Origin of the sequence: Streptomyces cupreus, from assembly GCF_014257025.1 — a bacterium.
GTDB lineage: Bacteria > Actinomycetota > Actinomycetes > Streptomycetales > Streptomycetaceae > Streptomyces > Streptomyces cupreus.
In genome coordinates this window covers 228,928-283,851 of the sequence record NZ_JACMSF010000003.1, presented here as the reverse complement: position 1 = coordinate 283,851, position 54,924 = coordinate 228,928, and the positions used below count along the sequence as shown (strand labels likewise).

General features: G+C 70.3%; 57 protein-coding genes (2 of these 57 cut by a window edge). 29 read left to right on the top strand and 28 right to left on the bottom strand.

Annotation, left to right across the window (positions count from 1 at the left end; genetic code table 11):
* A protein-coding gene (locus H4N64_RS04665) for an N-acetylneuraminate synthase family protein (protein ID WP_186280806.1) crosses the window boundary here: on the top strand, nt 1–399 show its final stretch. 543 nt of this gene lie to the left of the window's left edge; the window shows 399 of its 942 coding nt (coding positions 544–942); its start codon lies off the left edge, out of view; the stop codon is at nt 397–399.
* Between the two features lie 47 nt (nt 400–446).
* Nucleotides 447–1,520: a hypothetical protein gene (locus H4N64_RS04660; protein WP_186280805.1), complete on the top strand. Its 1,074-nt coding sequence runs from the start codon at nt 447–449 to the stop codon at nt 1,518–1,520.
* On the opposite strand, the gene H4N64_RS04655 is transcribed toward H4N64_RS04660, so the two are convergent.
* A complete protein-coding gene (locus H4N64_RS04655; protein WP_186280804.1) occupies nt 1,517–2,188 on the bottom strand; it encodes a methyltransferase domain-containing protein in 672 nt (223 codons plus the stop codon). The two genes, H4N64_RS04660 and H4N64_RS04655, sit on opposite strands and share 4 nt — an antisense overlap.
* A 101-nt stretch (nt 2,189–2,289) precedes the next feature.
* On the opposite strand from H4N64_RS04655, the gene H4N64_RS04650 reads away from it, so the two are divergent.
* The 10 genes from H4N64_RS04650 (at nt 2,290) to H4N64_RS04605 (ending at nt 14,529) form a co-directional block, all read left to right on the top strand.
* Nucleotides 2,290–3,843, top strand: a complete 1,554-nt coding sequence (locus H4N64_RS04650) for a PH domain-containing protein (protein WP_186280803.1) — start codon at nt 2,290–2,292, stop codon at nt 3,841–3,843.
* Nucleotides 3,844–4,061: 218 nt separating this feature from the next.
* Nucleotides 4,062–5,276: a M20 family metallopeptidase gene (locus H4N64_RS04645; RefSeq protein ID WP_186280833.1), complete on the top strand. Its 1,215-nt coding sequence runs from the start codon at nt 4,062–4,064 to the stop codon at nt 5,274–5,276.
* Nucleotides 5,277–5,513: 237 nt separating this feature from the next.
* A complete protein-coding gene (locus H4N64_RS04640; protein WP_186280802.1) occupies nt 5,514–6,557 on the top strand; it encodes a BMP family lipoprotein in 1,044 nt (347 codons plus the stop codon).
* A gap of 267 nt (nt 6,558–6,824) precedes the next feature.
* Nucleotides 6,825–7,874 (top strand): BMP family lipoprotein, encoded by a 1,050-nt coding sequence (locus tag H4N64_RS04635; protein WP_186280801.1) that lies wholly within the window; start codon nt 6,825–6,827, stop codon nt 7,872–7,874.
* 209 nt (nt 7,875–8,083) lie between these two features.
* Nucleotides 8,084–9,631: an ATP-binding cassette domain-containing protein gene (locus H4N64_RS04630; protein ID WP_186280800.1), complete on the top strand. Its 1,548-nt coding sequence runs from the start codon at nt 8,084–8,086 to the stop codon at nt 9,629–9,631.
* On the top strand, nt 9,631–10,752 hold the full coding sequence (locus H4N64_RS04625; RefSeq protein WP_186280799.1) for an ABC transporter permease: 1,122 nt from the start codon (nt 9,631–9,633) through the stop codon (nt 10,750–10,752). Before H4N64_RS04630 ends, H4N64_RS04625 begins: the two co-directional genes overlap by 1 nt.
* Nucleotides 10,749–12,023, top strand: coding sequence for an ABC transporter permease (locus H4N64_RS44815; RefSeq protein WP_186280798.1), 1,275 nt, complete (start codon nt 10,749–10,751; stop codon nt 12,021–12,023). The genes H4N64_RS04625 and H4N64_RS44815 overlap by 4 nt, the downstream gene beginning before the upstream one ends.
* Entirely contained in the window at nt 12,020–12,415 is a 396-nt protein-coding gene (locus tag H4N64_RS04615) for a cytidine deaminase (RefSeq protein WP_186280797.1), read from the top strand. The genes H4N64_RS44815 and H4N64_RS04615 overlap by 4 nt, the downstream gene beginning before the upstream one ends.
* 68 nt (nt 12,416–12,483) lie before the next feature.
* Nucleotides 12,484–13,761 (top strand): thymidine phosphorylase, encoded by a 1,278-nt coding sequence (locus tag H4N64_RS04610; protein ID WP_186280796.1) that lies wholly within the window; start codon nt 12,484–12,486, stop codon nt 13,759–13,761.
* Between the two features lie 75 nt (nt 13,762–13,836).
* Nucleotides 13,837–14,529: a Uma2 family endonuclease gene (locus H4N64_RS04605; protein ID WP_186280795.1), complete on the top strand. Its 693-nt coding sequence runs from the start codon at nt 13,837–13,839 to the stop codon at nt 14,527–14,529.
* Here H4N64_RS04605 and H4N64_RS04600 read toward each other — a convergent pair.
* On the bottom strand, nt 14,433–15,353 hold the full coding sequence (locus H4N64_RS04600; RefSeq protein ID WP_186280794.1) for an AEC family transporter: 921 nt from the start codon (nt 15,351–15,353) through the stop codon (nt 14,433–14,435). The two genes, H4N64_RS04605 and H4N64_RS04600, sit on opposite strands and share 97 nt — an antisense overlap.
* Before the next feature lie 120 nt (nt 15,354–15,473).
* On the opposite strand from H4N64_RS04600, the gene H4N64_RS04595 reads away from it, so the two are divergent.
* Entirely contained in the window at nt 15,474–15,860 is a 387-nt protein-coding gene (locus tag H4N64_RS04595) for an STAS domain-containing protein (RefSeq protein WP_186280793.1), read from the top strand.
* On the opposite strand, the gene H4N64_RS04590 is transcribed toward H4N64_RS04595, so the two are convergent.
* Nucleotides 15,753–16,757 carry a sigma-70 family RNA polymerase sigma factor gene (locus tag H4N64_RS04590; protein ID WP_186280792.1) on the bottom strand — a complete coding sequence of 335 codons (1,005 nt, stop codon included), beginning with the start codon at nt 16,755–16,757 and terminating at the stop codon, nt 15,753–15,755. The genes H4N64_RS04595 and H4N64_RS04590 overlap by 108 nt on opposite strands.
* Before the next feature lie 326 nt (nt 16,758–17,083).
* The gene (locus H4N64_RS04585; protein WP_186280791.1) at nt 17,084–18,358 is read right to left on the bottom strand and encodes an MFS transporter; all 1,275 of its coding nucleotides are present in this window, start codon (nt 18,356–18,358) and stop codon (nt 17,084–17,086) included.
* A gap of 63 nt (nt 18,359–18,421) precedes the next feature.
* Here H4N64_RS04585 and H4N64_RS04580 point away from each other — a divergent pair, with 63 nt between their 5' ends.
* Nucleotides 18,422–19,375 (top strand): LysR family transcriptional regulator, encoded by a 954-nt coding sequence (locus tag H4N64_RS04580; protein WP_186280790.1) that lies wholly within the window; start codon nt 18,422–18,424, stop codon nt 19,373–19,375.
* 182 nt (nt 19,376–19,557) lie between these two features.
* On the opposite strand, the gene H4N64_RS04575 is transcribed toward H4N64_RS04580, so the two are convergent.
* The gene (locus H4N64_RS04575; protein ID WP_186280789.1) at nt 19,558–20,313 is read right to left on the bottom strand and encodes an alpha/beta hydrolase; all 756 of its coding nucleotides are present in this window, start codon (nt 20,311–20,313) and stop codon (nt 19,558–19,560) included.
* A 113-nt stretch (nt 20,314–20,426) separates the two neighbouring features.
* Here H4N64_RS04575 and H4N64_RS04570 point away from each other — a divergent pair, with 113 nt between their 5' ends.
* Both H4N64_RS04570 and H4N64_RS04565 read left to right on the top strand, forming a co-directional pair.
* A complete protein-coding gene (locus H4N64_RS04570) occupies nt 20,427–21,584 on the top strand; it encodes an adenosine deaminase (RefSeq protein WP_186280788.1) in 1,158 nt (385 codons plus the stop codon).
* 138 nt (nt 21,585–21,722) lie between these two features.
* A complete protein-coding gene (locus H4N64_RS04565; RefSeq protein ID WP_186280787.1) occupies nt 21,723–22,082 on the top strand; it encodes an ATP-binding protein in 360 nt (119 codons plus the stop codon).
* 74 nt (nt 22,083–22,156) lie between these two features.
* On the opposite strand, the gene H4N64_RS04560 is transcribed toward H4N64_RS04565, so the two are convergent.
* The 5 genes from H4N64_RS04560 to afsQ1 all read right to left on the bottom strand — a co-directional run bounded on the left by H4N64_RS04560 (nt 22,157) and on the right by afsQ1 (nt 26,016).
* Nucleotides 22,157–22,357, bottom strand: coding sequence for a PspC domain-containing protein (locus H4N64_RS04560; RefSeq protein ID WP_186280786.1), 201 nt, complete (start codon nt 22,355–22,357; stop codon nt 22,157–22,159).
* A 95-nt stretch (nt 22,358–22,452) separates the two neighbouring features.
* Nucleotides 22,453–23,010 (bottom strand): VanZ family protein, encoded by a 558-nt coding sequence (locus tag H4N64_RS04555; RefSeq protein WP_186280785.1) that lies wholly within the window; start codon nt 23,008–23,010, stop codon nt 22,453–22,455.
* A gap of 164 nt (nt 23,011–23,174) precedes the next feature.
* Complete coding sequence (locus H4N64_RS04550) at nt 23,175–23,774, bottom strand: hypothetical protein (RefSeq protein ID WP_186280784.1); 600 nt, start codon at nt 23,772–23,774, stop codon at nt 23,175–23,177.
* Nucleotides 23,774–25,342, bottom strand: coding sequence for an ATP-binding protein (locus H4N64_RS04545; protein ID WP_186280783.1), 1,569 nt, complete (start codon nt 25,340–25,342; stop codon nt 23,774–23,776). The genes H4N64_RS04550 and H4N64_RS04545 overlap by 1 nt, the downstream gene beginning before the upstream one ends.
* Nucleotides 25,339–26,016 (bottom strand): two-component system response regulator AfsQ1, encoded by a 678-nt coding sequence (gene afsQ1, locus H4N64_RS04540; RefSeq protein WP_062722075.1) that lies wholly within the window; start codon nt 26,014–26,016, stop codon nt 25,339–25,341. Before afsQ1 ends, H4N64_RS04545 begins: the two co-directional genes overlap by 4 nt.
* Nucleotides 26,017–26,236: 220 nt before the next feature.
* Between afsQ1 and H4N64_RS04535 the strand changes: the two genes are divergently transcribed.
* Nucleotides 26,237–26,980, top strand: coding sequence for a SigE family RNA polymerase sigma factor (locus tag H4N64_RS04535; RefSeq protein WP_186280782.1), 744 nt, complete (start codon nt 26,237–26,239; stop codon nt 26,978–26,980).
* A 159-nt stretch (nt 26,981–27,139) separates the two neighbouring features.
* Here the strand turns inward: H4N64_RS04535 and H4N64_RS04530 are convergent, their stop codons facing one another.
* On the bottom strand, nt 27,140–27,844 hold the full coding sequence (locus tag H4N64_RS04530) for a uridine kinase (RefSeq protein ID WP_186280781.1): 705 nt from the start codon (nt 27,842–27,844) through the stop codon (nt 27,140–27,142).
* A 59-nt stretch (nt 27,845–27,903) separates the two neighbouring features.
* Between H4N64_RS04530 and H4N64_RS04525 the strand changes: the two genes are divergently transcribed.
* Nucleotides 27,904–28,305: a hypothetical protein gene (locus H4N64_RS04525; RefSeq protein ID WP_186280780.1), complete on the top strand. Its 402-nt coding sequence runs from the start codon at nt 27,904–27,906 to the stop codon at nt 28,303–28,305.
* Nucleotides 28,306–28,373: 68 nt separating this feature from the next.
* On the opposite strand, the gene H4N64_RS04520 is transcribed toward H4N64_RS04525, so the two are convergent.
* From H4N64_RS04520 to deoC, 3 genes are read right to left on the bottom strand one after another with little or no spacing between them, the layout of a single operon-like run.
* Nucleotides 28,374–29,264, bottom strand: coding sequence for an aldehyde dehydrogenase family protein (locus tag H4N64_RS04520; protein WP_186280779.1), 891 nt, complete (start codon nt 29,262–29,264; stop codon nt 28,374–28,376).
* A complete protein-coding gene (locus H4N64_RS04515) occupies nt 29,257–30,693 on the bottom strand; it encodes an aldehyde dehydrogenase family protein (RefSeq protein ID WP_186280778.1) in 1,437 nt (478 codons plus the stop codon). Before H4N64_RS04515 ends, H4N64_RS04520 begins: the two co-directional genes overlap by 8 nt.
* A gap of 5 nt (nt 30,694–30,698) precedes the next feature.
* Nucleotides 30,699–31,661 (bottom strand): deoxyribose-phosphate aldolase, encoded by a 963-nt coding sequence (gene deoC, locus H4N64_RS04510; protein ID WP_186280832.1) that lies wholly within the window; start codon nt 31,659–31,661, stop codon nt 30,699–30,701.
* A gap of 81 nt (nt 31,662–31,742) precedes the next feature.
* Here deoC and H4N64_RS04505 point away from each other — a divergent pair, with 81 nt between their 5' ends.
* Entirely contained in the window at nt 31,743–32,417 is a 675-nt protein-coding gene (locus tag H4N64_RS04505; protein WP_186280777.1) for a PH domain-containing protein, read from the top strand.
* A gap of 55 nt (nt 32,418–32,472) precedes the next feature.
* On the opposite strand, the gene H4N64_RS04500 is transcribed toward H4N64_RS04505, so the two are convergent.
* The 4 genes from H4N64_RS04500 to H4N64_RS04485 all read right to left on the bottom strand — a co-directional run bounded on the left by H4N64_RS04500 (nt 32,473) and on the right by H4N64_RS04485 (nt 36,007).
* Nucleotides 32,473–34,104 (bottom strand): phosphohexomutase domain-containing protein, encoded by a 1,632-nt coding sequence (locus tag H4N64_RS04500; protein WP_186280776.1) that lies wholly within the window; start codon nt 34,102–34,104, stop codon nt 32,473–32,475.
* A gap of 226 nt (nt 34,105–34,330) precedes the next feature.
* Nucleotides 34,331–35,155 carry a purine-nucleoside phosphorylase gene (locus H4N64_RS04495; protein WP_186280775.1) on the bottom strand — a complete coding sequence of 275 codons (825 nt, stop codon included), beginning with the start codon at nt 35,153–35,155 and terminating at the stop codon, nt 34,331–34,333.
* A gap of 106 nt (nt 35,156–35,261) precedes the next feature.
* Nucleotides 35,262–35,543, bottom strand: coding sequence for a type II toxin-antitoxin system RelE family toxin (locus tag H4N64_RS04490; RefSeq protein ID WP_186280774.1), 282 nt, complete (start codon nt 35,541–35,543; stop codon nt 35,262–35,264).
* A gap of 26 nt (nt 35,544–35,569) precedes the next feature.
* The gene (locus tag H4N64_RS04485) at nt 35,570–36,007 is read right to left on the bottom strand and encodes a gamma-glutamylcyclotransferase family protein (protein WP_186280773.1); all 438 of its coding nucleotides are present in this window, start codon (nt 36,005–36,007) and stop codon (nt 35,570–35,572) included.
* 97 nt (nt 36,008–36,104) lie between these two features.
* On the opposite strand from H4N64_RS04485, the gene H4N64_RS04480 reads away from it, so the two are divergent.
* On the top strand, nt 36,105–37,553 hold the full coding sequence (locus H4N64_RS04480; RefSeq protein WP_186280772.1) for an NAD(P)H-quinone dehydrogenase: 1,449 nt from the start codon (nt 36,105–36,107) through the stop codon (nt 37,551–37,553).
* 166 nt (nt 37,554–37,719) lie between these two features.
* Nucleotides 37,720–38,658 carry a DeoR family transcriptional regulator gene (locus H4N64_RS04475; protein WP_186280771.1) on the top strand — a complete coding sequence of 313 codons (939 nt, stop codon included), beginning with the start codon at nt 37,720–37,722 and terminating at the stop codon, nt 38,656–38,658.
* Between the two features lie 27 nt (nt 38,659–38,685).
* Here the strand turns inward: H4N64_RS04475 and H4N64_RS04470 are convergent, their stop codons facing one another.
* Both H4N64_RS04470 and H4N64_RS04465 read right to left on the bottom strand, forming a co-directional pair.
* Complete coding sequence (locus H4N64_RS04470; RefSeq protein WP_472910301.1) at nt 38,686–39,234, bottom strand: TetR/AcrR family transcriptional regulator; 549 nt, start codon at nt 39,232–39,234, stop codon at nt 38,686–38,688.
* A 277-nt stretch (nt 39,235–39,511) separates the two neighbouring features.
* Nucleotides 39,512–41,284: an ATP-binding protein gene (locus H4N64_RS04465; protein WP_186280769.1), complete on the bottom strand. Its 1,773-nt coding sequence runs from the start codon at nt 41,282–41,284 to the stop codon at nt 39,512–39,514.
* Nucleotides 41,285–41,666: 382 nt separating this feature from the next.
* On the opposite strand from H4N64_RS04465, the gene H4N64_RS04460 reads away from it, so the two are divergent.
* Complete coding sequence (locus tag H4N64_RS04460) at nt 41,667–42,128, top strand: hypothetical protein (protein WP_186280768.1); 462 nt, start codon at nt 41,667–41,669, stop codon at nt 42,126–42,128.
* A 119-nt stretch (nt 42,129–42,247) separates the two neighbouring features.
* Here H4N64_RS04460 and H4N64_RS04455 read toward each other — a convergent pair whose 3' ends face one another.
* The 4 genes from H4N64_RS04455 to H4N64_RS04445 form a co-directional block, all read right to left on the bottom strand.
* Entirely contained in the window at nt 42,248–42,856 is a 609-nt protein-coding gene (locus tag H4N64_RS04455; protein WP_186280767.1) for a Maf family protein, read from the bottom strand.
* 5 nt (nt 42,857–42,861) lie between these two features.
* Nucleotides 42,862–42,990, bottom strand: a complete 129-nt coding sequence (mmpB, locus tag H4N64_RS44810; protein WP_260859534.1) for a morphogenic membrane protein MmpB — start codon at nt 42,988–42,990, stop codon at nt 42,862–42,864.
* Nucleotides 42,991–43,067: 77 nt separating this feature from the next.
* A complete protein-coding gene (locus tag H4N64_RS04450; protein WP_186280766.1) occupies nt 43,068–43,277 on the bottom strand; it encodes an acyl-CoA carboxylase epsilon subunit in 210 nt (69 codons plus the stop codon).
* A 14-nt stretch (nt 43,278–43,291) separates the two neighbouring features.
* Entirely contained in the window at nt 43,292–44,878 is a 1,587-nt protein-coding gene (locus H4N64_RS04445) for an acyl-CoA carboxylase subunit beta (RefSeq protein WP_186280765.1), read from the bottom strand.
* A gap of 111 nt (nt 44,879–44,989) precedes the next feature.
* Here H4N64_RS04445 and H4N64_RS04440 point away from each other — a divergent pair, with 111 nt between their 5' ends.
* Both H4N64_RS04440 and H4N64_RS04435 read left to right on the top strand, forming a co-directional pair.
* Entirely contained in the window at nt 44,990–45,859 is an 870-nt protein-coding gene (locus H4N64_RS04440) for a biotin--[acetyl-CoA-carboxylase] ligase (protein ID WP_186280764.1), read from the top strand.
* Nucleotides 45,860–46,017: 158 nt separating this feature from the next.
* A complete protein-coding gene (locus H4N64_RS04435) occupies nt 46,018–47,127 on the top strand; it encodes an adenylate/guanylate cyclase domain-containing protein (protein ID WP_186280763.1) in 1,110 nt (369 codons plus the stop codon).
* Here the strand turns inward: H4N64_RS04435 and H4N64_RS04430 are convergent.
* Entirely contained in the window at nt 47,099–47,764 is a 666-nt protein-coding gene (locus H4N64_RS04430) for a hypothetical protein (protein ID WP_186280762.1), read from the bottom strand. The two genes, H4N64_RS04435 and H4N64_RS04430, sit on opposite strands and share 29 nt — an antisense overlap.
* Nucleotides 47,765–47,948: 184 nt before the next feature.
* Between H4N64_RS04430 and H4N64_RS04425 the strand changes: the two genes are divergently transcribed.
* The 3 genes from H4N64_RS04425 (at nt 47,949) to hutH (ending at nt 51,627) form a co-directional block, all read left to right on the top strand.
* Entirely contained in the window at nt 47,949–48,752 is an 804-nt protein-coding gene (locus H4N64_RS04425; RefSeq protein WP_186280761.1) for an enoyl-CoA hydratase/isomerase family protein, read from the top strand.
* Nucleotides 48,753–48,849: 97 nt separating this feature from the next.
* Nucleotides 48,850–50,013: a GGDEF domain-containing protein gene (locus H4N64_RS04420; protein ID WP_186280760.1), complete on the top strand. Its 1,164-nt coding sequence runs from the start codon at nt 48,850–48,852 to the stop codon at nt 50,011–50,013.
* 75 nt (nt 50,014–50,088) lie between these two features.
* Nucleotides 50,089–51,627, top strand: coding sequence for a histidine ammonia-lyase (hutH, locus tag H4N64_RS04415; protein WP_186280831.1), 1,539 nt, complete (start codon nt 50,089–50,091; stop codon nt 51,625–51,627).
* Nucleotides 51,628–51,678: 51 nt separating this feature from the next.
* Here the strand turns inward: hutH and H4N64_RS04410 are convergent, their stop codons facing one another.
* Together H4N64_RS04410 and H4N64_RS04405 are read right to left on the bottom strand one after the other, a co-directional pair.
* Nucleotides 51,679–52,452, bottom strand: a complete 774-nt coding sequence (locus tag H4N64_RS04410) for a hypothetical protein (protein ID WP_186280759.1) — start codon at nt 52,450–52,452, stop codon at nt 51,679–51,681.
* A gap of 43 nt (nt 52,453–52,495) precedes the next feature.
* Nucleotides 52,496–52,798 carry an LPXTG cell wall anchor domain-containing protein gene (locus tag H4N64_RS04405; protein WP_186280758.1) on the bottom strand — a complete coding sequence of 101 codons (303 nt, stop codon included), beginning with the start codon at nt 52,796–52,798 and terminating at the stop codon, nt 52,496–52,498.
* Nucleotides 52,799–52,918: 120 nt separating this feature from the next.
* On the opposite strand from H4N64_RS04405, the gene H4N64_RS04400 reads away from it, so the two are divergent.
* Both H4N64_RS04400 and H4N64_RS04395 read left to right on the top strand, forming a co-directional pair.
* Entirely contained in the window at nt 52,919–53,263 is a 345-nt protein-coding gene (locus tag H4N64_RS04400; protein ID WP_186280757.1) for a hypothetical protein, read from the top strand.
* Nucleotides 53,264–53,468: 205 nt separating this feature from the next.
* Nucleotides 53,469–54,737 carry a L,D-transpeptidase gene (locus H4N64_RS04395; RefSeq protein ID WP_186280756.1) on the top strand — a complete coding sequence of 423 codons (1,269 nt, stop codon included), beginning with the start codon at nt 53,469–53,471 and terminating at the stop codon, nt 54,735–54,737.
* Between the two features lie 73 nt (nt 54,738–54,810).
* Here H4N64_RS04395 and H4N64_RS04390 read toward each other — a convergent pair whose 3' ends face one another.
* A protein-coding gene (locus tag H4N64_RS04390; protein WP_222108548.1) for a S8 family peptidase crosses the window boundary here: on the bottom strand, nt 54,811–54,924 show its 3' portion. The gene runs 3,120 nt beyond the window's last position; the window shows 114 of its 3,234 coding nt (coding positions 3,121–3,234); its start codon lies off the right edge, out of view — the gene reads right to left on this strand; it ends in the stop codon at nt 54,811–54,813.

Genomic DNA, 54,924 nt, shown 5'->3' with positions numbered 1-54,924 from the left:
TGCCACGCCACGTCGACGTACCCGGCGAAGGCGGAGGAGCTGAACCTCCGAGTGATCAACACCCTCCAGGCCGAGTACCCGAACGTCCCGATCGGCTACTCCGGTCACGAGACGGGCCTGCAGACCACCCTCGCCGCGGTCGCCCTGGGCGCCACCTTCGTCGAGCGTCACATCACCCTGGACCGCGCGATGTGGGGCTCCGACCAGGCCGCCTCCGTCGAGCCGCAGGGCCTGACGCGCCTGGTCCGCGACATCCGCACGATCGAGGCCTCCCTCGGCGATGGTGTCAAGAAGGTCTACGACTCCGAGCTCGGCCCGATGAAGAAGCTGCGCCGCGTCCAGGGCGTCGTCGCCGAGGCGGAGATCGCCGCGGCCGCGGGCGAGCCGCTCTCGGTCTGATTCACCCCCTTCCAGAAAATCGCCTACGACGGGACGGTCGTACGTAGATGAGCCCCCGCGCCGGGAACGCCGGCACCCGCACTCTCGCGTTCGTCGAGAGCCCGGTACAGCTGCTGAATGTGCTGGAGTGGGCGCATGCCCAGGAGCAGGCGCTCGGCGCGGGGCTCACCCTGGTGGTTCTGTCCCCGATCGACCCGATGACCCGCGGCCAGCTGCGACGCATGTCGGAGCTGGCCCGTGAGGAGGGGCACGAGGTCCGCTGGGAGGAGGCGCGGGGCGGCCCGGCGGCGCCGATCCGGACGATCGGGGGCCTGGCCGGCATCCTGCGCCGGGCACCCCGCGTGGTCCTGGGGGACCCCTTCTCCCGCTACGTCCAGCTGCTGCTGACGATCACCCGGGCCCGGGACCTGGTGGTGGTCGACGACGGCACGGCGACGATGGAGTTCGTCGCCCAACTGGCCCGCGGCGAACGCCTGGTGCGCTGGCACCGCAAAGGCGGCCGCCCCGGCCCCCGGGACCTGATCCTGGCCCCGGCGTCCTCGGCGGCCCGCCGCCGTCTGACCCCGGGGGAGAACCGCGGGGTGGAGATCTTCTCCTCCATGCCGATGGAGGAGACCCTGCCGGGCCTGACGATGTCGACGAACGACTTCGCCTGGACCCGCGCCCGCTTCGGCCCGCCCCGCATCAGCAAGGGCGCGGACATGGTCGGCACCTCGCTGGTGGAAACGGGCGTGGTCGACGCCGACAGCTACTTGGAAGCGGTCCGCACCCTGGCCAAGACCCACGGCGCGACCCGCTACTTCGCGCACCGCCGCGAGAGCACGGAGAAGCTCCACCGCCTGGCGGTGGAGACCGGGCTGGAAGTGGTCCGCCCGGACCTCCCCCTGGAACTGATCGCCCGCCGAGGCCCGATCGGCAGGACGATCCTCAGCTTCCCGTCCACGGTCGTCCACACGCTGCCGTTGGCCCTGGCCGGCACGGATGTAAAGGTGGCGGTCTGCGACATCGACCCCACCTGGCTCACCGACCACGCCTCACCCCGTGCCCAGGGCTTCCTGTCGGGCGTCACGGGCTCGGCGAAGGACGTGCACCGGCTGGCGGCGGTGACGACCGCGGTCTAGAGGGGCTTGCGGGCCAGCAGGAACGCCCGCGCCATCTTCTCCTCCCCCAGGGGCTCCCGCACCACCTGTGCCTGCGTCTGGAAGCCCGCCTTCTTCAGGTGGGCCGTCACCGTTTCCGGGGTGCGGAGGTAGTAGTGCAGGGAGATGTCCTGGCCGAAGCGTTCCGTGAGGTGGATGAGCTCGTCGGCGTGCCTGCTCTGGAACTGGAACGACAGCAGGACGTGGCCGCCGGGGACCAGGACCCGGCGGAACTCCGTGAACGCGGCCGTCAAGTGGTCCGTCGGGATGTGGATGATCGAGTACAGGGCGGTGATACCGCCCAGGGTCTCGTCCGGCAGGTCCAGTTCCGTCATCGTGCCCACGTGGAAGCGCAGGTGCGGGTGGGCCTCGCGGGCCAGCGCCACCATGCGCGGGGAGACGTCCACGCCGAAGACCGGGACCCCGAGGTCGTGCAGGCGGGCGGTGACATAGCCGGGTCCGCTGCCCAGGTCGCCCACCGGGGCCTTGGTGTGCTCGCGGACCTGTTCCGCGTAGGCGGTCAGGAGGGCCCGCTCCAGGGGGTGGTGGCCCAGACCGTCCGGGTGGCGGTCGGTGTAGGCGGGGGCTATCGCGTCGTACGAGGTGCTCGTGGCCTGTATGAAGTCCGTGTCCGTGCTCGGGTCCGTCACGTGGGCGCAGCCTACCGATGCGCGGGGCGAGCGGTCGGCAACTTCACGCGCCGGAAAGCTGCCGGACACCGCACAAGCCCTTCCGCCCTGAGCACGTCAGGATGACGGGCGTGAACAGTGCGGGTGAGGTCATCTTCCGGTCCCGGTGGCGGCGGGCCCTCTGGGTCGTCGTGGGGATCACGGCGGCCGGGGTCGTGCTCGCCGCCCTGGGCCTCGTCCTGGGCGGTCCGGTACCGCTCGCCGGCGTCGGCGTGCTGTGCCTCGGCATCGGTCTCCCCGCGCTGCGCTCCGCCACCGCCGAGATCCGCGCCGACGCCCGCGGACTGCACATCAGGACGCTGTTGAACCGCCGGGGCCTGCCCTGGCAGGACATCGCCGACCTGCGCCTCCAGCTGAGGACCCTGCCCCGAGGCGGGGTCACCCGGCGCGTCGTCCTCGCAGCGAGCGACGGGCACCGGCGGCTGCTTCCCCTGCCCGCCGGCCACGGCACCGACGACCCGGACTTCGACACCGAGCTGGACGCGCTGCGCACACTGCACCGGCGCCACGGAACCCCCGAGTCCGACCGCCTCGCGGTCGTCACCCAGCGCACCGCGGGAGGCCGCGGCTCGGCCTGGTCACCGGTCCTGTGCGTGCTGTTCCTCGTGGGCGCGGGCCTCGCCGCCTGGCTCGTCCCGCACGCCGACGCGAACCAGCGGGAGTGGCAGGCGGCCGTCCCGTGTACGGCCTCCACCCCCACCGAGGACCGGCGTGGGTGCCTGACGACCATCCGGGCCGTGGTCGAGCGGACCGACGACGACGGGCCGAAGAGGGGCGGCCGGCTGTACTTCGCCGACGATCGGCCGCTCGACCGGCTCCGGGTCTCCCAGGAGGCCGCCCAGGAGTTCGAGCCGGGCGACCAGGTCGAGCTCACCGTCTGGCGCGGCGAGGTGATGGAGGTCGAGGGCAGCCGGTACACCTGGCGCGAGCACGTCACCGTCCCCGGCGACCTGGCCGCCGTATCGGCAGGACTCGCCCTCGCCGCGGGCTGTCCCGCCGCCCAGATGCTGATGCGGCTGCGCGGACGCAGGCTCCCCGACGACGAGGTCCTCCCGTCCGCCCTGCCCTTCGCGGCCGTCCTGGTCGGCACCGGAATGTGGCTGCTGCCACTGTGCTACCTCCACCCCACCACCCTCTTCGACTCCCCGACGACCCTCGCCTGGGCGGCCGCGGGCACCGCCGCCACCCTCGCCATGACGGCCTGGGCCTGGCGCGCCACCCGCATCCGTACACAGGAGGAGACCGGCGCCGCCGGTCCCGAGGAGCAGGGGGAGGTCTTCCTGCCCGCCCGCTTCCTGGAGTCCACCGACTACAACCCGCACGGCTTCGGCACCCACATCGCCGTCGGCGGCGACGGGCCGCCCGCGGTGACTCCCGGCCCGGGCCGGTTCGCCGCGCGGACCATCCCCGCGCGGCGGATCACCGTCAAGGAGGTACGCCGGGTCCGGGGCGCCGACGGCGACACCGTGCCCCGGAGCTGGCACATCGCCGACCTCGACGACTCCGGCACCCCCGTCCGCCTGGCCGCCGCCCCGGCCGATCTGGCCCGCATCCTGCGCGCTCTGGAGGCCGTACAAACGCTTGAGGATGCCTCGACGCCGGCTTCCGACAGGTGAACAGAACCGACGCGAGTGTCTGCGGCGTGGTATGGGTTGGTAGGAGAGCGGACGGGTATTCATGATCGACTCGCTCGAAATGTGCGGGAGTTTACCCATCCCAACCCAGACCTATGCGTCTGGTGGCCAGTTTTTCTTCCCCTAACGGGTTGAACTTTTGTTGATCGAGGGTCAGTTGGCCACCTGAGCGTCCTACCCTTCAGAGGGTGAAGCAATTGATGTCCGTAGAGCCCGAGGCCGATCTCCAGGGGGAAGTGCTGCTTCCCGGCACGCTCCCCGAGTCGCTGCGTGACGAACTCGTTGCGTTCCGCCGTGACTTGCACATGCACCCGGAGCTCGGCAACCAGGAGTTCCGTACGACCGCCGCGATCAAGGAGCGCCTGGAGAAGGCGGGCCTCGAGCCGCGGGTGCTCGCCGTCGGGACCGGGCTCGTCTGTGACATCGGCAACTGGGACGACGGGCTGCCCGCGCTCGCCCTGCGGGCGGACATCGACGCCCTGCCCATTCCGGACGCCAAGACCGAGTGCCCCTACCGCTCCACCGTGCCCGACCGGGCGCACGCCTGCGGGCACGATGTGCACACCACCGTGGTGCTCGGTGCCGGCCTCGTCCTCGCCGACCTGCACAGCCAGGGTCTGCTGCCGCGGCCCGTACGGCTGATCTTCCAGCCCGCCGAGGAGGTGCTGCCCGGCGGTGCCGCCGACGCCATCGACTGCGGGGTGCTGGAGGGCGTCGGGCGGATCGTCGCCGTGCACTGCGACCCCCGGGTCGACGCCGGCCGGATCGGCATCCGTGAGGGCGCCATCACCTCCGCCTGCGACCGTCTTGAGATCGCGCTGGACGGCCCCGGCGGCCACACCGCGCGCCCCCATCTGACCACCGACCTGGTCACCGCCGTGGCCCGCGTCGTGACCGACGTGCCCGCACTGGTCGCCCGGCGCGTGGACACCCGTAGCGGACTCGCCGTGACCTGGGGACGGATCGAGTCCGGGCACGCGCCGAACGTCATCCCGCAGCACGCCGAGCTCTCCGGGACCGTGCGCTGCCTGGACATCGACGCCTGGCGGCAGGCGCCGGACATCCTGGTCGCCGCGATCGACGAGGTCGCCAACCTGCACCGGGCCAAGTCCGAGATCAACTACGTGCGCGGAGTGCCGCCCGTGGTCAACGACTCCGGCATCGCCGAACTGCTGCGCGACGCGATGATCGCCCGCCGTGGCGCCGACTCCGTGGAGACCACCGAGCAGAGCCTCGGCGGCGAGGACTTCTCCTGGTACCTGGAACACGTCCCCGGCGCGATGGCCCGCCTCGGCGTCCGCACACCGGGCGAGCGGACGGTCCGGGACCTCCATCAGGGCGACTTCGATGTGGACGAGCACGCGATCACGGTGGGCGTGGAACTGTTCACGGCCGCGGCCTTGATCGACCTGTAGGAGTCACTCCGGTTGCGGTCGGAGTGACGCGGGGGGAGTCTGGCCCCATGGCGCACATGCATGCGCGCCGATGTCCTGGAGTGCACCTTTTGATCCGGTGGTTCACGGGGACGTAACCGGCCATCGGCACGAATGGATAACGGCCACGCGATACCCCGTTCCCAGGAGTGTCTACGCGCGTTAATGTGCGCCGAACTCAGCACCCACTGCGGGGCTTGGAGAATGGGGAACTTCACGATGCGTCGGACATCCAAACTGACCCGCGTCGCGGTGGGGGTCGCGTCGATCGCGCTCGCTGCCACGGCCTGCGGCGGAACCAGCGACAGCGACAGCAGCTCCTCCAAGGAGGACCTCGGCCTCGCCATCGCGTACGACATCGGCGGCAAGGGCGACCAGTCCTTCAACGACGCCGCGTACGCCGGCCTGCAGAAGGCCCAGAAGGAGTTCGGCTACAAGACGGCCGACATCGAGCCCACCGAGGGCGAGACGGACGCCGACAAGGAGCAGCGTCTGGCCTCCCTCGCCAAGCAGGGCTACAACCCGGTGATCGGCGTCGGCTTCGCCTACGGCCCCGCGATGGATGCCGTGGCCAAGAAGTACCCGGACACCACCTTCGGCATCGTCGACTCCGTCGTCGAGGGCGACAACGTCGCCTCCCTGGTCTTCGCCGAGCAGGAGGCCTCCTACCTCGCCGGTGTCGCCGCCGCCAAGGCCACCAAGACCAACACCGTCGGCTTCGTGGGCGGCGTGGACATCCCGCTCATCCACAAGTTCGAGGCCGGCTACAAGCAGGGCGTCCAGGACACCAACTCCAAGGTCAAGGTCGTCTCGCAGTACCTGACCCAGACCGCGGAGGAGGGCGGCTTCTCCAGCCCGGACAAGGGCAAGGCCGCCGCCGAGGGCCAGATCGAGAAGAAGGCCGACGTCGTCTACCAGGCGGCGGGTCTGTCCGGTCAGGGCGTGATCGAGGCCGCCGCCAAGGCGAAGGTCTGGGCGATCGGCGTCGACTCCGACCAGTACCAGCAGGAAGCGCTCGCGGCGTACAAGGACTACATCCTCACCTCCGCGCTCAAGGACGTCGGCGGCGCGGTCTACGCCCTCGCCCAGTCCGTCGACAACGACAAGCCGCTGACCGGCGTGCAGACCTTCGACCTGAAGGTGGACGGCGTCGGCCTCGCGGAGAGCAACCCGAAGATGACCGAGATCCCGGGCCTGACCGACGCCGTGGCCAAGGCCAAGGCGGGCATCATCGACGGCACCATCAAGGTCAAGACGGAGTAGTCGTCGCCGCCCGATCGGGCCAATCGCAGCAAATCGCCCGAAGCGGGCGGGTGTCCGGAACACCCGCCCGCTTCGGCGTTCGAGGCGGGGGGCGAGTGGTCTTGAGCACGGCCGGATAACAAGGTGGACAGAAGGGGTTTTCAGGCAGGTCTACGCGCGTTAATCTGCGGCGAAGCCCAGCGCCGAAGCTGTGAAGCACTACCGTCCCGGCGCCGGGCGAACCCGGGCCCTCCCCCGGCCCCGCCAGTACTACTAGGAGCACTTCACATGCGCCGGATTTCCCGGATCACGGTCGCAGGCGCAGCGACCGCCTCTCTGGCCCTCGCTCTCTCCGCCTGTGGCGGCACCTCGACCGAGAGCAGCTCGTCCGACTCGAAGGGCGACAAGGGCCTGGCCATCGCGTACGACGTCGGCGGCAAGGGCGACCAGTCCTTCAACGACGCCGCGTTCGCGGGCCTGGAGCAGGCGAAGAAGGAGTTCGGCTACGAGACGCAGGACGTCGAGCCCACCGAGGGCGAGACGGACGCGGACAAGCAGCAGCGCCTTGAGTCGCTGGCCAAGCAGGGCTACAACCCGGTCGTCGGCGTCGGCTACGCGTACGCCACCGCCGTCAAGGGCGCCGCGGAGAAGTTCCCGGACACCACCTTCGGCATCGTGGACGACTCCACCGTCGAGTCGAAGAACGTCGCCGACCTGGTCTTCTCCGAGGAGGAGGCCTCCTACCTGGCCGGCGTCGCCGCGGCCAAGAGCACCAAGTCGAACGTCGTCGGCTTCGTGGGCGGTGTGGACATCCCGCTGATCCACAAGTTCCAGGCGGGCTTCGAGCAGGGCGTGAAGGACACCAACCCCAAGGCGAAGGTCCTCTCCCAGTACCTCACGCAGACCGCGGAGGAGGGCGGCTTCTCCAGCCCCGACAAGGGCAAGACGGCCGCCGAGGGCCAGATCGAGAAGAAGGCGGACGTCGTCTACGCGGCCGCCGGTCTCTCCGGCCAGGGCGTCATCGAGGCCGCCGCCGCCAACAAGGTGTGGGCCATCGGCGTGGACTCCGACCAGTACAACCAGGAAGCCCTCGCCAAGTACAAGGACGCGATCCTCACCTCGGCGATGAAGGACGTCGCCAAGGCGGTGTACAACCTGGCGAAGTCGGTCGAGGACGGCAAGCCCGAGACCGGTATCGTTCGTGGCGATCTGAAGACCGGCGAGGTGAGCCTGTCGAACTCCAACCCGAAGTTCGCGGACAACGCCGAGCTCCAGGAAGCCATCGAGACGGCTAAGGAGAAGATCATCAACGGCGAGATCAAGGTCAAGAGCAGCTGAACAGTTACACCCTGAGCAGCGTGTAACCGCGGGGTCGCGGTCGCTCGACGGGGTACGGGGGGACCACCTCCTCGTGCCCCGTTGTCAGCGATCCGTCACCCCTTTGTATGCCGTAGGGGCGCTACGCGCGTAGACGACCCCCGTCACCAGGAGAGTGCGCCATCAAAGCGTCCAGCAGCCCTCCGGCCGGCGCGGCGGTCAACGGTCAGGTGACCGCCGTCGAGCTCGCCGGGATCACGAAGCGATTCCCGGGCGTCGTGGCCAACCACGACATCCACCTCACCGTCCGCAAGGGCACCGTCCACGCCCTCGTCGGCGAGAACGGCGCCGGCAAGTCGACCCTGATGAAGATCCTCTACGGCATGCAGAAGCCGGACGAGGGCACCATCGCGGTCAACGGCGAGCAGGTCACCTTCTCGTCCCCGGCCGACGCCATCGCCCGCGGTATCGGCATGGTCCACCAGCACTTCATGCTCGCCGACAACCTCACGGTCCTGGAGAACGTGGTCCTCGGCAGCGAGAAGCTCTACGGCATCGGCGCCAGGGCCCGCCGCAAGATCAAGGAGATCTCCGAGCGCTACGGCCTCGGCGTGAAGCCCGACCTCCTGGTCGAGGAGCTCGGCGTCGCCGCCCGCCAGCGCGTGGAGATCCTCAAGGTCCTCTACCGCGGCGCCACCACGCTGATCCTCGATGAGCCCACGGCCGTCCTGGTGCCGCAGGAGGTCGACGCGCTCTTCGACAACCTGCGCGAGCTCAAGGCCGAGGGCCTCTCCGTCATCTTCATCTCCCACAAGCTGGGCGAGGTGCTCTCCGTCGCCGACGAGATCACCGTCATCCGCCGCGGCACCACCGTCGGCACGGCCGTCCCCGCCGAGACGACCCCGCGTCAGCTCGCCGAGATGATGGTCGGCAGCGAGCTGCCCACCCCGGAGACCGCCGAGTCCACGGTCACCGACCGCCCGGTCATCACCGTCGACAAGCTGCGCCTAGAGGCGCCCGGCGGCAAGGCCCTGCTGGACGACATCAGCTTCACCATCCACGCGGGCGAGGTCCTCGGCATCGCCGGCGTCGAGGGCAACGGTCAGACCGAACTGGTCGACGCGCTCATCGGCCTCAAGCACGCCGACTCCGGCACGATCACCCTGATCGACGAGGAGATCACCGGCTGGACCACCCGCAAGCGCCGCGAGCAGGGCATCGGCTACATCCCCGAGGACCGCCACCGGCACGGTCTGCTCCTGGAGGCCCCCCTCTGGGAGAACCGCATCCTCGGCCATGTCACCGAGAAGCCGCTCGCCAAGGGCGTATGGCTGGACCCGAAGGCCGCGCAGGAGGACACGCGCCGCATCGTCGAGGCGTACGACGTCCGCACGCCCGGGATCGACGTCACCGCCGCCTCGCTGTCCGGCGGCAACCAGCAGAAGCTGATCGTCGGCCGCGAGATGAGCCACACGCCGCGCTTCCTGATCGCCGCCCACCCCACCCGCGGTGTGGACGTCGGCGCGCAGGCCGCGATCTGGGACCACATCCGCGAGGCCCGCCGCGAGGGCCTGGCCGTGCTGCTGATCTCCGCCGACCTGGACGAGCTGATCGGCCTGTCCGACACGCTCCGGGTGATCTACAACGGCAAGCTCGTCGCGGACGCCGACCCGGCCACCATCACCCCGGAGGAGCTCGGCTCGGCGATGACCGGTGCCGCGACCGGCCACCTGGAGCACGAAGAAACCCCTGAGCCCGGCGAAGACGAGGCCCGCTGATGAAGAAGTTCGACAAGGAGCGCGTGCTCCTCGCGGTGGCCGGACCGGTCATCGCGCTCGCCGTGGCCTTCGCGCTGAGCTCGGTGGTGCTCATCGCCTCGGGCAAGAACCCGGTCGAGCCGTACACCCTGATGTTCGAGCAGGCCTCGTTCTCCGACATCCAGGTGCTGATCATCAACCAGGCCTCGATGTACTACATCGCGGCCCTCGCGGTCGCCATCGGCTTCCGGATGAACCTGTTCAACATCGGCGTCGACGGCCAGTACCAGCTTGCCGCCATGATGGCCGCCATCGTCGGCGCCCACGCCGATCTGCCGGCCGTCATCCAGGTCCCGCTGCTGCTGCTGACCGCCCTGCTCACCGGCGCCTTCTGGTCCGGTATCGCCGGTGTCCTGAAGGTCACCCGGGGTGTCAGCGAGGTCGTCGCGACGATCATGCTCAACGCCATCGCGACCTCCGTCATCGCCTACCTGTGGCTGCCCGACGTCTTCGGTGTGAAGGTCGGCAACAACAACACCACCGGCGAGATGCACGAGTCCGGCTGGATCCCCGGCATCGACATGGGCGACGCCGGCGAGATCTACGGCCTGGTCATCCTCGCCGTGCTGCTCGGCATCGGCTACTGGGTCGTCCTCAACCGCACCCGCTTCGGCTTCGACCTGCGCGCCTCCGGCGCCTCCGAGTCCGCCGCCGCGGCCAGCGGTGTCGACCCCAAGCGCATGGTGCTCACCGCCATGCTGATCTCCGGTGGCATCGCCGGTCTCGCGGGTCTGCCGATCCTGATGGGCGACACCCACACCTACAGCCTGAACTTCCCCACCGGCATCGGCTTCCTCGGCATCGGCATCGCCCTGCTCGGCCGTAACAGCCCGGTCGGCATCGCGTTCGCCGCACTGCTGTGGGCCTGGCTCGACAAGGCCTCGCCCGAGCTGGACTTCCACGACTACGACAAGGAGATCGCGGTCATCATGCAGGGCCTGATCGTGCTCTCGGTCGTCGTCTCCTACGAGGCCGTCCGCGAGTGGGGCCTGCGCCGCCAGCAGCGCCGCGTCGGCGCGGAGCTCGCCGCCGGGCACGTCCTCGGCGCCGACAACAACACGAAGGAGGTGGCCGGCCGATGACCACCCCAACCTCAGCGGTCGACGTCAACCAGCCCACGCTGCAGCCCGCGGCGCCCACCGGCCGCCGCCTGTCGTGGCCCGTCCTGCTGCTGGTCATCGCCGGAGCCCTGGCGCTGACCTCCATCGTCCGCATCATCACCGGCGCCGACGGCATCACCAACGTCAGCCAGATGTCCACCGCACTCCAGCTCGCCGTGCCGATCGGCCTCGCGGGCCTTGGCGGTCTGTGGGCCGAGCGCGCGGGCGTCGTCAACATCGGCCTCGAAGGCATGATGATCCTCGGCACCTGGTTCGGTGCCTGGGCCGGCTTCCAGTGGGGCCCGTGGACCGGTGTCCTCGTCGGCATCATCGGCGGCTGCGTCGGCGGTCTGCTGCACGCCTTCGTCACCGTCACCTTCAACGTCAACCACATCGTCTCCGGTGTGGCGATCAACATCCTCGCCCTCGGCGCCACCCGCTACCTCGCGCCCCTCGCCTTCGAGGGCCACGCGGGCGGCTCCGCCAAGCAGTCCCCGGCGGTCGACTCGCTCGGCAACTTCACCGTGCCGGGCCTGTCGGACTGGCTGCGGGACCTCAACAACGAGGGCTGGTTCTTCATCTCGGACATCGCCGGTCTGCTCGGCGGTCTGGTCACCAACGTCTCCTGGCTGACCCTGATCGCGATCGCGCTGATCCCGGCCACCTGGTGGATCCTGTGGCGTACGGCCTTCGGTCTGCGTCTGCGCTCCTGCGGTGAGAACCCGGTCGCCGCCGAGTCCCTCGGTGTGAACGTCTACAAGTACAAGTACCTCGCCGTGATCATCTCCGGCGGTCTGGCCGGCCTCGGTGGCGTCTTCCTCTCCATCGTCGCCAACCCGTTCTATCTGGAGGGCCAGGTCAGCGGCCGCGGTTACATCGGCCTCGCGGCGATGATCTTCGGTAACTGGATGCCGGGCGGACTCGCCCTCGGCGCCGGTCTGTTCGGCTACACCGACAGCCTCAACCTGCGCGGCGGCTCGGAGAACGTCCACGCGCTGCTGCTGCTCGGCGCGCTGCTGCTGATCATCGGCGCGATCTGGATGGCCGTGCGCAAGAAGTACGTTCAGGCGGTCATCACGCTGATCATCGGCGGTCTGGTGTGGGCCTGGTACGCGGGCACCAACGAGGTCCCGAACCAGGTCGTCTCCGCCACGCCGTACGTCATCACCCTGATCGTCCTCGCCCTGTCGGCCCAGCGCCTGCGGATGCCGAAGGCGGACGGTCTGCCGTACCGGAAGGGCCAGGGCAAGTGACGCGCGCGGTCGACTGGGACGCCCTGCGGGAGGTCGCGCGCGAGGCGATGAGCCACGCGTACGCCCCCTACTCGGGCTTCCCGGTCGGCGTCGCGGCCCTTGTCGACGACGGCCGCACGGTCTCCGGCTGCAATGTGGAGAACGCCTCCTACGGCCTCGGCCTGTGCGCCGAGTGCGGTCTGGTCTCGGAGCTCCAACGCACCGGGGGCGGCCGGCTCACGCACTTCACCTGCGTGGACGGCAGGGGCGAGAGCCTCGTCCCGTGCGGCCGCTGCAGGCAGCTGCTGTACGAGTTCGGCGGGCCCGACCTGCTGCTGGAGACACCGGCGGGGATCCTCCCGCTGTCGGAGATGCTGCCGCAGGCCTTCGGCCCGGACCATCTCGCCAAGTAACTACCGTGCGGCCCCTCTGAGTTGATCGGAGGGGCCGCGCACTTCCTGGAACTTTCGGAAGGAATGCCATGGACGTCATCTCCGTCATCCGCACCAAGCGGGACCGCGGTGAGCTCAGCGACGAGCAGATCGACTGGGTCATCGACGCGTACACCCGCGGGGAGGTCGCCGACGAGCAGATGTCCGCGCTCGCCATGGCGATCCTGCTCAACGGCATGAACCGCGGTGAGATCGCCCGCTGGACCGCCGCGATGATCGCGAGCGGCGAGCGCATGGACTTCTCGTCGCTGTCCCGTCCGACGGCGGACAAGCACTCCACGGGTGGCGTCGGCGACAAGATCACGCTGCCGCTGGCGCCCCTGGTCGCGGCCTGCGGCGCGGCCGTGCCCCAGCTCTCGGGCCGCGGCCTCGGCCACACCGGCGGCACGCTGGACAAGCTGGAGTCCATCCCGGGCTGGCGCGCGCTCCTGTCGAACGAGGAGATGCTGTCCGTACTCGACGGTGTCGGCGCGGTGATCTGCGCGGCGGGCGACGGCCTGGCCCCCGCGGACAAGAAGCTCTACGCCCTGCGTGACGTGACGGGCACGGTCGAAGCGATCCCCCTGATCGCCTCGTCCATCATGTCGAAGAAGATCGCCGAGGGCACGGGCTCCCTGGTCCTGGACGTGAAGGTCGGCACGGGCGCCTTCATGAAGACCATCGAGGACGCGCGCGAGCTGGCGACGACGATGGTGGGCCTCGGCACGGACCACGATGTGAAGACGGTGGCGCTGCTGACGGACATGTCGACGCCTCTCGGCCTGACGGCGGGCAACGCGCTGGAGGTCCGGGAGTCGGTGGAGGTCCTGGCGGGCGGCGGCCCCGCGGACGTGGTGGAGCTGACTCTGGCTCTGGCCCGCGAAATGCTGGACGCGGCGGGCATCCGCGACGCCGACCCGGCGAAGGCGCTGGCCGACGGTTCGGCGATGGACGTGTGGCGCCGGATGATCGCGGCGCAGGGCGGCGACCCGGACGCGGAGCTGCCGGTGGCGCGCGAGCAGCACGTGGTCAAGGCGACCGCCTCCGGTGTCCTGACCCGCCTCGACGCCTACGACATCGGCGTCGCCGCCTGGCGCCTCGGCGCGGGCCGCGCCCGCAAGGAGGACCCGGTCCAGGCGGGCGCGGGCATCGAACTCCACGCCAAGCCGGGCGACACGGTGACCGAGGGCCAGCCCCTCCTGACCCTCCACACGGACACCCCGGAGCGCTTCGAGTACGCGCTCCAGGCGGTGGAGGGCTCGTACGACATCGCGGCGGCGGGGACGGACTTCACGGCGCCCCCAGTGGTGCTGGAACGTATCGCCTGACCAGGCGATTTCCCTTTCGGGTGAACGGGATCGGTGGACCTGCGCCGGTCCCGTTCGGCATGTTGGATGCAGTCCATGGGCATGTTCGAAGGCGACTGCATCCTGGCCGACAGCGAGTGGGAAGAACTCACCTGGGTCTGGGAGCGGACGGACGTTCCCAAGGGGTGCAAGGTGGAGATCATCGAGGGGCTGATCACGGTCACTCCCTACTCCGCCCAGGCCCACCACGGCCTCGCCGAGCGCGTTCAGCGGCGGCTCTACGGGGTGGTCCCCCAGGCCTGGGGCATCTACCAGCGTCTTGGGCTGGCCATCCCTTCCCGACTCGGGCTCTACATGCCGGACCTCGCCGTTGTACCGGAGGAGGCGCTGCGTACGGGGGACGGCCGTTTTGTTTCCGCGTCGAGGGCCGAGCTGGTCGTGGAGATCACCTCGAAGGCCACCCTGAGCAACGACAGGACACACAAGCCCGCGGGCTACGCCGCGGCCGGCGTTCCGCTGTACCTCCTCGTCGACAGTCTGGCCCCCGGCGGCCCCACGATCACGCTGTACGGCGAACCACAGGGTGGCGTGTACCGCGTCCTGTGGGCAGGCAGGTTCGGTGATCCACTCGTGTTGCCGAGGCCCTTCGATCTCACCCTCGGCGCCGGCGAATTCGAGGTCCGCTCACGCCGTCACCCCAGAACAGCCGCCACAACCACCAGCACCGGCACCGAAATCACCGTCGACACCAGGATCGAGTCCCGCGCCAATCGCTCGCCCACCCCATAAGCCGACGCATAGGTATAGAGGTTCTGCGCCGCGGGCAGCGCCGATGTCACCACCACGTCCAGCAGCGGAGCGCCCCGCAGGCCGAACACCCCCGCCGCCAACGCCCAGGCCACCGCGGGCTGGCCCAGCGACTTCAGCGCGACCGACAGCAGGACAGGGTTACGGTCGGGGCCCCGGCCGGGCATCGTGCTGCCGCACAGGGAGATGCCGAAGGCCAGCAGGACCGCGGGGACCGACATACCGCCGATCAGGGTCAGCGGATCCAGGACCGGGGCGGGGATCCGCACCCCCGTCGCCGAGACCGCCACGCCGGACAGCGAGCCCACCGCGATCGGGTTGCGCAGAGGGGTGAGCAGGCGCCGCCACAGCGGGCCTTTGTCGCCCTCACCGGACAGGTCCAGGACCGTCACCGCGGCCGGAGCGACCAGGACGAGCTGGAACAGCAGCACCGGGGCCACGAGGGACGCGTCGCCGAGGACGTACACCGCGATCGGGATGCCGAGGTTGCCGGAGTTGACGTAGCTGGAGCACAGCGCGCCGATCGTGGTGTAGCCGACGCCCCAGCGGCGTACGACGGCCAGCGTGATGAAGACACCTGCCATGGCCGCTGTGCTCAGGGCCGTGACCAGGAGGCGGCTGGAGAAGATCACCGAGAGGTCGGTGCCGGCGAGGGTGGTGAAGAGGAGGGCGGGGGAGGCCACATGGAAGGCGAGTTTGGTGAGGACTTCGCGGCCGTGGTCGCCCAAGTGGCCGCGGCGGCCTATGCCGTAGCCCACCGCGATCACCACCGCTATGACCGCGAAACCCGTCAGCACCCCCTGCACTGCGCCTCCTTGGCGCTGAGGAAGCCGTGCCGTATCGCCGGAGGTGCTGATTCATGGGGCATACACCCAACCCTCCGGGGAAGGCGGGGCGCAGGTCAATGTGATCCTCGGCGGCCCGCGATGAGTTCCGCGCGTCCGCCCGGTCTACCGACCGTGGACGCCATGACACCCGCTGTACTCGTGCTGGCAGGACCCGTCACCAAGGACCAGGTGACAGGGCTGTGCGACGACCTGCGGACGCTGCTGGAGGGGTCCGGTGCCGGGGTTGTGGTGTGCGACGTCGGAGGTCTCGGGCCACCGGGCCTCGGCGCCGTCGACCTGCTGGCGCGCCTCCAGCTCGCCGCCCGGCGCTGCGGCGGCCGGATACGCCTGCGCGACCCCGATCCGGCCCTGTGCGCCCTACTCGACCTGGTCGGCCTCCGCATCGAGGTGGAGGGGCAGCCCGAACAGCGGGAACCAGCGCTTGGTGTCGAGGAAGCAGTGGAACCCGGTGATCCGGCCGTCTGAGATCTCCAGCACCTGCACCGCCCACGCGGTGTAGCCGCCGGTCTCCTCGTCCGGCTTGTAGTGGGCGAAGCCCGGCAGACCGTTGGCCTGGACGGGCCGCAGCCGGGAGTCGGCGCAGGAGGCGCCGAGCGTGGTCATGAAGCCGGTGATGTCCGCCGGGCCGGCCAGCCACAGGTCGAACGGCGGCATCGTCATGATCGCGTCCTCGTGCAGCAACGCCGTCAGCGCGGTCATGTCGTAGCCCTCGAAGGCCGCCACATACCGCTCAAGCAGCTTTTGCTGCTCCTCGTCCAGCGGGTCCGACACCGACGCGTCGGCGCCCTGCTGCTCCCGCTCGGCGAGCGTGGCGCGGGCCCGCTGGAGGGCGCTGTTGACCGACGCGACCGAGCTGCCGAGCAGCTCGGCGACCTCGCTCGCCTTCCAGGCCAGCACCTCGCGCAGGATCAGCACCGCCCGCTGCTTGGGCGGCAGTTGCTGGAGGGCGGCCATGAAGGCCAGCCGCACGGACTCTTTGGCGACGGCCGCCTCGGCCGGATCCTCGACCGTCGGCAGCACTCGGGCGTCGGGCATGGGTTCCAGCCAGGTGTGGTCGGGGCGGGGGGAGAGGGCGGCCTGGGCGAGCGGCGTGGACTCGGTCAGGTCCATCGGGCGGGCCCGCTTGTTGCCCGCGCTCAGCATGTCCAGACAGACATTGGTCGCGATGCGGTACAGCCAGGAGCGGACGCTGGAGCGGCCCTCGAACTTGTCGTAGCTGCGCCAGGCCCGGACCAGGGTGTCCTGCACCGCGTCCTCGGCCTCGAAGGACGAGCCGAGCATGCGGTAGCAGTACCCGGTCAGTTCCACCCGGTGCCGCTCCAGCGTCGCGTCGAGGTCCGTCGTAGTCGCCGTGTTGCTCATCGTCCACCCACCCCTGTGGCCATCGTGTCGCGCTCGTGCGCCTCAGTAAGGGGAAGGTACTGCGGCCCACTGACATTGGCCCCCGGAGCAAGGAAAGGTGCAGGTCAGGCGGGTGCTCATGGATTGGGTCAGCAGATTGCCCAGGGACACCGACTGCCGTGCCGACTTGCGCAGCGCTCGCCACTGGACAGGGCGCCACGCTTGCGTCCAGCTGCCACTCCGGGCAGCAGGGGCGATTGCCTGTTCGGGCCGGTCGCAGTGATCGCGGAGACTGTCCGCGGCCACTGCTGACCGGCCCCGACCAGGGGGAACGGACGTACGAGTAATCAGGCGGCCGTCGCCAGACTCCGGCGCTGCAAGCGGGCCGCGCGCGTGCCGAGCACCGTGATCGTCACTACGCCGACCACCGCCAGCAGACCGACCCCGACGGTTCCGGCCCAGCCGCCCGCGTGGAAGGCGATCGCGCCGACCGTGCTGCCCGCGCTGGAGCCGACGTAGTACGCCGACTGGTACAGCGCGGACGCCTGCGCGCGGCCGTGCGTCGCCGTCTTGCTGACCGCCGAGGAGGCCACCGCGTGGCCCGCGAAGAAGCCCGCGGTGATCAGGACCAGGCCCAGCAGGACCAGCGGCAGGTTGTCGGCCATGGACAGCAGCAGCCCCGCCGCCGTCGTGCCGCCCGCCGCGTACAGCGCACCCCGGCGGCCGAGGCGGCCCACAAGACGGCCCGCCGTCGACGCGGACACCGTGCCCACCAGGTAGACCAGGAAGATCGAGCCGACGATGCCCTGCCCCAGCCCGAACGGCGCCTCCGTCAGCCGGTAGCCGATCACCGTGTACACGCCACCGAACACCGTCATGAACAGCGCGCCGATCGCGTAGAGGCGGCGCAGCAGCGGGGCCGAGAGGTGGTCGCGGACCGTGCGGGCCAGCACGCGCGGCTTCAGCGAGCCCGCGACGAAGTGCTTCGGCGCCGGCAGCAGCAGCCGGAACGCCACCGCGCAGGCCACCGCCATCGCGCCGATCACCCCGACGGCCACCCGCCAGCCCCACTCCTGCGCGACCCAGCCGGTGATCACCCGGCCGCTCATCCCGCCCACGCTGTTGCCCGCGACGAACAGCCCGATCGCCGTGATCAGCGCCCTGGGCCGGACCTCTTCGGCCAGATATGCCGTCGCCGACGCCGGAAGCCCGGCCAGCGCCGCGCCCTGCACCGCCCGCAGCACGACCAGGGAGGTCAGGTTCGGCGCGAAGGGCACCAGCAGTCCGAGGGTCACCGCGACCCCCAGCGATGCCGTCATGACCGTACGACGGCCGAAACGCTCCGACAGCGCGCTCATCGGAAGGACGAACAGCGCCAGACCGCCGGTCGCCGCCGCCACCGTCCAGCTCGCCTCGCTCGCCGCCACCCCGAACTCGCCGGAGATCAGCGGCAGCAGGGCCTGGGTGGAGTACAGGAGGGCGAAGGTCGCCACACCGGCGAGGAAGAGGGCGAAGCTCATCCGGCGGTAGCCGGGGCCGCCCGGGGTCATACGGGAGTCGGAGGCGGGGACGGACGTGACGGCGCCCAGGGTGGTGGGCGCCCCGGTACTGGCGGGAGACATACCTCGAAGTTACGAGCGCTCCCGCTGATCCGTCCAATGCATGGAATCGCCATAATCGTTCCCATGGAGCATCAGCAGAGGTCACAGCCGCGACTGTCACCGTCCAGTGACACAGAAGACATGACGATGTTGCTGGCGCCACGGCTCGCCTACTTCGCCGGCGTCGCCCGCACCGAGCACGTCACCCGCGCCGCGCAGGAGATGCAGGTCCCCCAGTCGACCCTCTCGCGCGCCATGGTCCGCCTCGAACAGGATCTCGGCGTCGAACTGTTCGCCCGCCGGGGCCGCACGGTCTCCCTCACGCCGGCCGGCCGCACTTTCCTCGCCTCCGTCGAACGTGCCCTCGCCGAGGTGGAGCGCGCCGCCGACGAGGTCCGCGCGGACGCCGACCTCGCCACCGGCAAGGTCGCCTTCGGCTTCCTGCACACCATGGGCTGGGAGACGGTCCCCGGCCTCATCAGCGCCTTCCGGGCCGACCACCCGCGCGTCCGCTTCAGCCTGGTCCAGAACTACGGCGAGGCGATGATCGAGCGGCTGCGCGCGGGCGAGCTCGACCTGTGCCTTACGTCACCGGTGCCGGACGCCCCGGACCTGGTCGCCCGCCGCCTGGACGAGCAGAAGCTCCGCCTGGTGGTCCCCGCCGACCACCGTCTCTCGGCCCGCCGACGCATCCGCCTGGCCGAGGCCGCCGACGAAACCTTCGTCACCCTGGAACCCGGCTACGGCCTGCGCCGTATCACCGACGACCTCTGCCGAGAGGCCGGCTTCAAGCCGCGTATCGCCTTCGAGGGGGAGGAGGCGGAGACGCTGAGGGGGCTCGTCGCGGCAGGCCTGGGCGTCGCGCTGCTGCCGCCGCCGGCGGTACCCCGGCCTGGGGTGGTGGAGCTCACGGTCACGGCCCCGCGCGCGGTGCGGGAGATCGGGGTGGCCTGGCTGGACGGCCACCCGGACACACCGCCGGTGGCGGCGTTCAAGAAGTTCCTGTTGGCGAAGAGGGGCAATCTGCTTCCCACCTAGGGGATTAGGGCCTGTTCTGAGTTGCCCCGCCTGCGCCCCGACGCCCGGCACGCGCCATCGCCGCACGGCGCCACAGGACAGGTGGCTCCGCACATGACCTGCGACGCCGCACGCCGAGGGCACGCACCGAACGCCGCTGCGCCCGCGCTCCGCGCGGACGACGGGGCAACTCAGAACAGGCCCTAACGCCGCCGCCCGAAGCCGGAGGCAAGCGGCATCCGCAACCCCAGCGGCGGCGGAGCCGCGAACGCGTCCTCCACCGGCCGGGCGAACGCCCGCCCGAACAGCGCCCCCATCACGAAGTCCTCGGCCAGCGCCAGTACTTCGTCCCGGTGCTGATGCAACCCGTGCCCGTCGGAGTGCACTTCGAACCGGCACACATCCCGGTTCGTCTTCTTCGCCCGGGCCGCCAGCCGAAAGGACAACTCGGGATCCGTCCGCTGATCGTTCGTGCCGTGCACGATCAGCACCTTCCGCCCGGCGAGCTGTTTCACCGGTTCGGGTGGCGCGGCGACGTCCTCCTCCGGCAGCCAAGGGGCTATCGCAAGCACGGAGTTGACGGCCTCGTGCCCGCCCGCCCGCAGCGCGGCCCGCCCGCCCATGTCGAACCCGGCGAGGCACACCGGCACATCGCCATAGCGCCGTACGGCCTCCTCCACGGCCCAGTCGGCGTCCCGCGCCAGGTTCGCCTCGGTGTCGTTCCAGCCCCGCCAGCGGTAGTGCACGGCGTGCGCGGCCAGCCCCTCGTCCCGTGCCGCGCGAGTGAGCCGGCGCCCCAGGGCGCGCACCGAGGCCGCCGCCAGCATCGGGGAGGGGCGGCGATGTGATGTCTCGTCACCTCCGGGGAGCAGCAGCACCACCCCGCTGACCGTCGTCGGTTCCGGGCCGAGCGCTCTCCCAAGCCGGGCCGTGCGAACCGGCGTCGCTTGCTGTGCCATGACAGAACAGTGTCAGAAGCATGGGTGTACGCCACCCGTCCGTGGGGTCACCATTACGTATCGACAAAAATGTCCAACAGGCGCTCTACGCGCGTAGGAGTTAGGGTGCGGAAATGACGAGCCAGACCATCGCGAACACCCCGACGCCGGAGCAGATCCGCCGGGCGCCCAAGGTTCTGCTGCACGACCATCTCGACGGCGGCCTGCGCCCCGGGACCATCGTCGAACTCGCCCGCGGCAGCGGGTACGCCCAGCTCCCCGAGACCGACCCGGACAAGCTCGGCGTCTGGTTCCGCGAGGCCGCCGACTCCGGCTCGCTCGAGCGGTATCTGGAGACCTTCTCGCACACCGTCGGCGTGATGCAGACCCGGGACGCCCTGGTGCGGGTCGCGCGCGAGTGCGCCGAGGATCTCGCCGAGGACGGCGTCGTCTACGCCGAGGTGCGGTACGCGCCCGAGCAGCACCTCGAAGGCGGGCTCAGCCTCGAAGAGGTCGTCGAGGCCGTCAACGAGGGCTTCCGGGAAGGGGAGCGGCTCGCCCGTGAGAGCGGTCACCGCATCCGCGTCGGCGCCCTGCTGACCGCCATGCGGCACGCCGCCCGCGCCCTGGAGATCGCCGAACTCGCCAACCGCTACCGCGACCTGGGCGTCGTCGGCTTCGACATCGCCGGTGCCGAGGCCGGTTACCCGCCCACCCGGCATCTCGACGCCTTCGAGTATCTGAAGCGCGAGAACAACCACTTCACCATCCACGCCGGAGAGGCCTTCGGGCTGCCGTCCATCTGGCAGGCCCTCCAGTGGTGCGGTGCCGACCGGCTCGGGCACGGGGTGCGCATCATCGACGACATCGAGGTCAAGGACGACGGCACCGTCCACCTCGGCCGGCTCGCCTCCTACGTCCGCGACAAGCGCATCCCGCTGGAGATGTGCCCCAGCTCCAACCTCCAGACCGGCGCCGCCACCTCCTACGTCGAGCACCCGATCGGGCTGCTGCGCCGACTGCACTTCCGGACGACCGTGAACACCGACAACCGGCTGATGTCCCACACCAGCATGAGCCGGGAATTCGAGCATCTTGTCGACGCATTCGGTTACACGCTCGACGACATGCAGTGGTTCTCCGTCAATGCGATGAAATCAGCGTTCATTCCTTTCGATGAACGACTCGCGATGATCAATGACGTCATCAAGCCCGGTTACGCCGAGCTGAAATCCGAGTGGCTGTTCCAGCAAACTGCCTCCACCAGCGGTTCTACGGTCGAAGAAGGCTGATCGGCGGGATTTCGGAACGCGGAATGCGGGCGGGTGTTCACAATCCGTCCGCATTTCGATGTTTGCGGCGGGTGCCCAGGCATGTTTACGGTCGTGGACCGCTCACATACCCGTCACCCCATTTCGAGGACGCATTCAATGAAGCAGTCTGCTGCCAAGACCCTCGGTGTCGCCGCCCTCGGTGCCGCCTTCGCCGCCGCCGGTGCGGGCGCCGCGAACGCTGCCCCGGCCGTGCCGGACGCCGGTTCGGCGCTGGACACGGTGACCCGGACGCTCCCCGCCGAGAACGCTTCCACGGCGCTGCCCGGTGCCGGTGAGGCCCTGGCCCATGGGCAGACCGCGGTCGGTCCGAGCGTGGCCGCCGCCCAGCCACTCGCCCACAAGCTGCTCGCCGACGGCCCGGCCAAGCCGGTCGCGGGGCTCCTCGGCGGACTTCCGGTCGGCAAGGTCCTGCCCGGGGGCGGCGGCACCGGTCTGAACGGCCTGCCGCTCGGCTGAGCCCTCCCGAACGCGCCGATGGGGCGCACCCTTGGACACGGGGTGCGCCCCATCGGCGTATGTATGTCAGCCGGTCACCAGGCGGTGCGCGCCTTGTCCTCCGAGGGCAGGAAGATCCAGAGCGCTATGTAGATCAGGAACTGCGGGCCCGGCAGCAGACAGGACAGCAGGAACAGCACGCGCATCGTGGTCGCGGACATGCCGAAGCGTCGCGCCAGCGCGGCGCACACTCCGCCGATCATGCGGCCGTTGGTGGGTCGGGCGAGGCGGGACATCTGCGGCTCCTTCGTGAGCGTCGGTCGGAGGCGGCCTGTTCCGGCTGCCTCATCTGACATCCACGGTACGGAGACGAACGGTGCAAAGCGTCGCTCTACGGTGCGATCCCGACCCTGGGAATCGTCGGGGTCCTACCCTGAGGAGCCTCCTCCTTCAGGGCCGTCGTGGTGCGGTGGGCGCGCTCGGTCCTGCGGCGCAGCCAGTGGCGTGCCGCCGGCACCACCGCCGAGTGCGCGAGGGCCACGCCAGTGGTGTTCAGCAGTACGGAGTCGACGTCCACGACCTGGCCCGGCACGCCGGTCTGCAACAGCTCGATGCCCATCGAGATCAGGACTCCGGCGGCGACCGTACGGACCAGTGACGCCAGCGGCGATACGGCGATCCTGCCGTGCACCGCCGGCAGCAGTACGCCCAGCGGCGCGAGCAGGGCAAGGCCCTCGGTGATCCGTCGTACGCCCTCCTGCCAGCCCAGCGCCAGGTCGGCCTCGATCCCGGCGAACGGGCGCAGGTTGGGTGGCAGTACCCAGGGGACGTCGAGTGGGCGCAGCGTGAGCCAGGCGACGAACGCGAGGTGGGCGACCAGGAGGCCGCCGGCTATCACTCGGATGCGGAGTGCGGTGTTGCCGCCGCCGCTTGAGCCTTGACGCTGCACGACCCCCTAGACGCGGAGTTCGGTGTGGTTGGTTCCGGTGGCCGTTGACGGGTCGTGATTCGGGTGCGGGCCGGTGGGGGCTGGTCGCTCCCCCACTCTCGGCTTCGCTCGAGCGGGGGGACCCCCATCGCGGCGGAGCCGCATATCGATACAGCCCCGCGCCCCTACCCCGTTAGTTCCGCCGACGGTGGCTGCTCCGTGCCCGGTCTCGCTCTTACCTCGTCCGTGCACTCGTACCGACGCAGTGGGTCCTCGTCCGGGCCGCCCAGGATCACCGAGCCGTCTCCCTCCGCCGCTGTCGAGTCGGAGAAGGTGCAGACGAGCTGGGCGAGGGCGACCGGGGCCAGGGCCTTGAGCGGGGTGCTCAGGCGGAGGGTGTCGTCCGGGTCGTCCCCTCGGGGGCCCGTCACGGACAGGTCGCCGCGCACCTCCGTCGTGTAGCCGGCCTCCAGCTCGGCCGCCGACGGGGTCGACTCCAGTTCGTTCAGCAGGCCCTGGGCCACCAGCACGCGCCGCTGCGAGTCCGGCGCGCCCTCCGGCACCCGGACCGTGCGGTCCACGGCCACCAGTGACGAGCGGCACAGCAGGAACACCTGGGCCGGAACCCCGCGCGAGGCCTGGGTCGAGACGTCCGGTTCGACGAGGGAGCAGTGCACCCGTGAGGGCGCGGGGCCGAAGTCGGTAGGTACCTCCGTGGCCCGGATACCGCACCCGGCGAGCAGCCCGGCGAGCAGCGGGAGCGCCAGCAGACGGCGTACGGTCATCACGCCTCCCCCTTCTCGTCGGTGCCCTTGTTCTCCTCGGCCTCCTGGGTCAGCGTCGAGGCGTCCCGGGGCAGCCGCAGCGTGAACACCGCACCGCCCTCGGGGGAGTTGGCGGCGGTGATCTCGCCGCCGTGGATGTGCGCGTTCTCCAGGGCGATGGACAGGCCCAGACCGCTGCCCTCGGAGCGGGGCCGGGAGGCGCTCGCCTTGTAGAAGCGGTCGAAGACGTGCGGGAGGACGTCCTCGGGGATGCCGGGGCCGTGATCGCGTACCGCGATGACGACCTCCTCGCCCTCCTCACCCACGGAAACCCGCACCGGCGACCCCCCGTGCTTGAGCGCGTTGCCGATGAGGTTGGCCAGGATGACGTCCAGGCGGCGTGGGTCGAGCCCGGCGTGGATGCCGCGCTCGGCGTCCAGGTCGACCGCGTCCAGCCAGGCGCGTGCGTCGATGCAGGCGGTGATCTGGTCGGCGACGTCGACGTCGTCCAGCACCAGCCGGGCGGTGCCCGCGTCGAAGCGGGTGACCTCCATCAGGTTCTCGACGAGGTCGTTCAGCCGTCGGGTCTCGCTGACGACGAGCCGTACCGCCGGCTCGATCATCGGGTCCATCGACCCGGTCTCCGCCTCCAGCTCCTCCTCCAGCACCTCGGTCACGGCGGTGATGGCGGTGAGCGGCGTACGCAGCTCATGGCTCATGTCGGCGACGAACCGCCGTGACGCGTCGTCCCGCGCGGCCATGTCCGCGACCCGTTTCTCCAGGGCCTCGGCGGCGTTGTTGAACGTCCTTGAAAGATCGGCCAGTTCATCGGTCCCGGACACCCTCAGCCGGGTGTCCAGCTTGCCCTCGCCGAGCCGCCGGGCGGCGACTCCCAGGCGGTGCACGGGCTTCAGTACGGTCGTGGCGGCCGCCTGCGCGAGCAGCGCGGAGCCGATCAGGGCGAGGCCCGTGGCGATCCCGAGTGACCAGGCGAGGGAGTTGAGGTCCTTCGCCTCCGGCTCAAGGGACTTGAGCATGTAACCGGTCGGGCCGCCGCCGATCACCTTCGTACCGGCGACCAGATACGGGGTGTCGTCCTCCACGATCCGCTGCCAGTACAGGTGGTACGCGTACTTGTTGGTGGAGTTGACCGCCTGCTCCTCGTTCACCGCCTCACGCAGCGACTCGGGCACGTCCTTCAGCATGAAGCCGCTCAGCCCGCCGGAACTGCCGAAGACGGTCTTCCCGTCGGCGTTCTCGGCGACGAGCAGCACACTGAACCGCTGGCTGCTGTTGGCCATCTGCCCGGCGGTGCGCTGGAGTTCGTCCTGCGTCGGCCGCTCGGGCAGTACACCCGCCTCGCTCTGCATCTCCTGCTGGAAATCCCGCAGCACCGCGTCCTGGGTACGGGTGAGCACGGCCTCGCGGTTGAGCCAGTACGCGATACCGGACGCGGACACGGCCGCGGTCAGCGCCACCAGGCCGAACACGACGACCAGCCGCAGCCGCAGACTGGTGAAGCGCAGCCGCGACCAGACTCCCTTGCGCTCCGCGAACCAGCCGCGGAACCCCCCTTGCGCTTGTGTCACTGAGGCGCGTCCAGCCGGTAGCCGACACCGCGGACCGTACGGATCAGCGTCGGGGAGGACGGCACGTCCTCGACCTTGGCGCGCAGCCGCTGCACACAGGCGTCCACCAGACGTGAGTCACCGAGGTAGTCGTGCTCCCACACCAGCCGCAGCAACTGCTGCCGGGACAGCGCCTGCCCTGGCCGCCGGCTCAGCTCCAGCAGCAGCCGGAGCTCGGTCGGCGTGAGCTGGAGGTCCTCGCCGTTCTTCGTCACGGTCATCGCCGCGCGGTCGATGACGAGGCTGCCGAAGCTCGCCGCGTCGTTGGACTCCCGCTCGCCGCGCCGTAGCACGGCCCGGATCCGGGCGTCGAGCACCCGCCCCTGCACGGGCTTGACGACATAGTCGTCGGCACCGGACTCCAGGCCGACCACCACGTCGATGTCGTCGCTGCGCGCGGTGAGCAGGATGATCGGCAACTGGTCGGTGCGCCGGATACGGCGGCACACCTCGAACCCGTCGATGCCGGGCAGCATCACATCCAGCACGATCAGGTCCGGCCGCTGCTCTCGCAGCAGCTTCAGACCGTCCTCACCGGTGGCAGCCGTGGCAACCCGGTGACCCTGGCGCGTAAGAGACAGCTCCAGGGCCGTACGGATGGCGTCGTCGTCCTCGATCAGCAACAGGGAAGGCACGGGGCTCATTCTGGCCCATGGTGGGGTGGGGTTTCGACACCTGGACAGGTACGTGCCCGTACCGCTGCTCTCTGTGACCGCGCTGTGCGCCACATGCGACGGACCCCTGTGACAGCTCTGTGACAGTCGGCGGACACGGCCATGAAGGTGCGGGGGCAAGCTTTTCGGCACAGGCAAGGAAGCAAGCCGAACACCGGAAGTCCACGACGGGGGGCGCGAGATGAACACGCTGCACAGTGCAAGCACCAGCGCAGTTGTCACGCGTCTGCATGACGTGAACGGGGGCCGGGGTCCGGAGAAGTCCGGTGCCGTGAGCGGGCGGGGGTGCGCTCGCGGCACCGGGCGTCAGCACACCGCGTACATGACGGTGGTTGACGGTTTCACGGGGGAAGCACACGGGGGAAGCGCGTACAGGGAGGACACGGGGGAGCGTCGTTCGCTGTCGGAGGCGGAGTTCACCGCCTACGTCCAGGAGCGCCGCGCCTCCCTGTACGCAACCGCCTACCACCTCACCGGTGACCGGTTCGAGGCCGAGGACCTGCTGCAGAGCGCGCTGTTCTCGACGTACAAGGCCTGGGACCGGATCAGCGACAAGGCCGCCGTCGGGGGTTACCTGCGGCGGACGATGACCAATCTGCACATCAGCGCGTGGCGCCGCCGCAAGCTGAACGAGTACCCGACCGAGGAGCTGCCGGAGACGCCCGGCGACACGGACGCGATGCGCGGCACCGAGCTGCGCGCGGTCCTGTGGCAGGCGCTGGCCCGGCTGCCCGAACTCCAGCGGACGATGCTGGTCCTTCGCTACTACGAGGGCCGCACCGACCCGGAGATCGCGGACATCCTCGACATCAGTGTCGGCACGGTGAAGTCCAGCATCTGGCGGTCGCTCCGCCGGCTGCGCGAGGACGAGGTCCTCAGCTTCGGCCGTGACGAGGAGGACGCCTTCGGCGAGCTGGTCGCCTGAGGTCTGGGGGGAGCAAGTAACGGGGGAGCGGTAACCGGGGGGCTTTCGGGGGAGAGCCCAACGGGGCAACAACGGGGGGGGAACACGGGGGAGCACCAAAGGGAGCGGGACTGGAGGGCCGGGGGGTCCGTCCAGTCCCGCTTTTCTGTGCCCGGGGTGCTACGCCGGCGTCCTCGCCTGTACGTGCCGTCCCGCGGCCGCCTCGACCAGTCGGCCCATCGCCTCGTCACGGTCGCAGGCGTAGGCGCCCAGCGCCCTCTGGCGGGCCACGATCGACCGCTCGGCCCGCATCAGACGCCAGCCGCGGCGCAGCAGGAAGGGAACGGACTTACGGCCCTCCTTCAGGTCCCTGAGGAACCGGCGACGGAACGTCTTCACCGGGCCGCGGCTCAGACACAGCGCGTCGGCCAGTACGCCCAGTTCGCGGCAGCGGGTGACGATCTCCGCCGCGAAGATGCCCTCCGCGATGAACAGCGGGGTCCGCCCGAAGTGCACGGGCTCCTCGCCGGTGCGGGCGCTGAGGGAGATGTCGTAGAGCGGGATCGTCGTACGACCGGTGCGGCACAGTTCCTCGATCGCCGCCACGGCCTTGTCGGCGTCCCATGACTGCGGGTGGTCCCAGTCGATGTCGGAGCTCCCGAGGACCAGCGGCAGCGTCGGGTCGTCGCCCTCCTTGTAGAAGTCGTCGAGGCGCAGCACCGGGAGGCCGGAGCGGGCCGCGAGGAGGGACTTGCCGGAGCCGGAGGGGCCGCAGAGCAGCACGACTCGCGAAGGTATCGGCGGATGGGAGCTCACGGAACACCAATATGACGCATTCACCTGCTGTTCATCGACTCCGCGGGTCGGCTTTGAAGCGCGCGTCACACCTCAACTACCCTTTGTGTCGACCTGATTACCCAGTGCGTCAGAAGGTGGCAGAACCGATGGCCGGACAAGCGTCCTTCCCCCACCCCACCGCCCAGCGTGCCCTGGTCGCCCTCGCGACCGCCGGGGCCGCCCTGGGCGCCGCCGCGTCGACGGCAGCCGCGGACGCCGAGCCGGTCCTCGACGTGGTGCGTACCCGCCCCACTTCCCTGGGCAAGACCGACCCACACGCCCTCCAGGCGGTCACCGGCACGCTCGGCCATGTCACGGGCCCGGTGGCGGGCCTCAAGCCCAACCCGCTGGCGGGAACGGGCGCGGACCCCCTCGACAACGGCGTCGGCACCCAGCTCGCCGACTTCCAGCCCCTGACCTCGCAGATGCTCACAGCCCCGGTGGCGCAGGCCCAGTCGATCGGCAGCATCCCGGTGGTGGGCCAGGCGACGGACCTGCTCGGCGGCTGACCACGACAGCAGAGAGCCGCGCTTCCCCCGGACGGAGGGGAGGCGCGGCTCTCTGGTTCGGGGCGGCTCTAGTACGACGAGCCGGACGCGCCCAGCGAACCCGTGGGGTGCCAGACCGTCTTCGTCTCCAGGAACGCCGTCATACGGTCGATCCCCGGGGTCTCCGTGTAATCCACAGGCTGTGGACGAAGAACCCGCTTGAGGTTGTCCGCCGCCGCGATCTCCAGCTCCTTCGCCAATACGTCGTCGGCGCCCGCGAGGTCGATGGCGTTGACGTCCTGGTGCGCGGCCAGCGGCGTCGCGATCTCCGCCGTACGGCCCGACAGGACGTTGACGACACCGCCGGGCAGGTCGGAGGTGGCCAGGACCTCGCCGAGGGAGAGGGCCGGGAGCGGGGACTCCTCGCTCGCGATCACGATCGCCGTGTTGCCGGTCGCGATCACCGGGGCGATCACCGAGACCAGGCCGAGGAACGACGACTCCTGGGGGGCCAGGACGACGACCACGCCGGTCGGTTCGGGCGAGGAGAGGTTGAAGTACGGGCCCGCGACCGGGTTCGCGCCCCCCACGACCTGGGCGATCTTGTCGGTCCAGCCCGCGTACCAGACCCAGCGGTCGATCGCCGCGTCCACCTGCGCCGCGGCCTTGGACTTCGACAGGCCCTCGGCGTCGGCCACTTCACGCACGAACTGCTCGCGGCGGCCCTCCAGCATCTCGGCGATGCGGTAGAGGATCTGCCCGCGGTTGTACGCCGTCGCCCCGGACCAGGGCCCGACCGCCTTGCGCGCGGCCACCACCGCGTCACGGGCGTCCTTGCGGGACGAAAGGGGCGCGTTGGCCAGCCAGTTGCCCTTGGAGTCGGTCACTTCGTACACCCGGCCGCTTTCGGAGCGGGGGAACTTGCCCCCGACGTACAGCTTGTAGGTCTTGAAGACGGAGAGTCGGGTCGCGTCAGACATCGAGGTACGCCTCCAGGCCGTGGCGGCCGCCCTCGCGGCCGAAGCCCGACTCCTTGTAACCGCCGAACGGCGAGGTCGGGTCGAACTTGTTGAACGTGTTGGACCAGATCACGCCCGCGCGCAGCTTGCTCGCCACGGCGAGGATCCGCGACCCCTTCTCCGTCCAGATGCCCGCCGACAGGCCGTACTGGCTGTTGTTGGCCTTGGCGACGGCCTCGTCCGGGGTGCGGAAGGTGAGGACGGACAGCACCGGGCCGAAGATCTCGTCGCGGGCGATGGTGTGCGCCTGGGTGACGTTGGTGAACAGCGTCGGGGCGAACCAGTAGCCGCTCTCCGGCAGTTCACAGGCGGGCGACCAGCGCTCGCCGCCCTCCGCCTCGCCCCGCTCGACGAGCGAGGTGATCCGGGCGAGCTGCTCCTCGGAGTTGATCGCGCCGATGTCGGTGTTCTTGTCCAGCGGGTCGCCGAGGCGGAGCGTGGACAGCCGGCGCTTGAGGGAGTCGAGGAGCTCGTCCTGGATCGACTCCTGGACCAGCAGACGCGAGCCCGCGCAGCAGACCTGGCCCTGGTTGAAGAAGATGCCGTTGACGATGCCCTCGACGGCCTGGTCGATCGGGGCGTCGTCGAAGACGATGTTGGCGCCCTTGCCGCCCAGTTCGAGGGTGAGCTTCTTACGGGTGCCGGCGACCGTCTTCGCGATCTCCTTGCCGACCGCGGTGGAGCCGGTGAAGGCCACCTTGTTCACGTCCGGGTGGGCCACCAGGGCCGCGCCCGTGTCGCCGTAGCCCGGAAGGATGTTGACGACACCCTTGGGCAGGCCCGCCTGGCGGCAGATGTCCGCGAAGAAGAGAGCGGAAAGGGGGGTGGTCTCGGCGGGCTTCAGGACGACCGTGTTGCCGGTCGCGAGCGCCGGGGCGATCTTCCACGCCAGCATCAGGAGGGGGAAGTTCCAGGGGATGACCTGGCCGGCCACGCCGAGCGGCTTCGGGTTCGCGCCGTAGCCGGCGTGGTCGAGCTTGTCGGCCCAGCCCGCGTAGTAGAAGAAGTGCGCGGCGACCAGGGGGAGGTCGGCGTCGCGGGTCTCCTTGATCGGCTTGCCGTTGTCCAGGGTCTCCAGTACGGCGAGCTCGCGGCTGCGCTCCTGGATGATCCGGGCGATCCGGAACAGGTACTTGGCGCGCTCGGAGCCGGGCAGCGCCGACCACTTCTCGAACGCCTTGCGGGCGGCCTTCACGGCCCGGTCGACGTCCGCCTCGCCGGCCTGGGCGACCTCGGAGAGGACCTCCTCGGTCGACGGGCTGACCGTCTTGAAGACCTTGCCGTCGGCCGCGTCAACGAACTCGCCGTCGATGAACAGGCCGTAGGACGGGGCGATGTCGACGACCGAGCGGGACTCGGGTGCCGGTGCGTATTCGAATACGGAAGCCATGATGATCAGTCCACCGTCACGTAGTCGGGGCCGGAGTAGCGGCCGGTGGCCAGCTTCTGACGCTGCATCAGCAGGTCGTTCAGCAGGGAGGAGGCGCCGAAGCGGAACCAGTGGTTGTCCAGCCAGTCCTCGCCGACCGTCTCGTTCACCAGGACCAGGAACTTGATCGCGTCCTTGGTCGTACGGATACCGCCGGCCGGCTTCACGCCGACCTGTACCCCGGTCTGGGCGCGGAAGTCCCGCACGGCCTCCAGCATGAGCAGGGTGTTCGCGGGGGTCGCGTTCACCGCCACCTTGCCGGTCGACGTCTTGATGAAGTCGGCGCCCGCGAGCATGCCGAGCCAGCTCGCGCGCCGGATGTTGTCGTACGTCGACAGCTCGCCGGTCTCGAAGATGACCTTCAGGCGGGCGCTCGCACCGCAGGCCTCCTTCACGGCGACGATCTCGTCGTAGACCTTCAGGTAGTTCCCCGCGAGGAAGGCTCCGCGGTCGATGACCATGTCGATCTCGTCGGCACCCGCGGCGACGGCGTCCCGCACGTCCGCCAGCTTCACCGGGAGGGCGGCGCGGCCGGCCGGGAAGGCGGTGGCGACGGAGGCCACCTTCACGCCGGAACCGGCGACGGCCTCCTTGGCCACGGCCACCATGTCCGGGTACACGCAGACCGCGGCCGTGGTCGGGGTCGTCCGGTCGGTGGGGTCGGGGTGGACCGCCTTGGCGCCGAGCGCCCGGACCTTGCCCGGGGTGTCCGCGCCTTCCAGCGTCGTCAGGTCGACCATCGAGATCGCGAGGTCGATGGCGTAGGCCTTGGCGGTCGTCTTGATGGAACGGGTGCCGAGGGAGGCGGCGCGCGCCTCCAGGCCGACCGCGTCGACGCCGGGCAGCCCGTGGAGGAAGCGGCGCAGCGTGCTGTCGGACGCGGTGACGTCCGAGAGGGTCTTCGCTGCGGTGGGTGCATTGGTGGGCATGGTCACCAGACGAGCATATCTACGCGCGTAGCGGCTGTACACCCCCGGGCGCTGGTGACTGCGTCGGGCAGAATCGGGGCCATGACGACCCCGGGACACCCCTCACCAGCGCAGGTTCCTCCATCGAGGGACCGGGTTTATCGCTCGCCCATGGGCATCACGGGTGGGGTACTGCTGCTGGGCATTGTGCTGTGGCTCGGGATCGACGCGCTGGTGCAGGGGGACGGGCGGACGCCTTGGCTGGCGCTGGCGTCGTTGATCCTTGTGGTGCCTGGGGTGGCCGCGTTCACGCTGCGGCCGGCCGTCTTCGCCGATGAGGATCGGCTGCGGATCCGGAATCCGTTCCGGGTGGTGGCGTTGCCGTGGGGGCAGGTCGCCTCTTTGCGGTCCGGGTACTCCAATGAGGTGTTGGCCAAGTCCGGGGCGAAGTATCAGTTGTGGGCGATTCCTGTTTCGCTGCGGGCTCGGAAGAAGGCGGCGAGGCGCTCCGCTCGGGCGGAGGCCGAGAGAAGCGGCCGGGGCGGACGGGGTGCTGGGCTTGGGCTTGGTTTTGGGGGGCTCGGGGGCGGCGGTGAGATTGACGGGCCCGCTCGTGCCGAGACCGACAAGGTGATGGACGACCTTCGGGAGCTGCTTGTTACGCGGGAGAAGGAGGAGTCCGCGCAGGGGGATGTCGCCGTGCGGTGGGCCTATGAGGTCATCGGGCCTGTGGTGGCGGGGGCGGTTTTGTTGATCATTCTGCTGGTGGTCGGCTGAGCGACTTCCGGGGTGCCTCCGTGCGGGGGCACCCTTCGTCAGTCGGTGTGACGGCTCAGATGCCGGCCGCCGCCGACAGGTCCCGCTTGATGGCCTCCAGGAGGTCGGTGGCCCTGGCGCGGGCCGCCGGGAGGGCGGAGTGGTCGGTGACCGGGACGACGACCTCCAGGTAGCACTTGAGCTTGGGCTCCGTGCCGCTGGGGCGGACGATCACACGGGCGCCGTCCAGGGTGTAGCGCAGGCCGTCGGTGGGCGGGAGCTTGTCCGTGCCCTGCGTGAGGTCCTCGGCGCGGGTGATGGCCAGGCCCGCCAGCTCGGTCGGCGGCCGCTCGCGCAGGCGGCGCATGGCGTCCGCGATGACGGAGAGGTCCTCGACGCGGACCGAGAGCTGGTCGGTGGCGTGCAGCCCGTGCTCGACGGCGAGGTCGTCGAGGAGGTCGAGGAGCGTGCGGCCCCGCTCCTTCAGCTCCGAGGCCAGCTCGGCGATCAGCAGGGCGGCGGTGATGCCGTCCTTGTCACGCACGCCCTCGGGGTCGACGCAGTAGCCGAGGGCCTCCTCGTAGCCGTAGCGCAGGCCGTCGACGCGGGCGATCCACTTGAAGCCGGTGAGGGTCTCCTCGTACGGGAGGTTCGCCTTCTCGGCGATCCGGCCGAGGAGGGAGGAGGAGACGATCGACTCGGCGAACGTGCCGGTCGCGCCGCGGCGGACCAGGTGCGCGGCGAGCAGCGCGCCGACCTCGTCGCCGCGCAGCATCCGCCAGCCGTCGCCGTCCTTGACGGCCACGGCGCAGCGGTCGGCGTCCGGATCGTTGGCGATGATGAGATCCGGCTCGGTCTCGCGGGCCTTCGCGAAGGCGAGGTCCATCGCGCCGGGCTCTTCCGGGTTGGGGAAGGCGACGGTGGGGAAGTCCGGGTCGGGCTCGGCCTGCTCTGCGACCAGCGCGGGCGCCGGGAAGCCGGCCCTCGCGAACGCGGCGAGCAGCACGTCCTTGCCGACGCCGTGCATGGCCGTGTAGACCGTGCGGGCGGTGCGGGGGGAGCCCTGGGCGAGGACGGCGTCCGTGCGGGCGAGGTAGGCGTCGAGTACGCCCTCGTCGAGGGTCTCCCAGCCGGTGGTGGGGCGGGGGACCGTGGTGAGGGAGCCGATGGCGTCGATCTCGGCGGCGATCTCGGCGTCGGCGGGGGGAACGATCTGTGATCCGTCGCCGAGGTAGACCTTGTAGCCGTTGTCGCGGGGCGGGTTGTGGCTGGCGGTGACTTCGACGCCGGCGACCGCGCCGAGGTGCCTTATGGCGTACGCCAGGACGGGGGTGGGGAGGGGGCGGGGGAGTACGGCGGCCCGCAGACCTGCGCCCGTCATGACGGCGGCCGTGTCGCGGGCGAAGTCCTCCGACTTGTGGCGGGCGTCGTAGCCGATGACTACGAGGCCGCCTTCCTGGCCCTGCTTCTTCAGGTACGCAGCGAGGCCGGCGGCGGCGCGGATGACGACCGTGCGGTTCATGCGCATGGGGCCGGCGCCGAGTTCGCCGCGGAGGCCGGCGGTGCCGAACTGGAGGGTGCCGGTGAAGCGTGTGGCGAGCTCTGCGGTGTCCTTGGCGTCGATCAGGTCGGCGAGTTCGGCGCGGGTGTCCGCGTCGGGGTCCTCGACCAGCCATGCCTTGGCGCGGGCGATGAGATCGTCGTGCACGGTCAACCTCTCGGTTCGGGGGGAGGGTGGGAGTTCGGGGGTGCGCCGTCCGGTGTTCGCCCCCGCCGCCCCTACCCATTCCCGTCCCTGGGGGCTGCCGCCCCCAGACCCCCGCTTCGGCCCTCAAGGGGCCTCGTCCTCAAACGCCGGACGGGCTAAAAGGGGGGCAGCGCCTCTGGGGATGGGAACGGGTAGGGGCGGCTGGGGCGGAAGACGTTCCGTCGGACTACAGCCGGCCCAGCACCTGGGCCAGCAGGGAGCCCATCCGGGTCGCGCTGTCGCGGCCCGCCTGGAGGACTTCCTCGTGGTTCAGCGGCTCGCCCGTCATACCCGCGGCGAGGTTCGTGACCAGGGAGATACCCAGCACCTCCGCGCCCGCCTCACGCGCCGCGATGGCCTCCAGGACCGTCGACATGCCCACCAGGTCCGCCCCGATGACCCGCGCCATACGGATCTCCGCCGGAGTCTCGTAGTGCGGACCGGGGAACTGGGCGTAGACACCCTCCTCCAGCGTGGGGTCGATCTCCTTGCACAGCGCCCGCAGCCGCGGCGAGTACAGATCCGTCAGATCGACGAAGTTCGCGCCCACGATCGGCGACGTCGCGGTGAGGTTGATGTGGTCGCTGATCAGGACCGGCTGCCCGGGGCGCATGCCCTCCCGCAGACCACCGCACCCGTTCGTCAGCACGACCGTCTTGCAGCCGGCCGCCACCGCCGTACGGACGCCGTGCGCGACCGCGGCCACGCCACGGCCCTCGTAGTAGTGCGTACGCCCGAGGAAGACCAGCGCCCGCTTCTCGCCGATCTTGTACGAGCGGATCTTGCCGCCGTGGCCCGCGACCGCCGGTGGCGGGAACCCGGGCAGCTCGGTGACCTGGAACTCGGCGTCGGGAGCGCCGAGGGCGTCCACGGCCGGTGCCCAGCCGGAGCCCATCACGAGGGCGACGTCGTGGGTCTCGGCCCCCGTCAGTTCGCGCAGGCGAGCGGCGGCGGCGTCGGCGGCGGCGTACGGGTCGCCCTGGATGTCGTCCGGAAGAAGAGATGCGTTCACGCCGACGAGGGTAGCCGGTCAATGCCTACGCGCGTAGATGACAGAGCCCACGGGATGGGGATCGTTGCCTTGTTGTTTCCGACGAAACGCTCCGCGGGCAGGGCGGTCACTCCTCGGTGACGAAGACGTCCTTGTCGTTGAAGACCTCGACGATGAAGATCAGCAACCGGCCCATGCTGATGGTGTACTCGACCAGGATGTTCTGCGTCAGCCGGATGGTCCTGTCGTCGCCCGTGGCGCTTATCGGCCGGGACAGGGCCGGAAAAGGGTCACGCGCCAGCAGCGAGATGCCCTTGTCGAACGCGGCACGCTGCTGGTCGTCGAGCCGGTCACGGGCAGCGGCGGCCTGCTCGGTGAAGTAGGTCTGGTAGGTGCGCGAACCGGTCATGAGCCGAGTTTATGACCCTCAGGCCCTCAGCAAGGCCGCTTCCGCAGCTCCATCACGTAGTCGTGGGGCGCGCCCGCCGACTCCGCCGCGTCCGCGAGTTCGCCGAGGTAGCGGGCCGACGGGAGGCCCCCCTCGTAGCCGTTCAGGACGTACACCCACGCCGGTTCCTCGCCGTCCAGGGTGGCCGCCCGTACCCGCGCCCGGCGGTAGACGCCGAGGCCGACGCCCTCCCAGCGGTCCAGGGACTCCTCGTCCATGGGGGCGATGTCGTACAGCGCGACGAACACCTGGGACGCGGGGTCCTCGACGATCGTCGCCAGCGCGCCCTCCCAGCCCATCTGCTCGCCCCCGAAGGTCAGCCGCCATCCGTTCAGCCAGCCGGTGGCGCGCAGCGGCGAATGCGGGGCGCGGCGGGTCATCAGCCGCGCGTCGAGGTTGCCGGCGTACGCGGCGTAGAGCGACATGGGGAGAGGGTACGGCAGGGCGCAACGGCAGTCCCTCCCGTAACGGTGGGGTCTCGGGCGGGCCCCTGGGCCGTAGCACCGCGGCGCGTGCGGGACAATGGAGTACGTGACTCGGATCGTGATCATCGGTGGCGGACCCGGCGGATACGAAGCGGCGCTGGTCGCCGCTCAGCTCGGCGCGGAGGTGACCGTCGTCGACTGCGACGGTCTGGGCGGGGCGTCGGTGCTGACCGATTGCGTGCCGTCGAAGACCCTTATCGCTACGGCCGAGGTGATGACCACCTTCGATTCGTCGTACGAAGAGCTCGGCATCATCGTCGCCGACGACACCCCCCACATCGACACCCCCGCGCGGGTCGTCGGCGTGGACCTCGGCAAGGTCAACCGACGTGTGAAGCGGCTCGCGCTCGCGCAGTCGCACGACATCACCGCCTCCGTCACCCGCGCGGGCGCCCGGGTCATGCGCGGCCGCGGCAGGCTCGACGGCATGCAGGCCCTCGACGGCTCCCGCAAGGTGATCGTCGCCGCCGCCGACGGCACCGAGGAGACCCTCGTCGCCGACGCCGTCCTCATCGCCACCGGCGGTCACCCGCGCGAGCTGCCCGACGCCCAGCCCGACGGCGAGCGCATCCTCAACTGGACCCAGGTCTACGACCTCGACGAGCTGCCCGAAGAGCTCATCGTGGTCGGTTCGGGTGTGACGGGTGCCGAGTTCGCCGGCGCCTACCAGGCGCTCGGCTCCAAGGTCACCCTCGTGTCGTCGCGTGACCGCGTGCTGCCGGGCGAGGACCCGGACGCCGCCGCCGTGCTGGAGGACGTCTTCCGCCGGCGCGGCATGAACGTCATGGCCCGCTCCCGCGCCGCCGCCGCCAAGCGCGTCGGCGACCGCGTCGAGGTCACCCTCGCCGACGGCCGTGTCATCACCGGCTCGCACTGCCTCATGGCCGTCGGCGCCATCCCGAACAGCGCCGGGCTCGGCCTGGAGGAGGCCGGCGTCAAGCTGCGCGAGTCCGGTCACATCTGGACCGACAAGGTGTCCAGGACGACGGCTCCCGGTGTGTACGCCGCCGGTGACGTCACCGGCGTCTTCGCCCTCGCCTCCGTCGCCGCGATGCAGGGCCGTATCGCCATGTACCACTTCCTCGGCGACGCGGTGGCCCCGCTGAACCTGAAGACGGTCTCGTCGAACGTCTTCACCGACCCCGAGATCGCGACCGTCGGCTACTCGCAGGCCGACGTGGACGCCGGAAAGATCGACGCCCGTGTCGTCAAGCTCCCGCTGCTGCGCAACCCGCGCGCCAAGATGCAGGGCATCCGGGACGGCTTCGTCAAGATCTTCTGCCGCCCGGGCACCGGCATCGTGGTCGGCGGTGTGGTCGTGTCCCCGCGCGCCTCGGAACTGATCCACCCCATCTCGATCGCCGTCGACAACAATCTGACGGTCGAACAGATCGCGAACGCGTTCACCGTGTACCCCTCTCTTTCGGGGTCGATCGCCGAGGTGGCCCGGCAGCTGCACACCCGCAAGAGCGGCGGCGAGCTCTGACGGCTTGAACCGACTCCCCGCTGGTCACGGGGAGTTGTCGAGCATGCGTACGGCATAGGGTGCGGGCTTAGCTCCTATACCACTTCCCGCCCTCCTGTGCGAACAACTTCTGCTATTCGGCGCAAACTGCTGAAACCAGACGGTCGTTGGGGTTACTGTCAGTTTCGTGTTCGCTGCAGAACGTCGCCAATTGATCCTCGAAATGGTGCGAGCGAACGGGGCCGTGTCGCTCCGTGAGCTCGCCCGCGTCGTCCAGACCTCCGAAGTGACCGTACGGCGGGACGTGCGCGCGCTGGAGGCAGAAGGACTCCTCGACCGCCGGCATGGCGGTGCGGTATTGCCGGGCGGGTTCACGCGGGAGTCCGGCTTTCCGCAGAAGTCACATCTCGCGACCGCCGAGAAGACGGCCATCGCCGATCTCGCCGCGAACTTCGTCGAAGAGGGCGAGGCCATCGTGGTCGGGGCCGGTACGACCACGCAGGAGCTGGCCCGTCGGCTGGCCCGGGTGCCCGGACTGACCGTCGTCACCAACTCCCTGCTGGTGGCCCAGGCGTTGGCCCATGCGAACCGGGTGGAGGTCGTGATGACCGGCGGCACCCTGCGCGGTTCGAACTACGCCCTCGTCGGCTCCGGCGCCGAGCAGTCCCTGCAGGGGCTGCGGGTGTCGCGGGCCTTCCTGTCCGGGAGCGGCCTCACGGCCGAGCGCGGGCTTTCCACCTCCAATATGCTCTCGGCGTCCGTCGACCGGGCGCTGGTGCAGGCGGCGGCGGAGGTCGTCGTGCTCGCCGATCACACCAAGCTCGGTACGGACACGATGTTCCAGACCGTGCCCACGGATGTGATCACGCGGCTGGTGACCGACGAGCCGCCGGGCCATGACGACCGTGCCCAGACCGAGCTTCAGGCCCTTGCCGATCAGGGGGTGCAGATCGCCGTGGCCGGGGCGAGTGGGAGCCCGGGGGGTGACGAAGTCCCGGCGCGGCGCGCTACGCGGTCTGTGCCGGGGCCTAGGCGGAGTGCTCCTGCTGGGCTTCGTTCGGCTGTAATCGGGGAGCCCGCGCCAGGGGCTGAGCGGGGGCGCGTCGCTGATTTGCGGCGGCGTTAGGTTGGCGCCACACACAGCCCCGCGCCCCTAGGTGGGTTTCAGACCCCTCAGTGTCAGCATCAGCAATCGGTCCGCCAACTCCGGGTCCCCCGGCGTCTCCCCCGCCGCCAGCGCGATGGCGTGCGTCAGTTGGAGCAGGTCTGCGATTGCTACGTCCTCTCTGATCGTGCCCGCGTCCTGCGCTCTGGTCAGTAGCTCGCTGCCCGCTTCCCTGATGGGGTCGCTGCAACGTGCCAAGGCTGACGTGTCGTCGTTGGTCACCGACATCAGGGCTCGGGACAGACCCCGGTACTCGCTCGCGTGCTCGACCATCTCGCGTAGCCAGGTCACCAAGGCCCCGCACGGCTCCGGGGCCCGGCTCAGTTCGCGGGCCCGGGACAGCAGGTCGCTCACCGCGTCCTCGAAGACCGCGCTCAGCAGGGCGTGGCGGTTGGGGAAGTGGCGGTAGAGGGTGCCGATGCCTACGCCCGCTCTGCGGGCCACGTCCTCCAGGGACGCGTCCGTGCCGTGTTCGGCGAAGGCGGTGCGGGCCTCGGTGAGGAGACGCTCGTGGTTGCGCCGGGCATCGGCGCGCATGGCGCGCGGAGCAACCTGCGGTGCCGCCGCACCTTCACTCTCCGCGGTCCCGCGCGACATCGCGCCCACCATGGCTCCCACCTGCCCTCATCCATGCCCGGCTGTTCCTTCAGGATGCCATCGCACACCCGCGAGCGGCCTTCCCGGACCGTCCGGCGGTCATGACGTCTCTTACAGGATGTCCCGGGCGGGAGCGGCGCCGTGCGACGGGGAAGAACGAGGCGCCCGGTGGACTGTCTGCTCCAGTCCACCGGGCGCCTCGGGGTGCTCGTACGGGTCAGTCCTTGATCTCGCAGATCGCCGCGCCCGAGGTGATCGACGCGCCGACCTCAGCGGCCAGGCCCTTGATGGTGCCGGACTTGTGGGCGTTGAGCGGCTGCTCCATCTTCATGGCCTCCAGGACGACGACCATGTCGCCCTCCTTGACCTCCTGGCCCTCCTCGACCGCGACCTTGACGATCGTGCCCTGCATCGGGGAGGCGAGGGTGTCGCCGGAGGCGACGGGGCCGGACTTCTTGGCCGCGCGGCGCTTGGGCTTGGCGCCCGCCGCGAGGCCCGTGCGGGCCAGCGACATGCCGAGCGAGGACGGGAGGGAGACCTCCAGGCGCTTGCCGCCCACCTCGACGACGACCGTCTCACGGCCCGGCTCCTCGTCCGTGTCCACGTCGGCGGGCGCGGCGAAGGGCTTGATCTCGTTGACGAACTCGGTCTCGATCCAGCGGGTGTGGACCGTGAACGGGTCCTCGCTGCCGGTCAGTTCGGGGGCGAACGCCGGGTCCTGGACGACCGCGCGGTGGAACGGAATGGCGGTGGCCATGCCTTCGACCTGGAACTCCTCCAGGGCGCGGGCGGCCCGCTGGAGGGCCTCCTTACGGGTGCGGCCGGTGACGATCAGCTTGGCCAGCAGGGAGTCCCAGGCCGGGCCGATGACCGAGCCGGACTCCACGCCCGCGTCCAGGCGGACGCCGGGGCCGGTGGGCGGGCCGAACGCGGTGACCGTGCCGGGGGCGGGGAGGAAGTTACGGCCCGGGTCCTCGCCGTTGATGCGGAACTCGAAGGAGTGGCCGCGCAGCGCCGGGTCGCCGTAACCCAGCTCCTCGCCGTCGGCGATACGGAACATCTCGCGGACCAGGTCGATGCCGGCGACCTCCTCGGTGACCGGGTGCTCCACCTGGAGACGGGTGTTGACCTCCAGGAAGGAGATCGTGCCGTCCAGGCCGACCAGGAACTCGACGGTGCCGGCGCCGACGTAACCGGCCTCCTTCAGGATGGCCTTGGAGGAGGAGTACAGCTCGGCGATCTGCTCGTCGGACAGGAACGGCGCCGGGGCCTCCTCGACCAGCTTCTGGTGGCGGCGCTGGAGCGAGCAGTCACGGGTCGACACGACGACGACATTGCCGTGGCTGTCGGCCAGGCACTGGGTCTCCACGTGCCGCGGCTTGTCCAGGTAGCGCTCGACGAAGCACTCGCCGCGCCCGAAGGCGGCGACGGCCTCACGGACGGCCGAGTCGTAGAGCTCGGGCACCTCTTCGAGGGTCCGGGCGACCTTCAGACCGCGGCCACCGCCACCGAAGGCGGCCTTGATCGCGATCGGCAGGCCGTGCTCCTCGGCGAAGGCGACGACCTCCTCCGCGCCGGAGACCGGGTCGGGCGTACCGGCGACCAGCGGGGCGCCGGCGCGCTGGGCGATGTGCCGGGCGGCGACCTTGTCACCGAGGTCCCGGATGGCCTGCGGCGGCGGACCGATCCAGATCAGGTCCGCGTCGAGAACCGCCTGCGCGAAGTCGGCGTTCTCGGAGAGGAAGCCGTAGCCGGGGTGGATGGCGTCGGCCCCCGACTCGCGCGCCGCCTTCAGGACTTTCTCGATGTCCAGGTAGCTGGTGGCCGGGGTGTCACCGCCTAGGGCGAACGCCTCATCCGCGGCGCGGACATGCAGAGCATCCCGGTCCGGGTCGGCGTATACGGCCACGCTCGCGATACCGGCGTCCCGGCACGCCCGGGCCACGCGGACAGCGATTTCGCCACGGTTGGCGATGAGCACCTTGCGCACGATTGAGGCTCCCTCCTTGAAACAAGCCGAGTTTAGGGACTGCCGACACGGCACTTCGACCCGTCCCCAATGGTGAGCTTGCCCACACGGAGCGTGATTCGAGGCTCGCTCGACCCGCGAAATCCCTTGTCGCACCGCGGTACGAAGGACTCCTCCCGGAAACCCTAGCCGCCCGTTGTGGTCAAGGTCTCTGTCATCAGGTGCTGCGGGCCACTCTGTTTCTTTGTCGAGTCCCTACGAATGGCCCAACGATTCTTTGCCCCTCCCTGAACCCTTGTCCCGAGGTTTACCCGTTAGTAGCGTTCGCTTGTCTCGAACGTACTTGGAGTAACCGCAGTCCTGCTAGGACGGCGCTAGAGCGCTCGGAAGTGGGTGGGGGCCGGTGGTGCGCAGACCGGTGGCGTGGGTGGTGGCGGTCGTCCTCTTCGCCGAGGCATTCGGCATCGCGGCGGTCCAGTGGTTCCTGGGCGTCGTGGTCGACCGCCAGGACATGTCCCTGGCGGGACTCGACTCCGATGTGATGTCCGTGTCCTCGAAGATCGGCGGAGTGGTCTTCGGGCTCTACTTCGCGCTGTGCGCCCTGGTGGCCCTCCTGGTCGCGCTACGGGACCGTCCGGCGGTGGGTCTCGGCCGGATGCTGTTGATCAGCGCGGCGGTCGTGCACGGGCTGCTGGGGGCGTTCGCCTGGGGCCTGGTGGGCTGGGGCGCGTTCCTGTTCATGGTGGTGGTGCTGGGGCTGATCGTGCTGCTGCTCATGACGTACGACGCCGAGGAGACGCCGGCTGACGCGCACCCGGAGGCCGGTTCCGGGCCGGAGCCCACGAACGGGGCTGCGCCTGCGTGAGCGCCCCCTCTTCGGCGCCGACAGACAGCGGGTGCGAAGTCGTGCATGCGGGTGCCATGCCCATCTCGCCCCGCCCAACCCCCGTACGACTGACGCACGTTCATGTACGCCGTCCGAGATCAGGTCCACAGGTCGGTGATGGAGATCCCCAACTGGCCCAGCAGCCGCCGTACGAGCGGCAGGCTGATGCCGATGACATTGCCGTGGTCGCCGTCGATGCCGTCGATGAACGGGGCCGAGCGGCCGTCGAGGGTGAACGCCCCGGCGACGTAGAGGGGTTCGCCCGAGGCGACGTACGCGGCGATCTCCTCGTCGGTCGGGTCGCCGAAGCGGACGACCGTCGAGGCCGTGGCGGAGGCGTACCGTCCGCGCACCGTGTCCCAGACGCAGTGGCCCGTCTGGAGCGTGCCCGCCCGTCCGCGCATCGACTTCCAGCGGGCGGTGGCCTCCTCGGCGTCCGCGGGCTTGCCGAGGGGCTCCCCGTCCAGTTCGAGGACCGAGTCGCAGCCGATCACCAGGGCGCCCATGACCTCGGGCTTCGCCGCCACGACGGAGGCCTTTGCCTCGGCCAGGGCGAGGGCCAGCTCGGCCGGCGTGGGCGCGGTGACGGCGTCCTCGTCGACGCCGCTCACGATGACCTCCGGGTCCAGTCCGGCCTGGCGCAGGAGGTTCAGGCGGGCGGGGGAGGCGGAGGCCAGGACGAGTCGGCGGCGGGGCTGATCAGTCATGCGGTTCAGCGTAGTCCGGTCACGAGCATCGCGAGCACCATGGCCAACGCGACGAACACGCCCAGTCTCCGCAGCATGTTCTGTACGTCGCGGAGTTCCTTGGGCGGTTCGTCTTCGGGGTCGGACCACAGCATGTCACCAGCGTGTGGCTTGGCCGGGTCAGGGCGCCTGAGTATGCGTACTTAAATGGCGCCCCTGGTTCCGCGTCGGTTCAGCTGGGCCAGTAAGTACGTGCCCACGTCGTCGGGCCCGGCTGCGGCAGGCGGTGGGCCGCGATTCTTGCCGGGTCCGACCACGAGTCCCGTTCGGTGGGCGCGCCGGGCGGCACCGAGGCCGCCGCCGCGGCGCGGGCTCTGACCACCGCCAGGGCGGCGGCCAGCTCCTCCGGTGTCGGGTTGCCCCGCAGCACCTTGATCGTCATGACGGCTCCTGGGGCTAGAGGGGGATGTTGCCGTGCTTCTTCGGGGGCAGGGACGCCCGCTTGGTGCGCAGCTGACGCAGGCCGCGCACGATGTGGCGGCGGGTCTCCGACGGCATGATCACGGCGTCGATGTAGCCGCGCTCGGCCGCGATGTAGGGGTTGAGGAGGGTGTCCTCGTACTCCTGGATCAGGCGGGCACGGGTCGCGTCCACGTCGTCCGCCTCGGCGATCGTGCGGCGGTGCAGGATGTTGACCGCGCCCTGGGCGCCCATGACGGCGATCTGGGCGGTCGGCCAGGCGAGGTTGAGGTCGGCGCCCAGGTGCTTGGAGCCCATGACGTCGTAGGCGCCGCCGAAGGCCTTGCGGGTGATGACCGTGATCAGCGGGACCGTCGCCTCGGCGTAGGCGTAGATCAGCTTGGCGCCGCGGCGGATGATGCCGGTGTGCTCCTGGTCCACCCCGGGCAGGAAGCCGGGCACGTCGACGAAGGTGAGGACGGGGACGTTGAAGGCGTCACACGTGCGGACGAACCGCGCGGCCTTCTCGCTCGCGTCGATGTCGAGGCAGCCAGCGAACTGCATCGGCTGGTTGGCGACGATGCCGACGGGACGGCCCTCGACCCGGCCGAAGCCGGTGAGGATGTTCGGCGCGAACAGCGGCTGCGTCTCGAAGAACTCGGCATCGTCCACGATGTGCTCGATCACCGTGTGCATGTCGTACGGCTGGTTCGCGCTGTCCGGCACGATCGCATCCAGCTCGCGGTCCTCGTCGCTGAGTTCGAGGTCCGCCTCCTCCGGGAAGGCCGGGGGCTCGGAGAGGTTGTTGGACGGCAGGTACGACAGCAACTGCTTGACGTACTCGATGGCGTCCTTCTCGTCCCCGGCCATGTGGTGGGCCACGCCGGAGGCCGAGTTGTGGGTGCGTGCGCCGCCCAGCTCCTCGAAGCCGACGTCCTCGCCGGTGACGGTCTTGATGACATCAGGGCCGGTGATGAACATGTGCGAGGTCTGGTCGACCATGACCGTGAAGTCGGTGATGGCGGGGGAGTAGACCGCCCCGCCCGCGCACGGGCCGACGACCAGGCTGATCTGCGGGATCACACCGGAGGCGTGGGTGTTGCGGCGGAAGATCTCGCCGTAGGCGCCGAGCGAGGCCACGCCCTCCTGGATGCGGGCGCCGCCGGAGTCGTTGATGCCGATCACCGGGCAGCCGGTCTTCAGGGCGAAGTCCATGACCTTGACTATCTTCTGGCCGTAGACCTCGCCGAGGGCGCCGCCGAAGACGGTGAAGTCCTGGGAGAACACGGCGACGGGGCGGCCGTCGACGGTGCCGTACCCGACGACCACGCCGTCGCCGTAGGGGCGGTTCTTCTCCAGGCCGAAGTTGGTGGAGCGGTGCCGGGCGAACTCGTCGAGCTCGACGAACGACCCCTCGTCGAGCAGGAGCTCGATGCGCTCACGGGCCGTCAACTTGCCCTTGGCGTGCTGCTTCTCGACGGCGCGTGCGGAGCCGGCGTGCGTCGCTTCGTCGATGCGGCGCTGAAGATCCGCGAGCTTGCCCGCGGTGGTGTGGATGTCGATCTGCTCTTCCGGCTCGGACATCGGGATCGCGGCTCCCTGCCTGCTCAAAAGGGGGGACGGTTACTCATCCGTAGACTAGTGGTGCGCCTACCATTCGGCAGTGCGGCGTTTCACACACCTAGGGTGGCTTGCATGACGCCGCGAGATACATCAGACGACAGCCGCTGGTCCGACCTGGAACGTCCCCCGCTCAATGGCGCGGCGCTGCGCCGGGCGCTGGTGAAGGACGGCGGGCACGGGGGCCTCTACTGCGACGTGGAAGTGGTGCAGCGCACCGGCTCCACCAACTCCGACCTGGTGGCCCTGGCCAGGGAGGGTACGGCCATGGAAGGCGCGGTCCTGGTCGCGGAGGAGCAGACGTCGGGGCGGGGGCGACTCGACCGGCGATGGACGGCACCGCCCCGCTCGGGCCTCTTCTTCTCCGTCCTGCTGAAGCCGACCGCCGTTCCGGTCTCCCGCTGGGGCTGGCTGCCGCTGCTCACCGGTGTGGCGGTGGCGGCGGGGCTTTCGCGGGCGGCCGGGGTCGATACGGCACTCAAGTGGCCCAACGACCTGCTGGTGACCGTCGGCGGGGAGGAGCGCAAGGCCGGGGGCATCCTCGCGGAGCGGGCCGGGGACGACGGGGTGGTGGTCGGCGTCGGTATCAACGTCACCCTCAAGGAGGAGGAACTTCCGGTGCCCCAGGCGGGGTCGCTGGCGCTGGCCGGGGCGGTGACCACGGACCGGGATCCCTTGCTGCGGGCGGTGCTGCGGTCGTTGGAGGACTGGTACGGGCGGTGGCGGTCGGCCGGGGGCGACCCCGCGGTGAGCGGCCTCCAGGCGACGTACGCGGCGGGGTGCGCGACGCTCGGGCGAGTGGTGCGGGCGGAGCTGCCGGGGGATCGGTCGCTGGTCGGGGAGGCGGTGGCGGTGGACGGGGACGGCCGCCTGGTGATCGCCACGGAGGAGGGTGTGCGGGAGCCGGTGGGGGCGGGGGACATCGTGCATCTGCGTCCGGCGTGAGCCGGCCACGCCGGACGCAGCTACCACGACCCCGCGTACAGGAAACGGCCGCGATCAGGAAACCCTTCGCCCCACTTAACGGAGTGAGCTGGCGCACACCTGCCGTAGAGTTGGGGCCGGTCGATACCTGACCGCGGCAGATCGGAAGGGCAGCAGGCGTGACCGTCGACGACACGGGCTCCGGCATGGACCCCCACGCCGCCGACCCCGGCGAAGATCCACTCGCCCTGCGTCTCGAACAGCTCATCCTCGGCGCGGAGCGGCGCTACACCCCCTTTCAGGCCGCCCGCAGCGCCGGTGTCTCCATGGAGCTGGCGTCCCGTTTCTGGCGGGCCATGGGCTTCGCCGACATCGGGCAGGCAAAGGCGCTGACCGAGGCGGACGTACTGGCGCTCAGACGCCTCGCCGGTCTCGTCGAGGCGGGGCTGCTCAGCGAGGCCATGGCCGTACAGGTGGCGAGGTCCACCGGGCAGACCACCGCCCGGCTGGCCGAGTGGCAGATCGACTCCTTCCTGGAGGGCCTGACCGAGCCCCCGGAACCGGGCATGACCCGAACCGAGGTGACGTACCCGATCATCGAGCTGCTCCTGCCCGAGCTGGAGGAGTTCCTCGTCTACGTCTGGCGCCGTCAGCTCGCCGCCTCGGCCGGCCGGGTCATCCAGGCCGCCGACGACGAGGAGATGGTCGACCGGCGCCTCGCCGTCGGCTTCGCGGACCTCGTCGGGTTCACACGGCTGACCCGCCGCATGGAGGAGGAGGAGCTCGGCGAACTCGTCGAGGCATTCGAGACCACCGCCGCCGACCTGGTCGCCGCGCGCGGTGGACGGCTCATCAAGACGCTCGGCGACGAGGTGCTGTACTCGGCCGACGACGCGGGTGTCGCCGCCGAGATCGCGCTGCGGCTCATCGAGACCATGGCGAACGACGAGACCATGCCCGAGCTGCGGGTGGGCATCGCCTTCGGCACGGTGACCACTCGTATGGGCGATGTCTTCGGTACGACCGTGAACCTGGCCTCCCGGCTGACCTCGATAGCTCCACGGGACGCAGTCCTCGTCGACAGCGCTTTCGCGGAGGAGCTGATCCGTACCGGTGAGGCGCCGGCCTCCGAGGCGGAGGCGGCCGAGGCCGCTGCGGCCGCGGAGAAGGAGGGCGAGGAGCCGCCGACGTACCGTTTCGGGCTCCAGCCGATGTGGCAGCGGCCGGTGCGTGGCCTCGGCGTGGTCGAGCCGTGGCTGCTCACGCGTCGGGACGGGACGCCGTCGTAGCAGACGGATGGTCGTGGTGCTTGCTCAGCGGGTCCACGCACAGTCCGATGATCGGAACGCATACGCCGGGCGGGTCGGACGGGCTGGGCGACGGCTGCGGGCCCGGAGTGTTCGGGGGCCCGCTGGGGGCGGGCGTCGGCGCGGCCACGGGCGGCTGCGGGGTCGTCGTCGTGGGCTGCGGCTGAGGTGTGATGGTGTTCGGGGCCTCGGGGATGGTCGTGGCCGGGTCCCGGGGCGATGCGGGTGTGGTCGTCGGGGAGGTTGTCGATACGAGCCTCGGGGGCGCCGTGGGGGTGGCGCTCAGGCCGCCCATCACGGTGGTCGCGGACGGGCTGACCTGCGGGGTCTCGCCCACGGTCGCGGCGGCGTTCGTGGCGCGGTCCGTGGCCGGGGTGCTGTCCCCGCTGGGGTCCAGCCGGGGTTCCGCCCCGGGTGTGCCGAGGCCGCCGAGCCCGGACTCGGGGGTCAGTCGTACGAGGCTCAGGGCGCCGGCCGCGAGGGCGAGGCCGCCCGCGGCGAGGAGGACCTTGCGGGGGCGGGGGCGGCGGTGCCGGCCGCGAGGGCCGAAGAGGCGGGTCGGGGCGCCGGCCTCCGCGCCCTCTGTGGTCTCCGTCGCCGACGATTCCGTAACCGCCATCACGATCCCTCCCCGATGCGCTCGCGCCCTCGGTGCGCCGTGGCGGACGCACGCTACGCGCTCCGGCGGGTGGGGGAAGCGCGGTTGCGGGGGATGTCACTCGAACGGGGGTGCCTTCCCCCTGGGGGGTCGGGCTGCGATGATCGGGGCGGTTGTTGTTAACCCGCGTTAACCGGAGGGTGTCATGAGCGAGGAGCGGTACGGGGACTTCGTGCTGGTACGGCGGCACGGGGACGGCGGGCATGTCGCGGAACTCGCCCTGGACCGGCCGAAGGCCATGAACGCCGTGTCGTCGGAGATGGCGCGGTCGGTGGGGGCGGCGTGTGCGGCGCTGGGGGCGGACGCGAGCGTACGGGTCGTGGTGCTGACGTCCACGCATGAGCGGGCGTTCTGTGTCGGGGCGGATCTGAAGGAGCGGAACTCGTTCAGTGACGCGGATCTGCTGCGGCAGCGGCCGGTGACCCGCGGGGCGTACACGGGGGTGCTGGACCTGCCGGTGCCGACGATCGCGGCGGTGCATGGGTTTGCGCTGGGGGGTGGGTTCGAGCTGGCGCTGTCGTGCGACCTGATCGTGGCGGACTCGACTGCTGTGGTGGGGCTGCCGGAGGTGTCGGTCGGGGTGATTCCGGGGGGTGGCGGTACGCAGTTGCTGCCGCGGCGGGTCGGGGCGGCTCGGGCGGCGGAGCTGATCTTCACGGCGCGGCGGGTCGAGGCCGTGGAGGCGCGGGAGTTGGGGCTGGTGGATCAGCTGGTGGAGGCGGGGCGGGACCGGGAGGAGGCGCTGTCCGTGGCCGGCCGTATCGCGGGGAACTCTCCGGTGGGGCTGAGGGCGGCCAAGCGGGCGCTGCGGCTCGGGCATGGGCTGGATCTTCGGGCCGGTCTTGAGGTCGAGGACGCGGCGTGGCGAGCGGTGGCGTTCTCGGGGGACCGGGCGGAGGGCGTGGCGGCGTTCAACGAGAAGCGGAAGCCTGAGTGGCCGGGGGAGTGACGGCGCGGTAGGCGGGGTTACGTGGGTTCGACCCCGGGCGACACCTGTTCGCCGTATCAATGTCCCTGTTTGTCGTGAACCTCCCTAGCCTGGAGTGATGGGTGAGGACAATCGGCTCGGGACCGTTGTGGGGTTGGCGCAGGGGATGGCGGCGGCGCACGGTTCTCGGGAGGCTTGGCGGGCCGCCGCGAGTGGGGCCTGCCGTGCGCTCGGGGGGAGTTTCGCCGCGCTGTCCGTGTGGGAGCGGGAGCTCGGGCGGTTGCGGGTGCTGGTGAATGTGGGGGACCGCGCGCCCGATGAGGAGGAGTTCCCCGAGGGTGAGGCGTACCCCGTCCATCAGTTCCCCGAGATCACCGAGTTCCTGCACGAGCGCTGGGCAGGCGGCGGTGAGCCCAACGCCTGGGTCGAGACCGCGGAGGGGCCGGCGGCGGGGCGGCGCCCCGGGTACGTCCATCAGCGCGTCGCCGCACTGCGCCGCCGTGGCCGTGGGTGCTGTGTCGTCGCGCCGATCGTGCTGCACGGAAGAGCGTGGGGCGAGCTCTACGTCGCCCGCCCCACCGGCGCGCCCGTCTTCGAACGGGAGGACGCCGACTTCGCCACCGTCCTCGCCGCCGTCGTCGCCGCCGGGATCGCCCAGGCGGAACGGCTGGAGGAGGCCCGGCGGCTGGCGTACACCGACGCGCTCACCGGTCTCGCCAACCGTCGAGCCGTGGACGGACGACTCGACGAGGCCGTCGAACGGCACCGCAGGGACGGTGTCGTCGTCAGCCTCGTCGTCTGCGATCTGAACGGGCTCAAGCGCGTCAACGACACCCTCGGGCACTCCGTCGGCGACCGCCTGCTGGAGCGTTTCGGCTCGGTTCTCTCCCTGTGCGGCGCCATGCTCCCCGGCACCCTCGCGGCCCGTCTCGGCGGCGACGAGTTCTGTCTGCTCGCCGTCGGCCCGCCCGCCGACGAGGTCGTCCGCGCCGCCGACGAACTGTGCCGCCGGGCCGCCGAGTTGGAGCTGGGCGAGGGGGTGGCCTGCGGGGTCGCCTCCACCGCCGACCCCATCGGCCCCGTCCGCTCGGCACGTCGCCTCTTCCGGCTGGCCGACGCCGCCCAGTACCGTGCCAAGGCCATGCGAGCCACCAAGCCGGTGGTTGCGGGGCGGGAAGGGCCCGACGATCCCGTCGTACGGCTGGCCGACGCCCCCTCCACCGAGCCGCCGACCGGCGAACGCCGTCGCTTCCGTGGTCGCAGCCCTGACGAACCGGCGTGACCGATCGGTAAGGGTCGAACCCGCCCCCCACTGGTGACATCTTGGAATTCACTGCGTACGCTCCTGAATATGGATATGCACACTGTGGTGGTGGGGACGTCCGGCGTGGCGGCGTCCGACGTTCTCGCCGTGGCGCGCGGCGGCGCCCGCGTCGAGCTCAGCCAGGAGGCCGTGGCCGCCCTCGCCGCGGCCCGGGAGATCGTGGACGCCCTCGCGGCCAAGCCCGAGCCCGTCTACGGCGTCTCCACCGGCTTCGGCGCCCTGGCGACCCGGCACATCAGCCAGGAGCTGCGCGCTCAGCTCCAGCGCAACATCGTCCGCTCGCACGCCGCCGGCATGGGCCCGCGCGTGGAGCGCGAGGTCGTGCGCGCGCTCATGTTCCTGCGGCTCAAGACCGTCTGCTCGGGGCACACCGGCGTTCGCCCCGAGGTCGCGCAGACCATGGCCGACGTGCTGAACGCCGGCATCACCCCGGTCGTCCACGAGTACGGCTCCCTCGGCTGCTCCGGCGACCTCGCCCCGCTCTCCCACTGCGCCCTCGCGCTCATGGGCGAGGGAGACGCGGAAGGGCCCGACGGCGTCGTACGCCCCGCCGGTGAACTGCTCGCCGAGCACGGCATCGCCCCCGTCGAGCTGCGCGAGAAGGAGGGCCTCGCCCTCCTCAACGGCACCGACGGCATGCTCGGCATGCTGATCATGGCGCTGGCGGATCTGGACACCCTCTACAAGTCCGCCGACATCACCGCCGCCCTCTCCCTCGAAGCGCTCCTCGGCACCGACAAGGTGCTGGCCCCCGAGCTGCACGCCATCCGCCCCCATCCGGGGCAGGGCGCCTCCGCCGCCAACATGCTCGCCGTACTGAAGGACTCCCAGCTCACCGGGCACCACCAGGACGACGCCCCGCGTGTCCAGGACGCCTACTCCGTGCGCTGCGCCCCGCAGGTCGCCGGTGCCGGGCGGGACACCATGGCGCACGCGCGCGTGGTGGCCGAGCGGGAGCTGGCCTCCGCCGTGGACAACCCCGTCGTCCTGCCGGACGGGCGAGTGGAGTCCAACGGCAACTTCCACGGGGCGCCGGTCGCCTATGTCCTGGACTTCCTCGCCATCGCCGCCGCCGACCTCGCGTCCATCGCCGAGCGGCGGACCGACCGGCTGCTCGACAAGAACCGCAGCCACGGCCTGCCGCCGTTCCTCGCGGACGACGCGGGCGTCGACTCGGGGCTCATGATCGCGCAGTACACGCAGGCCGCGCTGGTGAGCGAGATGAAGCGGCTCGCGGTGCCCGCCTCGGCCGACTCGATCCCCTCCTCCGCCATGCAGGAGGACCATGTCTCCATGGGGTGGTCGGCCGCGCGGAAGCTGCGTAACGCCGTCGACAACCTCACGCGGGTCGTCGCGATCGAGCTGTACGCGGCCACGCGGGGCGTCGAACTGCGGGAGGGGCTCGCCCCCGCGCCCGCCACGCAGGCCGTCATCGAGGCCGTACGGAAGGCGGGCGTGCAGGGGCCCGGGCCGGACCGTTTCCTCGCGCCCGACCTCGCCGCCGCGGACACGTTCGTGCGCGAGGGGCGGCTGGTCGCGGCCGTGGAGGCCATCACCGGACCGCTCCAGTAGGCGGACAGCACGGAGCCCCGCCGCCCTGAGGGGCAGCGGGGCTCCCGATGATTACTTGATCTTGCCGAGCTGGGCCGTGACGATCTCCGCCGGGACCTCCGCCGCCTTGCCCGTGCCGAGCGACGCGAAGTTCACCGTGTAGAACGTGGCGATGGTGTTGCCCTTGCGGACCACCTCGGTGTTGAAGGTGGCCGTGCCCTCGCCGTCCATGTCGACGTCTTCGGCGAACGCCACCGACTCGTCGCCCTGGCCGGACGCCTTCGCCGAGGCGACCTTGGTGACCTTGGAGTTCTCGCCGGCCGCCTTGAGGCCGTAGCCGCCGGAGCAGGCCGCGATGCCGTCGGTGACGGCCTTCATGGCCTTCTCGGCGCCGTCGCCCTCGTAGGAGGACAGGCCCACGAACGTCATGTTGATGTTGAAGGCGTCCTCGACGCTGTCCGGGGCGGCCGTCGCGCTCGACGCCTTGTCCTCGGCAACCGTGTTGGACGCGTTCGCCTCGGTGTCACCCGGAGCCAGGCCCGCCGTGGCCCACGCCAGCGGGTCGCACTCGGCCTTGTCCGTCTTCACCTCGGTCTTGGACTTGGGGAGCGTGTCGTCCCCCGTCTCGACCTTGTAGCCCTTGATGTCGCCCTTGGCGAGCAGCAGCTTCTCCAGCTCCGCGGCGCTGAGCGCCTTCGCGGCCTGGGCCGGCGAGGCGGAGGACTTCCCCGCGTCCGTGGACTTGGAGTCGTCGGACTCCTCGCTCGAACAACCCGTGATGAGGGCGAGCGTTACCGCGCTCATGGCGACCGTGGCGCCTATGCGCGCCCCCGATGATCTCTTCATGAGGCGGACTATGAAGGTTTGATTAAAGAAACGTCAAGTCAGTTCAGAAACCGTGACGTTCCCGCCGTATCGAATACACCACGAAGCCCGCGCCCAGGGCGAGGGAGAAGGTCCCGCCGACGACGTAGGGCGTGGTGTCGAAGCTTCCGGTGTCGGCGAGTTCGATGTCGGAAGTGTCCGTGGCGGCGGCCCGGGCCTGCTGGGTGACCTGTGTCGACGGGGCCGTCGAGGGCACCTCTCTCGCCGGCTCGTCCCCGGTCGCGTTCGCGGACGGGACGAACCACAGGGCGCCCAGCAGGGTCCCCGCGGCGGTGGCGGTCAGCAACGGACGGCGAGCGGATGACACGGAATATCGATCCCCTTGTGGCGCTGGCGAATTGGCCGTGTGGGGCGATGCTAATGAAAGGCGCGGGTCGTGGGAAAGTCGTGGGAGCCTCAAGACCTGCTCGGGCCGTACGCTCCGGGCATGAGCACTGAAGAGACATCACGGTTTGTACGGCTTCGGGTGGAACTCGTCCTGGAAGTGGACGACGCGGACGCCGTGACCAAGGCGGCCCTGAAGCGGATCGCTGACGACAGCGACATGCCCTCCGACGAGCGGACGCACGCCGAGAGTGCTGTGACGGAAGACACCGCCGAGGCGCTCGCGTATCTCGTGGATCCGTTCGACCTGGTCAGTGAGGTGCCGGGGATCGACCTGGCGCAGGCCTCCTGGTCCAGTGAGCAGATCGACTACGACCCCGACTCGCCGGACTGGGACCTCGACGAGGATGATGTCGACGAGGACGACGACGAAGAGACGGTTGGCTGAGCCCGCTTGGGGAAATCGTGACCCCGGTCGGCAACCGCCGTCCGGGGTTTCGTCGTCTCAAGGGGCGCACTGACCAACACCCACACCACCCGCCACGGCGGACGTGGTGTCCCCCACACCTCCAAGGGATGTGGAACGGGACGAACCGGTCGTAGCGTTAATGGTTCTTGACGGGGACTCTCGGGGTTCTGGGGATTCGGCAACGATGGAGAAGCGTGTGATAACGGTCGGTAAGCGGCGCAAGGGCCTCGCGGTCGCGTCCGCACTGCTCGGCAGTGTGCTGGTGCTTTCGGCGTGCTCCGGCGGTGACGAGGCCTCCGGCAACGACAGCGGCGGCAACGACACCTCGCAGGCCAAGGTCGACGAGGCGGCGGCCGAGAAGACCTCCGAGGCCCAGATCAAGATCACGCCGAAGGACGGCACCGACAACGCCTCCATCAACAACTCCGCCGCCGTCACCGTGAGCAAGGGCACGCTCACCGAGGTGACGATGACCACCGCCGACGGTGCCGCCGTCGAGGGCGCGATATCCGCGGACAAGACGAGCTGGAAGCCCAACGCCCCGCTGGAGCGGTCCACCACCTACAAGATCGCGGTGGAGGCCAAGGACGCCGACGGCCGCGTCGCGCATGAGAACGCCTCGTTCTCCACGGTCTCCCCGGACAACAGCTTCCTCGGCTACTTCACGCCGGAGGACGGCTCCACCGTCGGCGTGGGCATGCCGGTCTCGATCAACTTCGACAAGGCGATCAGCAACAAGGCCGACGTCCAGAAGGGCGTCACGGTCACCTCCAGCAGCGGCCAGGAAGTCGTCTGCCACTGGTTCAACGACACCCGCATGGACTGCCGGCCGGACGAGTACTGGCAGGAGGGCTCCACCGTCACGCTGAAGCTCGCGCTCGACGGTGTCGAGGGCTCCGAGGGTGTCTACGGCGTCCAGCAGAAGACGGTGACCTTCACCATCGGCCGTAACCAGGTCTCCTACGTCGACGCCAACACCAAGCAGATGAAGGTCACGCAGGACGGCAAGGTCGTCAAGACCATCCCGATCTCCGCAGGTTCGCCCGAGAACAAGACCTACGAGGGCACCATGGTGATGTCGGAGATGTTCAAGGAGACGCGTATGAACGGCGCGACCGTGGGCTTCACCGACGACGACGGCAAGGGCGAGTACGACATCAAGGACGTGCCGCACGCCATCCGCCTGACCAGCTCCGGCACCTTCATCCACGGCAACTACTGGGGTGCCGACTCGGTCTTCGGCAACGTCAACACCAGCCACGGCTGCGTCGGCCTGAACGACACCAAGGGTGCCGACGACAAGGGCACGGCGGGCTACTGGTTCTACTCCAACTCGATCGTCGGTGACGTCGTCGTCGTCCAGAACACCGGCGACAAGACGGTCGCCCCGGACAACGGCCTCAACGGCTGGAACATGAGCTGGGCGGACTGGCAGGCGGGCTCGGCGGTCTGATCCGCCTCCCCCCTCGTCACACGCGAAGCGGCCTCCGGGACCTGAGTCCCGGAGGCCGCTCACTTATTGTGTGTTACTTGCCGTAGTACGCGTTGTAGATCGAGATGGTCGCCTTGTTGCCCTTCTTGTCGGCGACCTTCGCGTGGAAGGAGACGGCCTTGCCCTTCTCCGGGTTCTTCACCGTGAT

Excerpts from the sequence above, each read along its gene's own strand:
- mmpB (WP_260859534.1), bottom strand. The coding sequence starts at position 42,990 with ATGCTGTGGTCCGACCCCGAAGACGAACCGCCCAAGGAACTCCGCGAC.
- H4N64_RS04520 (WP_186280779.1), bottom strand. The coding sequence starts at position 29,264 with ATGTCTGACGCGACCCGACTCTCCGTCTTCAAGACCTACAAGCTGTAC.
- H4N64_RS04640 (WP_186280802.1), top strand. The coding sequence starts at position 5,514 with ATGCGTCGGACATCCAAACTGACCCGCGTCGCGGTGGGGGTCGCGTCG.
- H4N64_RS04580 (WP_186280790.1), top strand. The coding sequence starts at position 18,422 with ATGGAGCATCAGCAGAGGTCACAGCCGCGACTGTCACCGTCCAGTGAC.
- H4N64_RS04400 (WP_186280757.1), top strand. The coding sequence starts at position 52,919 with ATGAGCACTGAAGAGACATCACGGTTTGTACGGCTTCGGGTGGAACTC.
- H4N64_RS04625 (WP_186280799.1), top strand. The coding sequence starts at position 9,631 with ATGAAGAAGTTCGACAAGGAGCGCGTGCTCCTCGCGGTGGCCGGACCG.
- H4N64_RS04585 (WP_186280791.1), bottom strand. The coding sequence starts at position 18,358 with ATGTCTCCCGCCAGTACCGGGGCGCCCACCACCCTGGGCGCCGTCACG.
- H4N64_RS04505 (WP_186280777.1), top strand. The coding sequence starts at position 31,743 with ATGACGACCCCGGGACACCCCTCACCAGCGCAGGTTCCTCCATCGAGG.
- H4N64_RS04590 (WP_186280792.1), bottom strand. The coding sequence starts at position 16,757 with ATGAGCAACACGGCGACTACGACGGACCTCGACGCGACGCTGGAGCGG.
- H4N64_RS04490 (WP_186280774.1), bottom strand. The coding sequence starts at position 35,543 with ATGACCGGTTCGCGCACCTACCAGACCTACTTCACCGAGCAGGCCGCC.
- H4N64_RS04605 (WP_186280795.1), top strand. The coding sequence starts at position 13,837 with ATGGGCATGTTCGAAGGCGACTGCATCCTGGCCGACAGCGAGTGGGAA.
- H4N64_RS04560 (WP_186280786.1), bottom strand. The coding sequence starts at position 22,357 with ATGTCCCGCCTCGCCCGACCCACCAACGGCCGCATGATCGGCGGAGTG.
- H4N64_RS04515 (WP_186280778.1), bottom strand. The coding sequence starts at position 30,693 with ATGGCTTCCGTATTCGAATACGCACCGGCACCCGAGTCCCGCTCGGTC.
- H4N64_RS04450 (WP_186280766.1), bottom strand. The coding sequence starts at position 43,277 with ATGACGATCAAGGTGCTGCGGGGCAACCCGACACCGGAGGAGCTGGCC.
- H4N64_RS04650 (WP_186280803.1), top strand. The coding sequence starts at position 2,290 with ATGACGGGCGTGAACAGTGCGGGTGAGGTCATCTTCCGGTCCCGGTGG.
- deoC (WP_186280832.1), bottom strand. The coding sequence starts at position 31,661 with ATGCCCACCAATGCACCCACCGCAGCGAAGACCCTCTCGGACGTCACC.
- H4N64_RS04570 (WP_186280788.1), top strand. The coding sequence starts at position 20,427 with ATGACGAGCCAGACCATCGCGAACACCCCGACGCCGGAGCAGATCCGC.
- H4N64_RS04550 (WP_186280784.1), bottom strand. The coding sequence starts at position 23,774 with ATGACCGTACGCCGTCTGCTGGCGCTCCCGCTGCTCGCCGGGCTGCTC.
- H4N64_RS04420 (WP_186280760.1), top strand. The coding sequence starts at position 48,850 with ATGGGTGAGGACAATCGGCTCGGGACCGTTGTGGGGTTGGCGCAGGGG.
- H4N64_RS04535 (WP_186280782.1), top strand. The coding sequence starts at position 26,237 with ATGAACACGCTGCACAGTGCAAGCACCAGCGCAGTTGTCACGCGTCTG.
- H4N64_RS04425 (WP_186280761.1), top strand. The coding sequence starts at position 47,949 with ATGAGCGAGGAGCGGTACGGGGACTTCGTGCTGGTACGGCGGCACGGG.
- H4N64_RS04610 (WP_186280796.1), top strand. The coding sequence starts at position 12,484 with ATGGACGTCATCTCCGTCATCCGCACCAAGCGGGACCGCGGTGAGCTC.
- H4N64_RS04645 (WP_186280833.1), top strand. The coding sequence starts at position 4,062 with ATGTCCGTAGAGCCCGAGGCCGATCTCCAGGGGGAAGTGCTGCTTCCC.
- H4N64_RS04635 (WP_186280801.1), top strand. The coding sequence starts at position 6,825 with ATGCGCCGGATTTCCCGGATCACGGTCGCAGGCGCAGCGACCGCCTCT.
- hutH (WP_186280831.1), top strand. The coding sequence starts at position 50,089 with ATGCACACTGTGGTGGTGGGGACGTCCGGCGTGGCGGCGTCCGACGTT.
- H4N64_RS44815 (WP_186280798.1), top strand. The coding sequence starts at position 10,749 with ATGACCACCCCAACCTCAGCGGTCGACGTCAACCAGCCCACGCTGCAG.
- H4N64_RS04470 (WP_472910301.1), bottom strand. The coding sequence starts at position 39,234 with ATGCGCGCCGATGCCCGGCGCAACCACGAGCGTCTCCTCACCGAGGCC.
- H4N64_RS04430 (WP_186280762.1), bottom strand. The coding sequence starts at position 47,764 with ATGGCGGTTACGGAATCGTCGGCGACGGAGACCACAGAGGGCGCGGAG.
- H4N64_RS04395 (WP_186280756.1), top strand. The coding sequence starts at position 53,469 with ATGGAGAAGCGTGTGATAACGGTCGGTAAGCGGCGCAAGGGCCTCGCG.
- H4N64_RS04660 (WP_186280805.1), top strand. The coding sequence starts at position 447 with ATGAGCCCCCGCGCCGGGAACGCCGGCACCCGCACTCTCGCGTTCGTC.
- H4N64_RS04575 (WP_186280789.1), bottom strand. The coding sequence starts at position 20,313 with ATGGCACAGCAAGCGACGCCGGTTCGCACGGCCCGGCTTGGGAGAGCG.
- H4N64_RS04565 (WP_186280787.1), top strand. The coding sequence starts at position 21,723 with ATGAAGCAGTCTGCTGCCAAGACCCTCGGTGTCGCCGCCCTCGGTGCC.
- H4N64_RS04525 (WP_186280780.1), top strand. The coding sequence starts at position 27,904 with ATGGCCGGACAAGCGTCCTTCCCCCACCCCACCGCCCAGCGTGCCCTG.
- H4N64_RS04410 (WP_186280759.1), bottom strand. The coding sequence starts at position 52,452 with ATGAAGAGATCATCGGGGGCGCGCATAGGCGCCACGGTCGCCATGAGC.
- H4N64_RS04440 (WP_186280764.1), top strand. The coding sequence starts at position 44,990 with ATGACGCCGCGAGATACATCAGACGACAGCCGCTGGTCCGACCTGGAA.
- H4N64_RS04445 (WP_186280765.1), bottom strand. The coding sequence starts at position 44,878 with ATGTCCGAGCCGGAAGAGCAGATCGACATCCACACCACCGCGGGCAAG.
- H4N64_RS04595 (WP_186280793.1), top strand. The coding sequence starts at position 15,474 with ATGAGTTCCGCGCGTCCGCCCGGTCTACCGACCGTGGACGCCATGACA.
- H4N64_RS04485 (WP_186280773.1), bottom strand. The coding sequence starts at position 36,007 with ATGTCGCTCTACGCCGCGTACGCCGGCAACCTCGACGCGCGGCTGATG.
- H4N64_RS04480 (WP_186280772.1), top strand. The coding sequence starts at position 36,105 with ATGGAGTACGTGACTCGGATCGTGATCATCGGTGGCGGACCCGGCGGA.
- H4N64_RS04455 (WP_186280767.1), bottom strand. The coding sequence starts at position 42,856 with ATGACTGATCAGCCCCGCCGCCGACTCGTCCTGGCCTCCGCCTCCCCC.